The sequence below is a fragment of the Caballeronia sp. J97 genome (genome assembly GCF_905220305.1).
GTDB lineage: Bacteria > Pseudomonadota > Gammaproteobacteria > Burkholderiales > Burkholderiaceae > Caballeronia.
In genome coordinates this window covers 1-55763 of the sequence record NZ_CAJMZL010000016.1, presented here as the reverse complement: position 1 = coordinate 55763, position 55763 = coordinate 1, and the positions used below count along the sequence as shown (strand labels likewise).

The following is a 55763-nucleotide window of genomic DNA, read 5'->3' as shown; positions in this document are numbered from 1 at the left end:
GGGGCGTTTTCGCGCTCGCCGATCTGCCCACGGGCTCACTGCTGCTCGAATACAAAGGCCTGCGCCTGTCGTGGAAGGAAGCGCAACGCATGCACGCGAAATCGGCCGCGGAGGATGGTCATACATTTCTCTTCGGTCTCGATGACGGCAGCGTCATCGACGGTGCGCGCGGCGGCAACTCGGCGCGCTGGCTGAATCACAGTTGCGCGCCGAACTGCGAAGCGGAGCAGGACGGCGAGCGCGTGTTCATCCGCGCGATCCGGCCGATCGAGAAGGGGCAGGAGCTGTTCATCGACTATTGCCTGACCGTCGACGGCCGACGCACCGCCGCGATGAAGCGGCTGTATGCTTGCCGATGTCTCGCGTCGGGTTGCCGGGGAACCATGCTGTCGTCGCGCAAGTAGCGGGCACGCCCGCTGCATCCTCGAAGGCTCGCCGTTCGTATCGTCATTCATCGATGACATGAGCCGCGAGGCGTGCTATTACATTGCACGAAATACTCATTCTGCCCATGACGGACACCACTTCAGGCGGCACCGCGGACGTCGACCCGGATTCCCCCGGCGACGCCGATCGCCTGCGCCGCGAGCGCGTCAACCAGATGCTCGCGAACGTCGCGAGCGGTGACGAACAAGCGTTCGCCGAGTTGTATCGCGCGACCTCGCCGCGCGTGTTCGGCGTGATCGTGCGCATGATCCACGACCGCGGCGAAGCGGAAGACATCCTGCAAGAAGTGTTCGCCACCGCCTGGCGCCGCGCGGATACCTTCGATCCGGCGCGCGGCAGCGCGATCACGTGGCTCGTCGCGCTCGCGCGCAATCGCACGATCGACCGCATGCGGCAACGTCGCGAGGAACTGCTCGGCGAAAACGATGCGAGCGAGATCGCCGACGAATCGCCGACACCCGCCGTCGCGGCCGAATCGAGCGAGCAACGGCGGCGGCTCGAAGATTGTCTCGACCGGCTCGATCCGCAACAGAAGGGCGCGATTCGCGAAGCGTTCTTCACCGGCGCGACGTATGGCGAGCTGGCGCAACGGCTCGCCGTGCCGCTCGGCACGATGAAAAGCTGGATTCGCCGCAGCCTGATGCAACTCAAGCTCTGCCTCGAACAATGAACACGCCCGCACGCGATGACGACGATCTGCGCTGCGCCGAATACGCGCTCGGCGTGCTCGATGCAGACGAACGCGCGGCGCTCGAAGCGGATGTGTCGCGCGATCCTGCGTTGCAGCGCGCGCTCGATGCGTGGCAGCAACGGCTCGCATCGCTCGCGGACGAGGTCCACGCGATCGCGCCGCCCGAACGCGTGTGGACGCGCATTCGTCGCGACCTGGGTTTCATGACGCCGCAGCCGGGCGCACCGGCGCGCAAGCGCTGGCGGGACAGCCTGAGCGTGTGGCGCGGACTCACGATCGGCGCGAGCGTCGCCGCGCTCGTCCTGCTCGGCGTCACCTTCACGCTGTTGCGGCAGGCGCCCCAAGCGCCGACGACAGCGGCTGTCCCCGCCGAGTACATGGTCGCGGCGCTCGCGCGCAAGGACGGCGTCGTCCACTGGACCGCAACCGTCGACTTGCGGCGCGCGCGCCTGGTCGTCGTGCCTGCGTCGCGCGCGGCGATCCCCGAGAATCGCGCGACGGAGCTCTGGCTCATCCCGCCGAACGCGAAGCCGATTGCGCTGGGCGTCTTCCCCGCCGATCGTCCCGCGACGGTGACGCTGCCGCCCGCGATCGTCGCGCAGATGAGCGCACAGGCGGTGCTCGCGGTATCGGACGAGCCGCCCGGTGGCTCGCCGACCGGCGCGCCGACCGGAACGGTGCTCGCGACCGGCCAGATGCATTCGACCTGACGATTGCAGTCTTTGCGCGCGACGCGCAGTCGATCCACCCACACGCGATAGCGCGACCGCATCGCGTCGCGCCTTTCTCACCGCCAACGTCCATTTTTCGTTCGCTGCATCCGCACGCACGCGGCATCCGTATTGCTCGGTGAACGCGTGTTTGCGGAGCCGCCATGCCCGTCGTCGTCACCCTCGTTATCGTCGTCATCGGATTCGTGCTGGTGTTTTTCGTCGCGTGGCTCTGGCAGTTGCGCACGGAAAACGCCGGCATGGTCGATCCGGTCTGGGCCGCGTCGCTCGGCGCGGCCGCGCTTTTCATCGGCGCGTGCGCAACCGGGGCAACGGTCAATCGCGCGTGCGTCGCGGCGGGCGGCGCGCTCTGGGGCGCGAGGCTCGCGTGGCATCTGTGGCGGCGCAATCACGGCAAGCCGGAAGACCGGCGCTATCGCGCGTTTCGCGAACGCTGGGGCGAACACGCCGCGCGCAACATGCTCGGCTTCTTCCAGTTGCAGGCCTTCATTTCGATGCTGCTCGCCATCGCGTTCTTCGTCCCCGCCTATGTGCGCGATGCAGCGAGTCCGCTGTGCATCGCGGGATTCGTCGTCATCTGGCTCATCGCCGTGGCGGGCGAAGCAGCGGCCGATCGTCAGTTGAAACGCTTCGTCGCCGATCCTGCGCATCGCGGGAAAACGTGCCGCGACGGTTGGTGGCGCTATTCGCGTCATCCGAACTATTTCTTCGAATGCGTGCACTGGGTGGCCTACGCCGTCCTGTCGATCGACACGCCGTGGGCCTGGGCCACGCTCGCGCCGCCCGTGCTGATGGCGTGGCTGCTGCTGAAGGTATCGGGCATTCCGATTCTGGAAGCGCATCTGGCCGCTACACGCGACGGCTACCGCGACTACATGCGCACGACGAGCGCGCTGATTCCCTGGCCGGGGCAAACGCACGTGAACAAATCAAGGACAAGCCGATGAATCCCGCCGCGCGCCACACGTCCGCCATTCCCGCGACACCCGCCGACATGCCCGCGCTCGACGAAAGCCGGATCATTCGCTGGTGCGAGCGCGGTTTCTTGCCCGATGCGCTCGTGCGCGCCGGCATGCGCATGCTGATTCGCCAGCGTCTGATCGACGAGCACGCGAACGACGGCGCGCTGCGCACCCAAGCCTTCGGACATTTCCTGAACGAACTGCGCGCGAGCCCGATCGCCATCGATACGCAAGCAGCCAACGCGCAGCACTACGAGTTGCCGGATGCCTTTTTCGAAGCGCATCTCGGCCCGCGTCTGAAATATTCGTGCGGATTCTATCCGCGTGGCAATGAGACGCTCGCGCAAGCCGAGCTCGCAATGCTCGAACTGTATGCGGATCGCGCGCAACTCGCGGACGGCCAGCGCATCCTCGATCTCGGCTGCGGCTGGGGCTCGCTCGCGCTGTGGCTGGCCGAGCGCCTGCCGCGCGCGCAAGTGGTGGCGCTGTCGAATTCGCGCGGGCAGCGCGGGTTCATCGAAGCGCGCGCGAAGCAGCGCAAGCTCGACAATCTGCGCGTCGTGACGGGCGATATCGTCGATTTCGATTTCGCGCATGACGAAGCGCCGTTCGATCGCATTCTGTCGATCGAAATGTTCGAGCACATGAAGCACTACGGCCTTCTGCTCGCGAAGATCGCGCGCTGGCTCGCCGATGACGGACGACTTTTTGTCCACCACTTCGCGCACGAGACGCTCGCCTATCACTTCACGTCGCGCGACGGCGGCGACTGGATGTCGCGTTACTTCTTCACCGGCGGCACGATGCCGTCCGCCTCGCTGCTGCTGCACTTTCAGGACGATCTGCGCGTGACGCGCCAATGGTGGGTGAACGGCACGCACTATGCGCGCACCGCGAACGGATGGCTCGCCTCGCTCGACGCCGCGCGCGATCGCGTGATGCCGATGCTCCGCGACGTCTACGGCGCCAGCGCCGCGCTCTGGTTTCAGCGCTGGCGCATGTTCTATATGGCCGTGGCCGAACTGTTCGGCTATGCGCGCGGCAGCGAATGGGGCGTCGCGCATCTTCTGTTCGAGAAGCGACCGACGAAGGTGACGTCATGAGAAATTCGAAGCGGGCGTTCGTCGTTGCGCTGGTGGCGGCGGGCGTCGTGGTGGCACTGGCGAGTTGTTCGAGCCCGCCGAATCCGAATCCGCGCGCGGATCGGCCGCTCGAAACCGTGCCTGTCGATGTGCCGCGCTACATGGGGCGCTGGTACGTCATCGCGAACATTCCGTACTTCGCCGAGCGCGATTTCGTCGGCACGCATGTCGAATGGTCGCTGCGCGCGGACGGCAGGATCGACGACGTCTTTCACGGCCGCAAGAACGGCTTCGGCAATCAGGAAACCACGCATCGCTTCGTCGATACCGTGAAGCCCGGCAGCAATGGCGGCGAATGGAGCGTGCAGCTTTTCTGGCCGATCCGCGTGACGCAACTCACGCTCTACGTCGATCCCGACTATCGCTACACGATCCTCGGCTATCCGGACAAGAAGCTCGGCTGGATCTTCTCGCGCGAGCCGTCGATGAACGACGACGTCTATCGCTCGATGCTCGCCCGCCTCGACGCGATGGGCTACGACACCGCGCGCTTTCGCCGCGTGCCGCAATCGCCCGAGCAGATCGGCCAGCCCGGCTTTCAAAGTCCCGGACAGCGCGAGTGACCAGGCGCGACGCGCGTGCATCCGTCCGCGCGGCTCTCTCGTATCTGTTCGAAAACAGCCGCGTCCACGTGGCGCGAGGAGACCTTCTGGCGCGAGGAGACCGCACTGCATGAACCCATCGACACATGGAGAAAGACTGCGCATCGCGGTGATCGGCGCGGGGATCGCCGGTCTCGCGAGCGCGTATTTGCTCTCGCGGGCGCATCGCGTGACGCTGTTCGAAGCGGCCGGTTATCTGGGCGGGCATACGCATACCGTCGATGTCGCGCTCGATGGCGCTCGACATCCGGTCGACACGGGTTTCCTCGTATTCAATGACCGCACGTATCCGAATCTCAACGCGCTGTTCGCCGAACTCGGTGTCACCGCGCATCGCAGCGACATGTCGTTTTCCGTTTCACTCGACGGCGGCCGTTTCGAATGGGCGGGCACGAATCTCAACACCGTGTTCGCGCAGCGGCACAATCTGTTTTCGCCGTCGTTTCTCGGCATGCTGCGCGATATCCTGCGCTTCAATGCATCGGCGCATACGCATCTGCAGCATGCGAGCGCGAATCGATGCTCGGTCGGTGAACTACTCGTCGAGGGCGGGTACGGCGCACCGTTCCAGCGCCACTATCTTCTGCCGATGGCCGCGGCGATCTGGTCGAGCGCGGCGAACGATATCCTGCGCTTTCCCGCTGCCACCTTTCTGCGGTTCTGTCTCAATCACGCGCTGTTGCAGGTGAGCGATCGACCGCCGTGGAAGACGGTCGCCGGCGGCGCGCGCGACTATGTGCAGCGCATCGCGGCCACGCTCGACGATGTGCGCACGCAAACGCCGGTGCGACGCGTTCGCCGCGACGATGAAGGCGTCATCGTGATGACCGACGATGCCGGTCCCGAGCGCTTCGACGCCGTTGTGCTCGCCACGCACGCGCCGACGAGTCTTCGCCTGCTCGACGACGCGTCCGCCGAAGAGCGCGCATTGCTCGGCGCGGTGCGCTATCAGCGCAACCTCGCGGTGCTGCACACGGACTGCGCGCTGTTGCCGCGCCGCCGCCGCGTGTGGTCGGCGTGGAACTACATCGGCGCGCGCGCGGGGCTTGCGCGGGACGCGGCCGCGCCGGTCTGCGTGAGCTATCTGCTCAATCAGCTTCAACCCTTGCCCTTCGAAACACCCGTGGTCGTGACGCTCAATCCCGTCGATGAGCCCGCGCCCGGACTGCAGCTCGGCCGCTACGAATACGAGCATCCGCTCTTGGACCTCGCCGCCATCGACGCTCAGGCGCGTCTGCCGCGCATTCAGGGTGCGCGCCGCACGTGGCACGCGGGCGCATGGACCGGCTACGGCTTTCACGAAGACGGCTTGAAGTCGGCGTTGCGCGTCGCGCGCGATTTCGGCGTGCAGCCGGCGTGGGCGAAACCATGAGAACGGCGCTATGGCTGACGGGCCGCGTGATGCATGAGCGGCTGCGCCCGGCGCGGCACCGCTTCGAATATCCCGTGCGCTACATCTGTTGCGATGTCGCGCGGCTCGACGCGCTGCGCCGCGCGTGGTTCGGCATCGACCGCCTCCGGCCGCTCGCGCTGTTCAGGCGCGATCACGGTCCGCGCGACGACTGCGATCTCGATCTCTGGATGCGCGCGTGCCTCGCCCAGGCGCGCATTCCCGCCGATGGCGAAATCCATCTGCTGACGATTCCGCGCGTATTCGGCTACGCGTTCAATCCGGTGAGCTTCTGGTTCTGCCACGACCGCGCCGGCGCGTTGCGCGCGCTCTACGCCGATGTGCGCAACACCTTCGGCGAGCATTGCGGCTACTTGCTGAGCGCGAACGATCATGCGCCGATCACCAACGACACCGTGCTCGTCTGCCGCAAGACGCTGCACGTCTCGCCCTTTTGCGACGTCGTCGGCGATTACGCGTTTCGGGTGCGGCGTCATGACGATCGTCTGAGCATCTCGATCGATTATCGCGACCGCGACGGTCTGTTGATCCGGACCGCGATCGGTCTCGCGGCGCGGCCGCTCACCGGCGCGCTCGCATGGCGCACGCTGCTCGGCGCGCCGCTCTTCGCCGCGAGCGTCATCGTGCGCATTCACTGGCAGGCGCTCCGGCTGTGGATGAAGCGCGTGCCCTTTCACGGCAGGCATCCGCCGAATGCGGAAGAAACGAACCAAAAGGCTCGATCATGAATTTGCTGCGGTCCTTTTCCGCGACACCGTCGATGCCGCTGTCCGCGCGGATTTTTTTAGGCCTCCTGCGTCGAATCAGCGCGGGGCATCTGATGCTCGTGACGCCAGACGGCGGACGCTGCGTGTTCGGCGATCCGCTCATGCAGCCGGCCGCGCGCCTTTTCATCCACGACTGGCGCGCCTGCCGCGCGATCCTGCGCGAGGGCGACATCGGCTTCGCGCAGGCGTATTGCGCGCAATGGCTCGACACGCCCGATCCGTACGCGTTGCTGCAGCTCGCGCTCCGCAACGAGGCGGCGCTCGAGCGCACTGTCGCAGGCGGCGTCCTCGCGCAATGGTGGCATAACGCGCGGCATCGTCTGCGGCTGAACACGCGTGCGGGCAGCCGCCGCAATATTCACGCGCATTACGACATCGGCAATGCGTTTTACGCGCTCTGGCTCGATCCGACCTGGACCTATTCGAGCGCCTGGTTCGACGGCGACGCCGAGCTTTCGCTCGAAGCCGCGCAGCATCGCAAGTATCAGCGCATCGTCGATACGCTCGGGCTGACGGCCGGCATGCGCGTGCTGGAGATCGGCTGCGGCTGGGGCGGCTTCGCGCGACACGCGGCGCGCCTCGGCATTCGCGTGCACGGCGTGACGATCTCGCCCGCGCAGCACGCGTTCGCCACGGAGCGCATCGCTCGCGAGGGTTCGAGCGGGCTCGTCGATATCGAGTTGCGAGACTATCGCGATGTGCGCGGCCAGTACGACGCGGTGGTGTCGATCGAAATGTTCGAAGCAGTGGGCGAGCGGTTCTGGCCGACCTATTTCCGCACGTTGCGCCTTTGTCTCGCGCCGGGCGCGAAAGCGCTCGTGCAGTCGATCACCATCGACGACGCGCGCTTTGCGGACTATCGGGCATCGAGCGATTTCATTCGCGAAACGATCTTTCCGGGCGGCATGTTGCCGAGTCCCGAGCGCTTCGTGCGCGCGGCGCGGCGCGCACGGCTCGACGCACACGCGACGCTCTCTTTCGGCGCCGACTATGCCCGCACGCTGCGATATTGGCGCAAAGCCTTCGAGGCGCGCACCGAAGCGGTCCGCGCCCAGGGATTCGACGAGCACTTCGTGCGCACCTGGCGGTTGTATCTGGCCTATTGCGAAGCCGGCTTCGACGAGGCGCGCACGGATGTCATGCACTTCGTGGTGTCGCGCGCGGCGTGAACGCAGCCGGCGAAAAAAAATGCCCCGAACGAGTCGGGGCAAAGTTACGAGACCACCGTGTAGCGTTAAAGCTACCCGGCGAGCATAGTCAGGCGGGCGCGCGCTTCACACCAGTAAAGTCTGAAACCTCTGGCGCATCGCCCGATCGCGCGCGATGCCACCCTTCAGATTCCCCGGGCGCGGCCGATAACAACGTACACGTCAAACCGCGGCCGCCGCCCCCGACACGATGAATCGCGACTCATCCCCTAGCCCGCTCCAGGCCGCTTTCCTGCGACACGAAGACACGCTCGCGCCGCCAGAGCGCGCGCTCGGCGAGGACGATCACGCCGTCTATCGCACGCTGCTCGAATCGACCAAGGCGATTCCCTGGAAGATCGACTGGGCGACGATGGAGTTCGCCTACATCGGGCCGCAAATCGAGGCCCTGCTCGGCTGGGCGCCTTCCTCGTGGAAGACGGTGCATGACTGGGCCGAGCGCATGCATCCCGACGATCGCCAGGCGGTGGTCGACTTCTGCGTCTCGCAGTCGAAGGCGGGCACGGATCACGAAGCCGATTACCGCGCACTCACACGCGATGGCGGCTACGTCTGGCTGCGCGATGTCGTGCACGTCGAGCGCAACGAAAAGGGCGAGGTCGAAGCGCTGATCGGATTCATGTTCGATATCAGCGAACGCAAGCGCACCGAGGAAAAGCTCGCGCAGTTGCAGCAGGAACTGGAGCGCCTGTCGTTCAGCGACAGCCTGACGGGCGTCGGCAACCGCCGCCGCTTCGACGAGGTGATGGCGCGCGAATGGGATGCCGCGAAGGAATCGGGCAAGCCGCTGTCGCTAGTGATGATCGATATCGACTTCTTCAAGTCGTACAACGATTATTACGGCCACGTTCAAGGCGACGAATGTCTGAGGCGCGTCGCGCGCGTGCTCGGCGAGGCGGCGGGCCCGCAACATTTTCTCGGCCGGTTCGGCGGCGAAGAGTTCGCGCTGATTCTCGCCGATACCGATGCGGAAGCCGCGATGCGCATCGCGGAGCGCTGCCGTGCGCTGATCGGCGGAGAAGCGATCCCGCACGTGCGCTCGCCGCACGATCAGCAAGTGACGGCGAGCTTCGGGGTGGGCACCGTCGCGCCCGGCGAGCGCATGGACGTGACGGCGTTCATCAATCTCACCGACGCGCAGTTGTATCAGGCGAAGGACAACGGCCGCAATCGCATCGCGGCCGTGGATCGCGCGGGCATGCGGGGCGAAGGCTTCAAGGCGCAGTCGCGCTGAGTTTCAGACGCGGCCCGTCACCGGAATCGCCGCGCCCGTGATGCACTGCGCATCGGGCGAGAGCAGGAACGCGATCACCGCGCCGAGTTCGTCCGGCTTCACCCAGCGGGAAAAATCGGCGTCGGGCATGTCGCGGCGATTCGGCGCGGTGTCGATGATCGACGGCAACACCGCGTTCACCGTCACGCCCGTGTCCTTCAGTTCTTCGGCGAGCGCCTCGGTCAGGCGCAACAGCGCGGCCTTCGATGCCGCGTAGGCGCCCATCCCCATTCCCGCTTTCATCGCCGCCAGCGCGCCGATATTGACGATGCGCCCGCCTTCCTGTGCGCGCAGCGGCGCGAGCGCCGCCTTCGATGCGTTGAGCGCGGTCTTCACGTTGACGTCGAACATCGATTGCCAGGTGTCGACGCTGCCGTCCGCGATCGTTTGCCAATTGAACGCGCCGGCCACGTTCACGAGCGCGTGCAGGCCGCCTGCCTGCTGAACGACGGTATCGATGGCCCTTTGCGCCGACGCCGCATCCGTCAGATCGATGCCGGTCACGATGCAGGCATCGTCGAGCGGCGCGGGCAAGGCATCCGAGGTCGCGGCGTGGCCGATCAGCGCGACGCGCGCGCCGCGCCCGGCGAGCACGCGCGCCGTCGCGAGTCCCAGACTGCCGAAGCCGCCCGTGACGGCGACGATTCTTCCTTCCAGGCTGTTCATTGCGTTGCCGCTCCGTTTGATGAAGGCAGATGAAGCATAGGACGGAACGCGCCGGGTGGCCGGGAAAGATACGTTACGGCACGCCTCAGCTGGGCCTGGCCGCCGCGCGCTGTACCGCGAAAACGGCGACTGCCGTGGTCACGCCGGTGAATAGCACGCCCTGCAAGCCCAGCAGCACGGACAAAACCCGTCCGATGGACGTCGTCGGGACCACGTCGCCATAGCCGATGGTGAGCGCCGTCACGCCGCAGAGATAGAGCGTCTCGCCGAAGGAAGCGCGCGCGTGCGAGGCGCTGTCGACGGGCACGCCGAACCAGAACATCGCCGTCGACAGCCCGACGAACACGATCAGCAGCATGCCGAGGAGCGAGCGCAAATGCCAGAGCGCCCGGACGAATTCGAGCGTCGCGCGACGTGAATTGATCTTCTCGGCCTGGAAGAGTTTCGTGATGTGGTTCATTGGGGCTGGGCCTGCGCTGCGTCTGAACAAAGCGGCCATCCTACCTTTCGGGGACGCTTGCCCGGAAGCTTTCGGGTTCGTTATTCAGCCAACGCCGATTTCGCCTTTCCCGATGCTTTCGCGCCGCTTTGCACGGACGCGCGCCCCGCGAGCAGCCATACCGCCGCCGCGATCGCCAGTGCGCACAGGCCCGCCGCGCCGAGCGCCGCCGCGAAACCGCTCGCGAAGCTCTCGCGCGCGATTCGCGTGATCGCCGGGCCCTGCGCTCCAGCAAGGCCTTCGCCCGCATGGGCGAGATCGCCCGCGAGCAGGCGCGAGAGAAACGCGGCATCGCGCACGCTCGCCGGATCGGCGAGACTCGACGCACCGGCATCAAGCGCGACGCGCGTGCGGGTCGCGAGCACCGCGCCCAGCACGCCCACCGACGTGACGATCGCGGTGAAGCGCGTCGTCGTGCTGATGCCCGAGGCCATGCCGGTGCGATTCGCCGGCACGCACGCCATGATCGCCTTTTGCGTGTCGCCGTTGAGCACGCCCGCGCCGAGGCCCGTCACGATCATGCCCGCCGCGATCGGCCCGTAATTCGACATGCCCGCGAAGAACGCCGTCAGCAGATTGCCCGCGCCGACGATCGCGAGCCCGAGCGCGAGTAGCGCCATGCCCGGAACGCGCTTGCCGAGCGATGCGCCGATGTGCGGACCGACGACCATCGCGACCGCGAACGGCAACATCCCGAGGCCGGCGCGCACCGCCGGCAGTCCGAACGCGTTTTGCAGATAGAGCGGCAGGAAGGTCATCATCACCTGCGCGCAGGCGGCGTAGCCGAACATCGCGAGCACGGCGGCCACGAAGCGCGGCTGACGGAACAGCGCGAGGTCGATCATCGCGTGCTCACGCGCACGTTGCGCCCGCACGAAGACGATCAGGAACGCCGCGCACGCGCCGAGGCGCGCCGCCGTGCGCCAGTCCGTCCAGCCTTCGGCTTGCGCGTCGATCAGCGCCCAGATGCCGAGCGCGAGCGCGGCGGCGAAGAGCGCGCTTCCCGCGAGATCGAGCGCTCCGGCTTCGCGGTTGCGCGACTCGCGTATGCCGCGCCAGGCGCATGCGGCGAGCGCCGCGCAGATCGGCAGATTCATCAGGAAGATCCAGCGCCAGCCGGCCCATTGCGTGATGACGCCGCCGACGAGCGGCGCAATGGTCGTCGACAGGCCCATGCACGTGCCCCACACCGCCCACGCGCGGGCGCGCGCCGCCCCTTCGTGGAACGTGTTCGCGATGATCGCGAGCGCCGACGTGAGCAACATCGCCGCGCCGACGCCCTTCCCCGCGCGCGCGAGGTTCAGCGCCAGCGCCGACGGCGCGAGCCCGCAACCGAGCGATGCAAGCAAGAAAACCGCGAGCCCCGCGATCAGCATCTTCTTGCGGCCGATGCGATCGGCGAGCGCGCCCGCCGGCAGCAAGCACGCCGCGAACGCGACCATATAAGCGCTCACGACCCATTCGACATCGGCGAAACCGGCGTGGAAATCGCGCGCGATGGACGGCAGCGCCACCGCGACGACATTCGTGTCGAGCGTGATCAGCGCGCACGTCGCGGATGCGGTGAGCAGGACGAAGCGGTTTTCGGAGGTTATCGACATGACAATGCGAACCGAGAGCGAAACGGTCTCCCGATACTAGTGATGTCTGTCTTCCGTGTCATTGGCATAGAATCGCTGAATAATTATCGAATTCATGAATAGAGAATGTCCGTCGAATTGCGTCATGTGCGCTGTTTTTTGAGCGTCGCCCGGCACCTGCATTTCGCTCGCGCGGCAGAGGAACTCGGCATCGCGCCGCCCGCGCTCACCCGGCAGATTCAGGAGGCCGAGCGGCTGCTCGGCGCGCGGCTGTTTCATCGGACGAAGCGTTCGGTCGCGCTGACCGCGGCCGGCGAGGCTTATCTGACCGAGGCCGTCAACGCGCTCGATCATCTCGCGCGCGGCGCGGAACGCGCGGCGCTGGCGCAGCGCGGCGAACTGGGAAAGATCGTGATCGGTTATGTCGGATCGGCGGTGTATTCCGGCGTGCTGCAGGCGACCGTCCGCGGCTTCCGGGCGCGCTATCCGCTCGTCGAAATCGGCATCGAGGAAATCGTGATGCGCGAGGCGGGCGCGCTGTTGATCGAAGGTCGCATCGATATCGCTTATGTGCGCCCGCCGGTTCCGTATCCGGAGGGCGTCGAGTCACGCACCGTGCATCGCGATGCGTTCATCGTCGCGTTGCCCGAGGATTCGCCGCTGGCGGCGTCGACGGTCATCGCGCCCGCGCAGTTGCGCGATCAGTCGTTCGTCGTGCCCGAGCAGGAATCCGGCACGCTCGAAGTGGCGCGGCGCGGGCGCTTCACGGCGCGTGTCGTCGCACAACCGGGCACGCTTGCGGATGTGCTCGCGCATGTGTCGCTCGGCGGCGATGTCGCCGTGGTGCCGCGTTCGCTCGCGCAATGCGTGACGGTGCCCGGCGTCGAGTATCGGGAGATCGCGGGCAAAGCGGTGCCTTCGGAAGTGGCGATGGTTTTTCGCCGGCTCGAACGGGCGGCGGCCGTTCAGGCTTATCTGGGCTTTGCGGCGTCATGATCGAAGCGCGCATCGTGCGACAGGCTCGAACCCCGCGCGATGAGCCGTCGCCAGCGCCGCCGCCTTCTCGCGAAGCGCCGCGCGATCCATTGCCATCGCATCGAGCATGGCGGCGTGCAAGTCCGCGATGGGCACGACGCCCGGCGCGCCCTCGATCTCCCATGCCGACGCGTACGCGCGCTGCCTGGCGGAATCTGCTTGCTGAAGGTTCACGCGCGGCAAGCCGTACGCCATCGCAACGATCCGGCCGTGCAGGCTGCTGCCCGCGAAGCCCTCGCTTCCCGCAATCAGCGCGCAGATGTCCCAGACATTCAGTGAATCGCGGATTGTCACGGCCGGGTGGCGCATGCGCGCCGCCATGCGTTCGTAGACCGAGATGTCGTCATGCCACGGCGCCGCGCCCGCGCGAAAGAGCGCGATGCCCAGACCGGTCGATGCTCCGATCAGATCCAGTTGATGCGCGACTTGCGCGAGCGTGTCGTCATCGCCGAAATCCGCGCTGAACTGGACCGCCAGATAGCCGCGCGGAAACGCGACGCGCGCGTCGGCATGCGTGCGGATGCGTGCGTCGAAAAGCTCGGCAACCATCGATGCCGGATCGGGAACCAGTTGCGCGTCGATGCCCGAGCTTCTGAGCGCGGCCTGGGTTTGGGTGTCCCTCACGCTGACGTGATCGCCCGATCGAAGTTTGGCCAGCACTTCGGCGCGCAACGCGGGCTCGCGGGCGTCGAGCGTGACGCCGCCGATCGCGTTGAAGCAGATCGACGCGCCGTGCGCAAACGTCTCGCGGCCGACGACGTACGGTGCGAGCGCATCCGTGCCGAGCTCGGCGCGCACCCATGCTGTGCGGTCTGCCGCGCGCGAACCGTATCGGGCGATGCAGGCTTGCGCTTCCTCGGGCTTCGTCAGCATCACGGCGGCTTCCCATGCGTCGCACGTCAGCAACTCGCCGCCCGCGTGAATCAGCGTGACGGGTTCGCCGCGACAAGGCTTTGCCAGTGACGACAGCGCCGCGACGTCGTGTCCGCCATGGGCGCGCAAGTCTCGACGCGCACATCCGGCGAATAGCGGCTCGACCTCGGGACAGCGCTGCGCAAGCAGGCCCGCGACGACATGCGCGAACAGCATGTCGCCGAAGTTATGGCGATCGAAGGCGCCGAAGAGAATGATCCTGCGCTTCATCGAGGCAGGCGCGTTAGCCATATGGCCACCTTTTCGGAGTGCATGTCATCCGGCAGCATGAGCGTGTCGATCATAAGGAACACTGAAATTCTTATTTTGGAGCAAGACACATGTTGAAGATGCACGCCGGCCACGGAGTTCTGCTAGAGTACACACATGCGTACATACGGAATTCCATCATGCCCATCACCCGAATTTTCCGCAATGGCAACTCGCAAGCCATCCGCATTCCCGCCGAGCTCGCGTATCCCGACACGCAAGCCGAAGTCGAAATCGAGCGCATGGGCGACGAGCTGCGCATCCGTCCCGTGCGGCGCTCGCTCGCGGGCGCGCTCGATTGCTTCAAGCGCTTCGATGCGGATTTCATGGCGCCGGGACGCAACGAGCCGGAGCAAGACGATCGGGAGTTCTTCTGATGCCGCGCTATCTGCTCGACACGAACATCTGCATCTATTTGATGAAGCATCAGCCCGAACCGGTCGCACGGCGTTTCGCGCAATGCTACGTCGGCGACGTGGTCATGTCTTCGATCACATACGCCGAACTGCAGTTCGGCGTCGCGATGAGCGCGAACCCCGCTCGTGAGCGGACTCATCTGGCATCGCTCGTCGAGCTGATAGAGGTCGCGCCGTTCGGCGAAGACGCTGCCGCTGCCTATGGTCCGATCAGGCACGCGTCACGGCAGCGCAACAGGGGCGCGCTCGACAAGCTGATTGCGGCTCACGCGGTCGCGCTGGGCGTGCCGCTCGTGACGAACAACGTCAAGGATTTCGAAAACTATCCCGGCCTGACCGTCGAAAACTGGCTGGACGACGAAGCGTGATCCCGAGATCCGGCGCGCGCGCCGTCGCGGGAGCACGCCCTCACGATCCGCTAACTCTTGCGGATCAAACTTCCCTCGAACGCTTCAGGACAGGAGGGAAGGATGAAGATCGAACCGACGCCCATCGCCGCTGCATCGCTGCTCGGCGCGAACGAACAGCGCGACGCATCGCCAGAAGAGGCTGCCGTCGATAACACCGCTTCCCCCGAACCGATGCGCTACGAAGACCTCCTGCCCTATCTGCTTCTGCCGATGGCCGGCGCGTATTGAATCGAAACCGCTTCAAGGTTAGTGATTTGACGAAGGCGATCGAAGGCAAGACGCTTCTGCTCGATGCCTTCGAGCCTGTGGACGGCTTTCGCGTCGCGGTGATTCAGGATGGCGAAGTGCCCGTCGGACCGATCGAAACGCCGCTCACGGACGAGCAGATATCGGAACGCGATCACGATGGCGCGCCGTATCGTCAAAAATCCACGCGGGGCAGCGGCGAAGCGTTTCGCCGCTGCCCGTTCCTTCCGCGCGGACATGGCCGGCCCGAGCCGGCTCGTCGTAGCGCTTCAGGCCGTCACGCGTGTGATGCCACCGCTCGACAGAAGGCGCACGCGCTGGCCGGCGTAGAACATCTGGCCATCGGCCGCCTGGGTGATCGCGCGCAGATCGCCGTTGTCGAGACGCACGGTGATTTCGAGGCCTCTTTGCCGTTCGAGATGATCCTGAACCTGATCGCCCGCGACCGCGCCCGCGATGCCGCCGATCACGCCGGCGAGCAACGAGCCGTGTCCCTCCCCGACCGCGCTGCCCGCGACCGCGCCGAGCAGCCCCCCGCCGATCGCGCCGAACGGAGCAGGCCGGCCGTCGTTGTTCTCGATCGTCACGCCGCGTACGCTTTCGACGGTCGCCATGCGCACCGTTTCTTCGTGCTGGGTCTGCATGCTGTCGTAGACGTCGGCGGAACTGCCCATCGATGCGCAACCGCTCATGCCCACCGTGCAGGCGACGGCCAGAACGCATATGGCGATAGTCGATTTGTTCATGTTTTGCTCCTCGGATCGGACGATGTCTTATCGGGTTCGGCTCGCGTTTCGTGTATCGCGTTTGCCATGAAAAGCATCGTAAAGACGCCGAATGAGCGCTGAATGAGGGCGCGCGGCGCGCTTGACCTGCATGATTGAAGCGCTTATACAGAACTCTCGCCGCTCTCGACCGGAGCCTTGAATGACAAGAAACGCGATTCCCTTCGTGATGTGCGCCGTCGCTCTCGCCGCGTGTTCCAGCGACGGCGCCAACACCGCCCCGCCGCCCGGCGCCGTCACGACGACGCTGCCATCGGGCGGCATCTACAAAGGCTCGCTCAAAGGCAGCGCTGCCGAGGCCACGCTTCTCATGCTCTTCGACGGCACCGCGTATCTCTTTTACGGAGGCGCGGGCGGCACGGGGCTCGCGGGCGTCGCGGTCGCGAAGAACGGCGCACAGTCGGGCGGTGGGCGCTTCACCAGCGATTCCGCGTTCGACTATCGGATCGGCAAGGCGAGCGCATCGCCCGCCGTCTTCAGCGCGAATTTCGCGCACGCGCCCGCCGTCGACGGAACCGTCGCCAACAAGGATGGCAGCGCCGGGCTCGCGTTCTCCGGCAACGCGATGCCGATGCTCGACATCGCGCCGAGCCGCGCCAACGCGGGCGGCCTTTACAGCGGACGCGGGATGGCGCTCGGCGGCGCGACGCAAACGCGCATCACGGTCGCCGGCGACGGCTATCTCGCCGGCACGACGACATCCGGTTGCATCTTCAAGGGCACGGCGGCGCCGCACGAAGGCGCGAACGCCTACGATGTCTCGGTGACGTTCGGCCCCGCGCCCTGCCCGCTCCCCGACACGACCGTGACCGGTAACGCGGTGCTCGACGGCGCGCGCCTTCTCGTTGCGCTGCCGAGCCCGGACCGCGCCAACGTGTTTCTCTTCGACGGCCGGAAATAGGTGCCGCGCCGTGGGGCGCGCGGGTAGGGAAAATTCGTCATCCGCTGCTTACATCGGCAGTTTCTATCCTAAGATTCTTTTCGTTGCGGGCAACGTCGTGGCGTTTGCGTCCGGTTGATTTTCAGGCCACGCGCTTCGGCGAACGTAGTCGTGTGGTTCAGTGCAATTTCCGAGAGCAGTCCTGCCATACATGGAACCGGACGACGGCGCCAACACGCCCGCTCCGGTCGACAACAACCGGAGACAACCAGATGAATGCAACGCTCAAGCTCGTGCCGTTGGCCGTCGGTGCGATGTTCGCCTGCCAGCCGTTTGCGAACGCGGCGCAGGATAACGTCAACACGCTTTCGAATTTCCGCCAGACCGGCAACACCACACCGCCGGAGACCATTCCGCAAGCTGGCCAGACGGCCGATGCGCTGCGCAAGAACCTCGAGCAGATCAAGCTGCCGCCGGGCTTCAAGATCGATCTGTACGCCGTGGTGCCCGAAGCCCGCGCGATGGCGATCGAGCCTTCGACCGGCGTCGTGTTCGTCGGCTCGCGCAAGAATCGCGTGTGGCAGGTGACCGACCGGACCAAGCAGCGCGTCGCGAGCGATGTGGTGCAGTTCGCGTCGTCGGTGACGTTCAAGGTGCCCAACGGCGTGTGCTTTTCGCCCGACGGCGTGCTCTACGTCGTGGAGCAGAACCGCGTGCTGGGCTTTCCGGCGGCGCAGTTCTTCGGCGAAGGCGGACCGGATGTCGCGGCGGCGGTCGTCGTGCCGCAGGGCAAGCTGATTCCGGCGCAGTTCGAAAGCTTCAATCACGGCGCGCGCTATTGCCGCATCGGGCCGGACAAGAAGCTGTATATCGCGCTCGGTCAGCCCTGGAACGTGCCGCCGAAGGACAAGCTCGCCGAACTCGACAAGAACGGCCTCGCGGGCATCATCCGGCTGGATCAGGACGGCAAGAACCGCGAAGTCTATGCGCACGGCGTGCGCAATTCGGTCGGCCTCGACTTCAATCCGAAGGACAAGACGCTCTGGTTCACCGATAACCAGGTCGACGGCATGGGCGACGACACCCCGCCCGGCGAACTGAATCACGCGACCAAGGCCGGCGAAAACTTCGGCTTCCCGTGGTACGGCGGCGGCAAGGTGCGCACGGTCGAGTACAAGGATCAGAATCCGCCGGCGGGCGTCGTGTTCCCGCAAGTCGAGTTCGCCGCGCACGCCGCCGATCTAGGCATGTCGTTCTATAACGGCAAGATGTTCCCGCAGAAGTATCAAGGCGGCGTCTTCGATGCGGAGCACGGCTCGTGGAACCGCACGAAGCCGATCGGCGCACGCCTCATGTTCATCCCGATCAAGGACGACGGCACTGCCGGCGAGGCGGAAGTGTTCGCGGAAGGCTGGCTCACGCCGAGCGGCGAATACATGGGCCGGCCCGTCGACGTTCAGATGCTGCAGGACGGCTCCCTCCTCGTTTCCGACGACTACGCGGGGGCGATCTACCGTATCTCGTATACGGGGGCCAAATGAGGGGCGCGCTGAGGGCGGCGGCGCTGGCGGGCGCGCTGGCGGCGGTGTCGCACGCGTCGTTCGCCGCCGGCGATATCAAGGCCGGGCGCGCGAAGGCGGTGGCGTGCGCCGCGTGTCACGGCATCGACGGCATCTCGAAGCTGCCCGAAGCGCCCAATCTCGCCGGGCAGACCGAGGAATATCTCGTGAAGGCGCTCAACGATTTCCGCTCCGGCGAGCGCAAGAACGAAATGATGTCCATGATGGCGAAAACCTTGTCCGACGCGGATGTCGCCAATCTGTCGGCGTATTACCACAGCCTCGGCAAGCAGTGATCGCGGCCGATGTGTTGCAAATTTGCTGCGGTCGATTCCCGATTGCGATTTTTTTTGATTTAGGTGTTGACGTGCAGGCTTAAGGGTTTATACTAACTCCTGTCTCCTCCATGTCTCAACCGATGTGGATTCAAGCCCGCTCACTGAAGCGGGCTTTTTTTTTGGCTCGTCGCGGCAAGTCGTAGTCGGACGACCGGAAACGGACTTCAGGTTCCTTTGCCGCGATTCGCCATCAATTCCGAGCGCCCGATTACCTCTCTCGCCTGGTCAGCCTTCTCCGCATCCGAGAATCCGGCGGCCTCGATGACCGGCGTAAGCGCCCTGAGCGCCACCTGTGGCTTCGCGCTGCGCAGCGACGCCATCCCTTCGTTCCACGCGTGCAGCATCTGCCTGGCTATCCAGCGCCAACGCGTCTCGTTCTTCGCCGCTTCGGCAATGTCTTTTCCTGTCGACACCGCGGCGTCGCACAGCGCTTCGACCATCTCGCGATATCGCTTCGGCGCAATGCCGAGCCGCGTGTTGAAGAAGCGCTCCAGGGTCTTTCCCGGCGCCCAGGTCTTGCGGCCGTCTACGCTCAGCCCTGGCGGATTGTTCGCAAAACGCGGATAGGCCTCGGTGGTCACGATGTCGTAGGCGGGCGTGTAAAGAACGTCGTCGATGCCCGAATAGAGCAGAGCGATGTTCTTGGCGTGGCAGTCCGCGTTGCGCACGACGTAGTTGGTGATGAGCAGCCAGCCGAGCTGCTCGGCCTCCCGCCTCCAGTTGGCGGCGGCGATATAAGGCTTGGTTGCGTTGAGAACCTGTTCGGTCGACGGGCGATACTTCTCGTGCGGAGGCAGGCCCAGCAGGCTGCAGGCATCTTCGACGCCAAACGCCGGTTTGCCCTCCCCGTCGACGTCGAAGCGGTCGACGACGAGCACGCGGCCATCGTCCGACATCGTGGTTTTCGCCACTCGGGCAACGCCGAGCCTTGCCAGCACCTGCATCGAGTAATGCTCGTTGAAACCGAGATAGGGCGTTTGCTCGTCGGAGCCCTTGATGATGTGCCGGCTGGTGCGCAGCGTCTGCTTTCCCAGCGGCGCCTGAATCGATGGGATTTCCGGCGCGAGAAACTTGGGCACCGCGCCGGAAATCGCCGCGCGGGCGTAGTAGCGCACGAGTTCCGCGAAGTGGTCGGTCGTGATGTCTTCGTGCAGCAAGCTCTTCAGGTCCAGCGGCTCCAGTTCACCGCCCGGCGCACCACCCTCGGGGGCGACGGTTACCCGGCCGATGCCCGAGCCGCCGATGACGGCCAGAAGCGAAAGGTCCGTGCCGTCCAGATAAGGGCCGAACTCCTCGCGAATCACTTGAAGGAGAAAGCCCTCCGGCAAGTTCTGACGAAAGAAGGGATGCAGGTCGCGGGGCCACACCCAGGCCGCTTCGCGAACGGGCATGGTCAGGCTGACGAAATCTTCGGCGGTGGCGTCGGCGGTGTAGCGCAGCGCGTAATCGTCTGCCTGACGATAGAGATGTGCGACGAGCTTGCCCTCGACATACACATGAAGGCGCATGCTATCGGTCTCCCGCGTTGCGCTGCTCGCTCAGCACATCGTCCAGCGTGCGCCCGTGTCCGCGCTTGACAGCGCGCAGATCATAACCGGCTGCCTCGAGGAGCCGGACAAGCGCGGATACGCTCATGTCGCCGCGCGCGAGCGTTTCCATGCGCGCGAGCGTCGTGCGTGCGATACCGGCGCGCTCGGCCAGTTCCTTCTGTGAAAGTCCCGCCACGCGGCGAGCATCTTTCAGCATCGCTCCAATATCGGCCAGTGTCGTCATTTGTAGCCCCGGGGCATCATAAATCGCCGAATCGAACTTGATTGTAGCCCAAATGCTACAAAGCGATTTATTTCTTGGTGTGTCCTTTGGGATACAGAAATCAGCGAAACGGCAGATTCGGTAGCCCTCGGGCCACCAATATCGCTGGATGACGCGGCTAAAACGAAAAATCGCGGCCGCGCCTCTTCTTGTGGAGGCGCGGCCGCGATGACAGCGCTTGCATGCTTCTGCGTATGTGTTGGTCTCCACACGCTCCCCTCGCGCTAGGCTTGGGGTTACCTTCCCGGGCTCTTCGGCCTCGATGCTTTCACTTTGTCCACAGTTTCTGGGCACAAGCCTGTGGATATCGTTTTGAGTATTGCTGCAACGTATTGATTCGACGACGCTTACCTGCGACGCCCGGCGACGCGCCCGTTCGCGCCGCCCGACTCAGTCGGCATTAGGCATGCAGGAGGCAAGCATCGCGTCGATGCGATTCATCTCGACGCTGAAAATCGACTGCGGCGCGGTGGCGTTCAATTCGTCTGCGGCGGAGCGCGGCAGCGCCATCGCAATGGTGGCCGTCGCGACCAGCGCCAGGACCACCGACAGGAACCAGGAGAAAACGACCATCGCCAACCTCGTCAAGAAAGTCTTTCGGAATCGGCGCGCGTGAACGTCTGCGCGTGATGTGAAGAGTAGGGCCGCGCGGCGTTGCGCGCAGCCCTACGGACGGGGGGACTAGAAGGAGGGTAACTACGGGCGCTGCAGCGGCGCGGGGATGGTCGATACGTCTTGCGCGAGCGCCGCCGCTTCCTGCGCGTGCATCGCGCGAAGAAAGCCCGGACGCTCGCGCAGGCGGCGCCAGTACGCGGCGATCGACGGCGCGAAGCCTTCGCTCTGGTCCAAAAGCTCCGCGAGCATCAGCGCATAGCCGACGGAAATGTCCGCCGCCGTGAAGCGCCCCGCGCACAGATACGGCTGACTGTCGAGCAGCGGCGCGAGCGTGCGAACGCGCGCGTGAAACCATCGCGCGTAATCCTCGACGATTTGTGGCTGCAACCGCTCCGGCGGCTCCAGATGCGCATAGCGCAGCACGAGCGTCTGCGGAAACGTCAGCGTCGCTTCGCCGAAGTGGAGAAAGTTAAGGTAGCGGCCGAAATCGGCTTCGTGCGGCGCGACGTCGAGCACACCCGGCGAATAGCGCGCCGCCAGATACTGGCAGATCGCCGACGATTCGGTCATGAATAGCGCGTCGTCTTCGAATGCCGGAATCGTGCCGAGCGGATTCACGTCCTTGAAGCCGCGAGCGAGCACACGCGGCGGAAACGGCAGCATCTTCAGTTCATACGGCACGCCGATTTCTTCCAGCGCCCAGAGCGGGCGAAACGAGCGCGCGCTCACGCAGTGGTGCAGCGTTATCACGTGGATGCCTCCGTCGCTCAGCCCAGCCAGGACGGCTTGCGCTTCTCGAGGAAGCTGCGCACGCCCTCGCGCCCTTCGTCCGATGCGCGGATGCGCGCGATACGCTCGGCGGTCTCGCCGATCAGCGCTTCGTCGATGTCCTTGCCGGCGAAATCCGCGACGAGTTTCTTGCACTCGCGCACGCCGTTCGGACTGTTCGCGACGATGCTCGCGGCGATCGCGTCGACGCGCGCGTCGAGCTGATCGGCGGCGACGGCTTCATGCACGAAGGAAAGACGCAGCGCTTCGGCGGCATCGAAACGTTCTGCCGTCACGAAGTAGCGATGCGCCGCGCGCGCGCCCATCGCGCGGATCACATACGGCGCGATGGTCGCGGGCATCAGGCCGAGCTTCGCCTCGGACAGACAGAACTGCGCCGAGTCCGCCGCGACCGCGATGTCGCACACCGCGACGAGCCCCATGCCGCCCGCGTAGGCGTCGCCTTGCACCCGCGCGATGACCGGCTTCGAGCAGGCGTAGATCGTGTTGAGCATCGTGGCGAGGCCGAGCGCATCGGCGCGGTTCTCCGCTTCCGAATAGCCCGCCATGCGCTTCATCCAGTTGAGGTCCGCGCCCGCGCAGAACGCCGGGCCGTTCGCGGCGAGGACGATGACGCGCACGTTGGCATCGTCGTCGAGCGCGCGGAAAGCGGCCGTCAGCTCGACGATGGTCGCGTCGTCGAATGCATTGCGCACCTCGGGACGATCGAGCGTCACGCGCGCGACGTGTCCTTCGATGCCGAGCTTCAGGCGTTGCAGTTGCGATGCTTCGGTCATGGTGTCGTCTCCCTGTATGCCTGAATTGAGCATGGCTCAATTTATTTCCGGACAGCATCCGGTACTTTGTCAGTTAGTGTCTTCGAAAAAAGCGCCAATGGTCAACCCGAATTTTTTGAGTCCCACTCACAAATGCGCGGCACGACAATCATCCGATGAGACCCATGACCAATATGTCACGGCGCGAGCATGCGCCGACGTAATATAGTCGTATATATTACGGTGCTCGCTGCCCCATATGGCCACACGCTCGCGGCCTCCGATGCGCCGCCCGAAGTCGATCCATAACCAGAATTTCAACTCGATTCAAGGAGCTTTACGTGAAGACTCGTATTTTGCGCGCTTTGCTTTCCGCGTTCGTTCCGTTGGCCGCGGGCATCGCCGCCACGTCGGCGCTTGCCGGTGAGGTGCAGGTCGCGGTCGCGGCCAACTTCACCGCGCCCGTGCAGGCGATCGCCGCCGACTTCGAAAAGGACACCGGCAACAAGGTCGTCGCATCCTTCGGCGCGACGGGTCAGTTCTACGCACAGATCAAGAACGGCGCGCCGTTCGAAGTGTTCCTCGCCGCCGACGACTCCACGCCCGCCAAGCTCGACAGCGAAGGCGCGACGGTGCCCGGCACCCGCTTCACGTACGCGACGGGCGCGCTCGCGCTGTGGTCCGCGAAGGACGGCTACGTCGACGACAAGGGCGAAGTGCTGAAGAAGAACAACTTCACGCACATCGCGATCGCCAATCCGAAGGCCGCGCCGTACGGTCTCGCCGGCTATCAGACGCTCGACAAGCTCGGCCTGACCGCCGAGATCAAGCCGAAGGTCGTCGAAGGCCAGAACATCTCGCAGACGCAGCAGTTCGTCGCGACGGGCAACGCGGAACTCGGCTTCGTCGCGCTGTCGCAGATCTACAAGAACGGTAAGATCACGAGCGGCTCGGCGTGGATCGTGCCGGCGAATCTGCATGAACCGATCAGGCAGGACGCCGTGATCCTCAGCAAGGGCCGTGACAACCCTGTCGCGAAGCAATTCATCGAATACCTGAAGGGTCCGAAGGCCGCCGAAGTGATCAAGTCCTACGGCTATCAACTGTAATTGCGCCGATGCCGCTCGATAGCGCCGATCTTCAGGCCATCACGCTGACGCTCGAACTGGCGTCGCTGACGACGGCGCTTCTGCTCGTCGTCGGCACGCCGATCGCGTGGTGGCTCACGCATACGCGCTCGAAGCTCAAGGGCATCGTCGGCGCGGTGGTCGCGCTGCCGCTGGTGCTGCCGCCGACCGTCATCGGCTTCTATCTGCTCGTGCTGATGGGGCCGAACGGTTATGTCGGCAAATTCACGCAGGCGCTCGGCATCGGATTGTTGCCGTTCACCTTCGCGGGGCTCGTCGTCGGCTCGGTGATCTATTCGCTGCCGTTCGTCGTGCAGCCGCTGCAGAACGCGTTCGAAGCGATCGGCCGCCGTCCGCTCGAAGCGGCCGCGACGCTGCGCGCCGGTCCCTGGGACACGTTCTTCACGGTGGCGCTGCCGCTCGCGCGGCCGGGCATCGTCACCGCGACGATTCTAGGCTTCGCGCATACCGTCGGCGAATTCGGCGTCGTGCTGATGATCGGCGGCAATATTCCGGGGCGCACGCGCGTAGTGTCCGTGCAGATCTTCGATCACGTCGAGGCGCTCGAATACGCACAGGCGCACTGGCTCGCCGGCGGCATGGTGGTATTCTCGTTCATCGTTCTTCTGCTGCTCTATTCCAGCCGACGCTCCGTTGCGGCTCATGTCTGAACTCATTTCAAACCGTCTCACGCTCGGCCGCGCGCAAGCGCATTCCGAGGAAGCCATCGAAGCGCGCTTTCTCGTCGAACATCCGGGCTTCACGTTCGATCTCGATCTCGCGCTGCCCGGCCGCGGCGTCACCGCGATCTTCGGCCATTCCGGTTCCGGCAAGACCACGCTGTTGCGCTGTCTCGCGGGACTCGCGCGTCCGCGCGTCGGGCGGCTCGTCGTGAATGGCGAAGTCTGGCTCGATACCGAACGCAACATCTTCATGCCGACGCACAAGCGCCCGCTCGGCTATGTCTTTCAGGAAGCGAGCCTCTTTCCGCATCTGAGCGTGAAGAAGAACCTGCGCTTCGGGCTCGATCGCGTGACGGCGGGCGCGCGGCGCGCGGATCTCTCGCAGGCGGCGGAACTGCTCGGCATCGGGCATCTGCTGGAGCGCATGCCCGCCGGATTGTCGGGCGGAGAGCGGCAGCGCGTGGGCATCGCGCGGGCGCTGCTGACCAGTCCGCGTCTGCTTTTGCTCGATGAACCGCTCGCTTCGCTCGATCAGAAGCGCAAGCTCGAAATCCTGCCGTATCTCGAACGCCTGCACGACGAGCTCGATATCCCGGTGCTCTACGTGAGCCACGCGCCGGAAGAAGTCGCGCGCCTCGCGGATCATCTGGTGCTGCTCGAAGGCGGCCGCGCGCTCGCGAGCGGCCCGATCGCCGATACGCTCGCGCGGCTCGACCTGCCGCTCGCCATCGCCGACGATGCATCGGTCGTGTTCGAAGGCGTCGTCGCCGGATACGACAACGCCTATGGCCTGCTCACGCTCGCGTTGCCCGGCTCCCGCGCGAAGCTCGCCGTCGTGCATGCGCCGATGGCCGAAGGCAAGACGATGCGCGTCGCCGTGAAGGCGCGCGACGTGAGTCTCATCACCGGCACGCACGAGCATGAACGCAGCAGCGTGCTCAACGTGCTGCCCGCGACGGTCATCGGCATCGCGAAAGACGCCAATCCGTCGCAGGCCGTGGTGCGCCTCGATGTCGACGGCTCGCCGCTGCTCGCGCGCGTCACGCGCTACTCGATGGACCGGCTGAGCATCGTCGAAGGCATGCGCTTGTGGGCGCAGGTGAAGGCGGTGTCGCTACTCGCCTGAGCGCGCCTTCAGCGCGGCGTATTGCAGGAGCATGATCGTCTTGCCGTCCATGATTTCGCCGCGCTCGATCATCTGCATGGCCGTTTGCAGCGGCACTTCGATCGTCTCGATTTCCTCACCCTCTTCGGCCACGCCGCCGCCATCCGACACGCGCATCGAGCTGTCGTAATCGCCGATATAGAAATAGAGCTTCTCGGTCACCGATCCCGGGCTCATGAACGCCTCGAAGATCTTCTCGACGTGATGCACGCGATAACCCGTTTCCTCCTCCACCTCGGCGCGGATGCGCTCTTCCGGTGAGGCGTCGTCGAGCAATCCGCCGGGCGCTTCGATCAGCATGCCGTCGTGTCCGTTGACGAACGCGGGCATGCGGAACTGGCGCGTCAGCAACACATTGCCGGTGTTGCGCTCGCGCAGCAGGATGGTCGCGCCGTTGCCGCGGTCATAGGTTTCGCGACTTTGACGCTGCCAGTCGCCGTCGCGCCGCTGGAAATCGAAGGTCACCTTTCTGAGGACGTACCAGTCGTCCGACAGCACTTCGGTTTTGAGGATGCGCACGCGCTCTTTCGTTTCCATCGATTCACCCATTCGACAATTCACTGAGCGCATGTTAGCGTGCAGTTTCGTGCAACATCAAGAAATTTCATGCAAACAATGTTGACCAGCCAGCGCAAGAAAGCGATTCTCGATGCCCTCAGACGCGACGGGCAAGTGCTCGCCGCGGAGCTGAGCGCGCGTTTCGGCATCTCCGAAGACACAGTGCGGCGAGACTTGCGCGAACTCGCCGCCGAAGGGCTGCTGCAGCGCGTGCATGGCGGCGCGCTGCCCGCCTCGCCGGCCATTGCGCCGTTCGCGCGGCGCGAGGAAATGGAGTCGGATGCAAAGCGCCGCATCGCGAAGAAGGCCGCCGAGATGATTGCGCCGGGGCAAATCGTGATCGTCGACGGGGGCACGACGTCGGCACTGCTCGTGCGTCAACTGCCGGACAACCTTTCCGCGACGATCGTCACTCATAGCCCGAGCGTCGCGGTTGCGCTTGCACAGCACGCTTCGGTCGAAGTCGTGCTGATCGGCGGCAAGCTCTACAAGCATTCGATCGTCACGGTGGGCGCGGCCGCCGTCGAAGCGATGTCGCATATTCACGCCGACATCTATTTCATGGGCGTGACCGGCGTGCATCCGACGGCCGGGCTCACCACCGGCGATTTCGAGGAAGCGCATGTCAAGCGGGCGCTCGCGGCGCGCGCGGCGGAAACGGTCGTGCTCGCATCGGCGGCGAAGCTCAACGCGGCATCGGCGTACCGGATCGGCGGGATCGAACTGGCGCACACGATCATCGTCGAGGATGCAGCCGACGCGACGCTCACCGAGCCTTTCGAACGCGCCGGCATCACCCTGATACGCGCGTGAATTCGCGACAGTTTATGACCGGGTAACACGCCGAAAAATACGGGCCGGCTCGTGTAATTGAATTTCTCCAGCAAGTGGAATAGCGTTGAAAGATGCGCCATGTCCAGTCAACAGCGGAGGTCGGATTTCCGCCCCAGGCATCGACACCGCAAACAATTTTTTCTGGAGAAGGACGTGAATCGCCTCAAGGTTTTCATTGCGCTGTCGCTGATCGCAAGCGCCGGCGTGACCGCCAACGCGTACGCCTGGGCGCGCGTCGGCGTATGGGTCGGCGGGCCCGTGTATTACCCGTATCCGGTCGCGCCGGCGCCGTACTACTACTACTACCCGCCGCCGCCCGTGGTCGTCCAGCCCGCGGCACCGACGCAGTATGTCGAGCAGGGCCAGCCTGCCGCCGATCCGGGCGCGCCCGCCCAGCAGCCCGGCATGTGGTACTACTGCGACACCGCCAAGGCCTACTACCCGTACGTGAAGCAATGTTCCGACGCATGGCGCCCGGTTCCGGCGACGCCGCCGTCGAACTGATGCTTCCCGCCGCTCTGAATATCGACAACCAGGCCCATTCGCAGAATTCCATGAACCACACAAGGCTTGCCCTGTTACTGGCCGCAGTCGGCACCATCGGCCTTTCGGCCTGCACCGTGATGCCGACCGGCCCCAGCGTGATGGCGCTCCCCGGCAGCACCAAGACGTTCGACCAGTTCCGCTCCGACGATGCCTCCTGCCGCCAGTTCGCCCTCAATCAGGTCGGCGGCGTGGACGCCAATCAGGCGGCCACCAACAGCGCGATCGGCAGCGCGGTCGTCGGCACCGCGCTCGGCGCGGCGGCGGGCGCGGCGTTCGGCGGCGGCTCGGGCGCGGCCATCGGCGCGGGCGCGGGCCTCCTGACCGGCAGCGCGTTCGGCGTCGGGGCATCCCAGGCATCGGGCTACAACGTGCAGCAGCGTTACGACTACGCGTATCTGCAGTGCATGTACGCCGCCGGCGACAAGGTGCCGGTGCGCAGCACCATGCGAAGCGTTCAGCCTTCCGGCGGCGCTTACACCACCACGCCGCCGCCGCCTCCGCCACCGCCGGGCTGGCAGCCGCCGCCCGGAGCGTACTGACCGGCTCGTCAACGCCGCACGCGCCGGTCATCGCCGCCGGCGCTCAGCGGCGCGTCGGGCACGAACGCCGGTGCAACCACCAGGCCCGTCACCCAGCCGATATAAAACCGCAAGTCGCTCCAGAACTCCGATCGTTCATAGACGCGAAACGCCTGGACGTGCGCGAGCCATAGCACGAGTTGCAATGCGCCCGTCAGCACGAGCCAGGCGAGCGCAATCACGCCGGTTGCGCGGGCGCAGCGCCTGAACGTCGACGCGTCCCACTGTTCCCGCACGATGATGCATCCCGCGATCAGCACGGCTATCGTGGGAACCGCGCTCGTCACGAGCACGTGCGCGCTCCAGCCGAATATCACGCCGGCGCACAGGCCGACGACGATCGACAGCGCCGCGACCGGCCACGCGATCCACGACGGCGCGCGCGCGGCCATCCACGCGATCGTGATGAAGAACGGCGTAATCGCCCATTGCAGCGCCTGCGCCACCGCTTTCGCGAGGTTCTCGCCCGCCTGCTCGTTCGAATGACTCGCTGCGACATACACGGTGATCGCCTCGTGCACGCACACCGCGACGATCGCGAAGCTCAAAGCCTCGCACGCGGCGAAGGCCGGGGATTTCTCCGTGTGCGGGTGTGCGTCGCCGAGACCGCGCAGCCGTTCCAGCACCGGCTCGACGAAGAACGCGAGAATCGCGCCGATGAGAAGCGCGGCGGCGGCGTCGGTCAGGGAAAAATGGCCGAACAGGGAAAAGAGGCCTTGCCACAGAAACTCGGGCGCGGCCGCGCACACGGCCACCCACAGCGCGAAGAAGAACCCGTTCGAAGCACTTCTGAGCGGCATGGCCACCTCGATGCGTTTTTTATTGCTCAGGCAGCGACGCTTCCTTCACGCGTTCGATCAACGCCGCGCGCACGCGCTCGCGCAGATCGGCGGGCATCGAAAAACACTCGTAGGCGAGCGCCTGCGCGACGGTCACGATGCGCATTTCCTCATAGCGCCGTCCGCTTTCGATCATCGCTTCGAAAGCGTTGGCGCGCTCGTTGATCTCGATCGGATCGGCGTCGACGAGCAGGACGGCGTGCGCGAGCACCGCGTAGAGCGGCTGATCCTTGTCGGGGTGCGGCACGCGCCGCCAGTACTGCGCCGTGCCCGCGATCTTGCGCGCGTCGTCGCCGGGACCCCATGCGAGATTGAAGCGGCCATCGCAGAAAGAGCCATCGACCGCTTGCCAGTGCGTCAGCACGCCGAGCGAGTTGAGCGCATCCGCGAGAATCCTGCACAAATGCACATAAATGGTTTCGGAGAGCGCGCCCATCGCCGCGCGCACCGGATAAGCGAGGCTCAGATTGAGGACGCCCGGGCCTTGCGGAACGAGGCCGCCGCCCGACAGCCGCAGCCACACGGGACAACCGCGCTCCGCGAAAGCCTCGCGCGCATCGTTGAGCGCCGCGTAACGCTGATAGCTGCGCGGCACGACCAGCGAAACGGGCGCTTCCCAGACGTGCGCGACGGCGTCGCCGGCGGCCGCGCGCGCGAGCAGCGCTTCTTCGGCTTGCAGGGGATCGTGCGGATCGCCGGAAAGGGAAGCGGGATCGATCAGTTCGAAGGGCATGGAATCGATGTCCGGGCGCGTCGCGAGCGACGCCATCCCAGCATGGTAGCCAATAACCGCGAAATGAAGCGCGAAATGCGAATGCGCCCCGTCGGCAGCCTTCGCCAGCGGGGCGCGCACGGCTCAGGGCGCGATCATCCGCCTTTTCCGACGTGCTCCTTCAGCAACGCGTTGACTTCGTTCGCCTTCTCCATCTGGCTCATGTGCCCCGCGTCGTCGAACACGCGCACGGTCGCGCCTTCCGGCGCATGCTTCGCGTGCGCGGCGGGAATGATCTGGTCTTTTGCGCCCCAGATCACGAGCACGGGCTTGCCCGTCGCGGACAGCTTGCCGCCCGGCTGCGCGCTCTGCTTTCCGCCCGCGAACAGGCCGCCATTGAGCGATGTCAGCGCATCGCTCACGCCGTCGAGCCGCTTGTACTTCAGCAGATCGTCGAGCATCTGGCGGCTGACCAGTTCGGGATTGGCGAACAGGAGCTCGACCACCGGCTTCAGCTCACGGCGCGATTCGGCGGTCACGAACCCTTCGGTATACGCGTTGTTCACTTCATCGCCGAAACCGGCGGGCGAAATCAGCGACACCGACGCGACGCGCGCCGGCTGATCGACGGCCATCTGCGCCGCGATGCCGCCGCCCATCGAATGCCCGACGAGATGCGCACGGTCGATCGACACCGCGTCCATGAACCTGCCGACGAACGCAGCGAGATCCGCCAGCGTCGTGCCCGGCACTTTAGGCGTCGACTGTCCGTGGCCCGGCAAATCGAGCGCGAACACGCGATGCTTCTCCGCGAGCGCGTCGAGATTGAAGAGCCAGTTGTCGAGATCGCCGCCGAAGCCGTGAATGAACAGCACCGCGTCCTTGGATGCATCGTCGCCGCCGCGCGATGCGTAGCGCACGCGGATGCCGTCGACCTCGACGAAGTGATACGCCGCCGCCTGCTCGCCCTCCTCTTCGTCATCGGCGGGCGTCACGTACGACGACACGTACGCGTCGATATCGGCGTCGCTCACCTCGGACGGCGCGAGCACGCCGAGCAGCGCCTTCACCGGCAGCGTATCGCCCGCCGACGCGACGCGGCGTCGTAGCAGCCCCGCATCGGGCGCTTCGACGGCGTTGGCGATCTTGTCGGTCTCGACGTCGAGGATCGGCATGCCGACGGTGATCTGCGTGCCCTCCTCCACGAGCCACTCGTTGACCGTGCCTTCCTTCATCGACAAGCCCCATTTGGGCATCACGATCGGTGTGATTGCGGACATCAGTGCTTTCCTCCCTTCATGGTTTTTCGTGCGGCGTCGGCGATCTGCGCGGCGCTCGGGATGTACAGATCCTCGAGCGTCGGCGAGAACGGCACCGGCGTATGCGGCGCGCAGACCATCTGGATGCCCGCCTTCAGCGCGCCGAACGCCTGCTGCGCGACCTGCGCGGAAATGTCGGTGGCGATGTTGCAGCGCGGATTCGCCTCATCGACGACGACGAGCCTGCCCGTGTTCTCGACCGTCTCCAGCACGGTGTCCAGATCGAGCGGCGACAGCGTGCGCAGATCGACGACTTCCGCCTCGATGCCCTCCTTCGCGAGCGTCGCGGCCGCTTCGAGCGCTCGATGCACCATCAATCCATACGTGACGATCGACACATCCTTGCCGTCGCGCACGACGTTCGCCTCGCCGAACGGAATCGCATACGAGTTCTCGGGCACTTCGCCTTCGAAACCGTAGAGATTCTTGTGCTCGCAGAAGATGACCGGGTCGTTGTCGCGGATCGCCTGGATCAAGAGACCCTTCGTGTCGTACGGTGTCGACGGGCACACGACCTTCAAGCCCGGAATATGCGTGAACAGCGACGTCAGCATCTGGCTGTGCTGGGCCGCCGCGCGAAACCCGGCGCCGACCATCGCGCGGATCACGACGGGCGTTTCCGCCTTGCCGCCGAACATGTAGCGGAACTTCGCCGCCTGATTGAAGATCTGGTCGAAGCACACGCCCATGAAGTCGATGAACATCAGTTCCGCGACCGGGCGCATGCCGCACGCCGCCGCGCCGATCGCCGCGCCGACATACGCGGATTCGGACAGCGGCGTATCGAGCAGGCGGTCGCCGTGCTTCGCGTACAGTCCCTTCGTCACGCCGAGCACGCCGCCCCACGCGTCCTTCTCGCCGTCCGCGCCTGCGCCGCCGACGATGTCCTCACCCAGCACGATCACGCTCGGATCGCGCGTCATTTCCTGATCGATGGCTTCGTTGATCGCCATCTTCATGCTCAGTTTGCGGGCCATGGTGGTTGTCTCCTCGATTCAGTATTTGACGTAGACATCGGTGAGCAGATCGGCGGCGGTCGGCAAGGGCGCGTCCTTCGCCTCCTGCACCGCGCGGTCGATCAGCGCGGCGACTTCCTTGTCGATCGCGTCGAGCTCGCCGCGGGAGATCACGTCGGCTTGCGTGACGGCGGCCGCGAACTTCTTCAGGCAGTCCTTGTTCGAGCGGATATCGTCGAGTTCGCCGGGCGCGCGGTAGGTCTGTGCATCGCCTTCGAAGTGGCCGTAGAAGCGGATCATCTTGCATTCGAGCAGCGCCGGGCCGCCGCCTTCGCGCGCGCGTTTGATGACTTCGCCCGCCGCTTCGTACACCGCGAAGAAATCGGTGCCGTCGACGGTCACGCCCGGAATGCCGAAGCCCGCCGCGCGATCGACATAGCTATCCACTGCCGTGCCGTAATCGCGCGCGGTCGATTCGGCGTAGCCGTTGTTCTCGATCACGAAGATCACCGGCAGATTCCACACGGCCGCGAGATTCAGGCTTTCGAGAAACGTGCCCTGGTTCGACGCGCCATCGCCCGCGAAGGTGATGCCGACTTCGCCCTTGCCGCGAAACTTCGCCGCGAGCGCCGCGCCGCAGATCAGCGGTGCGCCCGCGCCGAGAATGCCGTTCGCGCCCATCATCCCTTTCGACAGATCGGCGATATGCATCGAGCCGCCCTTGCCGTTGCACGAGCCGCCTTTCTTGCCGTAGATCTCCTTCATCATCTCGACCGGGTCGACGCCCTTGGCGATGCAATGCCCGTGTCCGCGGTGCGTGCTCGCGATGCGGTCGCCATCGCTCAAATGACTCATGATGCCGACGCCCGCCGCTTCCTCGCCCGCGTACAGATGCACGAAACCGGGAATGTCGCCGCGTCCGAAATCGACGTGCAAACGTTCCTCGAAATCGCGGATCGTGCGCATCTTGCGATATACGTTCAACAGTTCATCCTTGGAGAGCGGCAAGCCGCCCGCATGCTGCGTAGCTGTCATCTCTGTCTCCTTCCATGGGTGGGTCTAGCGGGTAGTGCTCGTGGACTGACGCATCAGTCCGGACGCCGCCGCGTAGCGCATGCATGCGGCGACATCGATGCTGCGAAAGGCGTTTTCCCTGAGCGTGACGGTCACTTCATCGTCGGGTCCGAACGCGAGCTCGCGTTCGCCGTCGAGCGCGACGATGCCGGTGCGCTGCTTCACGCGATGCGGCACGCCGTCGGCAAGCCGCGTCCAGTTTGCGATCGGCACGGCTTCGATGAGGCCGGGCGCGATCGGCGCGTGCAGATCGAATTCGCACGCGCCTTTCTTGCCGAGCTCGATCGCGAGTCCGCCCTTGACGTGCCGCCCGAGCGGCTCCAGCAAGCCCGCGATCGCCGACATGCCGATCGCCTGCGGATCGGCGTAAGCGACGTAGACGGCGGCGAGCGTGTCGATCTTCCACAGCGCCCGCGCGCCGATGAAATGCTCGTGCGAGATCACGGCGTCGACGAGCGCGATGTCGCGGCGCACGTTGTCTTTCGCGTCGCGAATCTCGATGTCGAGCCGCTTGTTCGACGCGAGCGCTTCGTTCGACGGCACGCGGCCCGTGGCGTAGAGCCCCGTCGCCAGTCCCGAGATGGTCGGCTCGCGCATTTCCGGATACGCGTTGTTCGTGCCGGTCGACAGCCCCGCGATCGGCACTTGCCCGCATTCGCGCACGACCGCGCGATGCGTGCCGTCGCCGCCGAGCACGATGAGCGCATCGACGCCGGCGTCGAGCATCATGCGCGCCGCGCGAAAGGTGTCGTCGACGCGCGCGGTCACGGGCATATCGAGAAATTCGACTTGGGCGAGCGCGGCGTCCGGTCCTTGCTTGCGCGATAGATGACGCTGGAGCATGACCTTCAGGCCTTCGCGATCCGGCATCATCAGCACGCGCGGCACGCCGCAAGACGCGAGCGACGACAGCAATCGCAACACGATATTCACGCGATCCGCGAGCTGCAGGCTGTTCGCATTCGCGATGACGCGCCGGATGTCGCGCGCCGAAACAGGATTGGCGATGATGCCGACGAGCGGCGTTGCGCTTTCACGCATGCCTGTGTCTCCGTTCTGTGTTTTGTGCGGCGGATAAAGGCAAGCGCCATGCCAATCGCGAAGGCGGTTTCGAGCGCGAAAAAGCGAGGGATTACCCGCGGAAAGCGGGCGATTCAGAGGGTGTACGCGGCGCCGCCGTGACAGGTGTCACAGCGGCAGGTGTATCGGCGGGGGTACAGGCGTATCGCGTGTTCAGTGACCGTTCGCATCGCGCTGATTCGGCGAGCGGATGCCATAGCGCGCCATGCGCCGATACAAGGTCATGCGGCTCACGCCGATCTGCCGTGCGACCGCGCTCAGGTTCCAGCTCGCCGCGCGCAGATACTGCATCAGCAGCATGCCTTCCGGCGGCAAGCGATGCGGATCGAACGCTTCGACGATCGCACGCGGCGGCTCGACTTGCGCCGGCGTGCCGCCGAATCCTTCAGGCAGATCATCGACGTCGATCAGGCCGTTCGAACACACCGCGCGCGCGTAGCGCAGCACATTGCAGAGCTCGCGCAGATTCCCCGGCCACTCATGCCGATGCAGGCGCTCGCGTGCCGCCGGCGACAACGCGACCGCGCCCTCGAGAAACTTGTCGACGAGCCAGTCGAGGTCGCTTCGTTCGCGCAACGGCGGCAGCGTGAAGCGCGCGCCGTTCAGGCGGTAGTAGAGATCTTCGCGGAAGCGGCCGTCGTGCATCAGCGCATCGAGCGAATGATGCGTCGCGGAAATCACGCGCACATCGACCGATACGGGCCGCGACGCGCCGATCGCGAGCACCTCGCCTTCGGCCAGCACGCGTAACAGACGCGATTGCAGTTCGCGCGGCATGTCGCCGATTTCATCGAGGAAGAGCGTGCCGCCGTCCGCTTCCTGAATCAGTCCGCGCTTGGGTCTGGGGCCCGCGCCGGAAAAGCTGTTCGGCAGATGCCCGAACAGTTCGCTTTCGATCAGCGTCTCGGGAATCGCCGCGCAATTCACCGCGACGAACGGCCCCGCCCGCCGCGCGCTCGCGCGATGCAGCGCCTTCGCGAAGAATTCCTTGCCGCTGCCGGTTTCGCCGTTGACGAGCAGGTTGATCGGTGAATCGACGAGCTTCGCCGCGCGCTCCAGTTGTCGCGTGAGCGCCGCATCGCCGCCGCACAGCGCGGCGAGCGGCGCGGGCACGTCTACGCTGCGTGGCGAAGTCGCGCTCGCCGTCGACGTGAAGCACGGCGCGGGCGGCATCACGCTCAGATAAAGCAGCGCGCCCGATTTCGCGAGCGGCACCGCGCGCAATTCGCTCGGCCGCGAATACACGAAGCGGCCCAGTTCTTCGATGCGCGCGTCGAAGAGCCTATCGAACGGCACGCCGATCAATGACGCCGCCGCTTCGCCCGGTGCGATCGGCCGGCCGATTTCGGCGGCGAGCATCGCGTGCGCGCGCCGGTTGTGTCCGACGATGCGCCCGCTCGCGTCGAGCGCGATCAGGTACTCCGGATCGACATCGACGAATTCCGGCGATGTGTTCAGCTTCAGGATCCAGTCCTGCCGATGGGTGCGCAGGAAGTTCGCGTTCTCGATGTGCCCCGCGTAGATGCGCACGAGCTGGAGCGCGAGGTTCTGGCTGTCGCGCGCTTGCGGCGATGTGAGCGCGGAGATATCGAGGATCGCCGAGAGCGCGCCGCGCGAATCGTAAAGCGGCGCGGCGGTGCATGTGAGCGGAATGTGCGTCGCATCGAAATGATCGACTTGATGGACGGTGAGCGCCTGGCCCGTCGTGAGCGCGGTGCCGACCGCGCACGTGCCCGCGCCCGCTTCGCTCCATTGCGCGCCGAGATAGAGTCCGGCGCGGCGCAACGCGGAATCGGTGTTCGCATCGCCGATGTAATCGACCGTCACGCCGAGCGCATCGGTGAGCAGCACGACATAGCCCATGCCCGCGACCTGCTCGTACAGCGTCTCGAGACCGTGACGCGCGATACGCGCGAAATCGTCGATGCGCTGCTGATGCTCGCGCAGACGCGTCTGCGGCAGGATGCGCGCTTCCTGCATGCGCGACGGATCGAGTCCGTACTGATGCACGCAACGCCGCCACGAAGACTGAATGATGCTGTCGTGCGTGCGCGCGGAACCGAGCGCGTCGGCCCGCGTGGTCGCCGCGACGACTGCTTCGATGTGCTCGCGTTGCCGCATGTCCATCGTGCTCTCCTTGGTGTCTCCTTCGGTCGGGCACTTATCGGCGCCTGGCAGCGCACTTTTGTTTTTATCGCACGAGCGTGTCTCAGGCCATATGATGCTCGAATCGGCAGAACGCGTCATGCGGCGAAAGCGCTGCGCCGCAACATAAGCGCTTACTGATGGTTCGGCGCATCAAAACGAAAAGACGGGAGACAACGGATGGCGAAGATCGCTTACGAAGACTTCGAGCGGCAGATCGTGCAGCATCACATCATCAAGGGCAATGTGTACGAGAACGGCGCGGCGCTCGTCGAGCGCGCGAACAAATGGATCGCGGAGAACGGCATCGACGTGCTGAACGTCGAGAGCCTCTCGACGTTCGGCGCCGGCGACGATACCAGCGTGAGCCACTGGTATTCGGGCATTCGCGTCTGGTATCGGATCGCCTGAGCGGCGCGATCAACCGCGGCCGACGAACGGCATCTTGGTCGCCATCACCGTGTGGAACAGCACGTTGGCTTCGAGCGGCAGATTCGCCATGTACAGCACCGACTGGCCGACGAACTTCACGTCCATCATCGGTTCGATGGCGATCTCGCCGTTCGCCTGCGGCACGCCCTTCGACATGCGCTCGGACAGTTCCGTGAACGCATTGCCGACATCGATCTGACCGACCGCGATGTCGTACTTGCGGCCATCGAGCGATGCGGTTTTCGTGAGGCCCTGAACCGCGTGCTTCGTTGCCGTGTATGCCGCCGAATTCGGGCGCGGCGCGCTCGCGGAAATCGAGCCGTTGTTGATGATGCGGCCGCCCATCGGCGTTTGCGCCTTCATCGTGCGAAACGCCTGCTGCAGACAATAGAACATGCCATTCAGATTGATGTCGACGACATTGCGCCATTGCTCGGGCGTCCAGTCCTCGAACGGCCCGTGCGGATTCGACACGCCGGCGTTGTTGAAGAGCAGATCGACACGGCCGAAACGCTCGACCGCCGCCTTGAAGAGTTTCTCGACCGATAGCGGATCGGAAACGTCGGTCGGCACGGCGAGCGCGCGATCCTTTGCGTTCGATTCATCGATCACCGCATCGAGCGGCGCGGGACGCCTTCCCGCCAGCACGACCGACCAGCCGTCGCCGAGCAGGGCCAGCGCCGCCGCGCGGCCGATGCCGCTGCCCGCTCCGGTAACGATGGCGATTCGTTGAGACTGGTTGGCTGCGTCGTTCATTTTTCGTTCTCCTTTGTCGGCCAGAGTTGGCGCTTCAGCGCCTTACGCTGGCCCCATGCAAAGCGGTTAGGCGCGCGACAGATGCGCGCGCTGAAATCGGGAGAACATTATCGACGATGAATCAGCGATTACGCGATGCCTCAGTCGTGACCGGGCCGGCGGTCGTCGTGTTGTGCGCGCCGCTGCCGTCGCAGAAGACGGCGGTCATCAACATCGGCACGACCTGTTTCACGACGGCCGTGCTGCCCGATTCACGCACCTTCGCCTCCACCGTTTCCGCCGCCGCGAGCACGACGACGCCATAGGCGGAATCGCTGATCGGCTGGCCGCTGCCCCGCTTGAACATGTCGTCGCCCTGCTCGAAACCCAGCACCGCGTAGACGCGAAATCCGTATGCGGTGAGCTGGCTGCCCTTGGTCGGCCTGAAAGCATTGACCGAATTCGCCTCGACGCGCATCGGGCGCGCATCGATGGAATTGTCGGCGACGAGCGGCGCGACGAACCTGTGCGCACTGGATTTGCAGTCGAGCTGGCTTTCGAGAGGCGTGGCGTCGCACAGGCTGGGCAGCAGTCCCCCGACCACGGCAGCGAATGCGGTGAGCGTTGCGAGAGGAGCGGTTTTCATGGCAGCGGTAACCAACGGTTCGTAAGACCGACAGAGATGCTCGGGCATCCACGTCGATGCAATAAGCGAGCCAGCGAGCCGGCCCGCACGTCGCGCACGCGCTGCATCAATCCCGCAAAAGCTCGGTTTCTTCGTTGTTGGTTGACTTCTTGACCTGGGCGCTACGCGCAATCCTCGTGCTCGTACAGCGATTCCTACAATCGCTTTTGTAGTCGAGGTAAAGACAGGTTCTGCGCTTCGACAAGCGGCGTCTGTACGAGATCCCTCAATCTTTTCTGTTGCGTGCGTCCGCCCGATGACACGCCGCACTGCCGCGGTGCGAAACACGAAATCGGCGAAATGGTTATATTCGCGGTTCGACTTCGAGGACCCTACATGACCGCGCTTCAGGATTTTCCCATCACCCGCAAATGGCCCGCTCAACATCCCGAGCGCATCCAGCTTTACTCGCTGCCGACGCCCAACGGCGTGAAAGTCTCGATCATGCTCGAGGAAACCGGCCTGCCCTACGAGCCGCATCTCGTGCGCTTCGACAAGAACGATCAGATGTCGGAGGCGTTTCTGTCGCTCAATCCGAACAACAAGATTCCCGCGATCATCGATCCGGACGGGCCGAACGGCGAGCCGATGCCGCTGTTCGAATCGGGCGCGATTCTCGTCTATCTCGCGGCGAAGAGCGGCCAGTTGATGCCCGAGGACGTGGCCAGGCGCTACGAGACCTTGCAATGGCTGATGTTCCAGATGGGCGGCGTCGGGCCGATGTTCGGGCAAGTCGGCTTCTTCCATAAGTTCGCCGGCAAGGAATACGAAGACAAGCGGCCGCGCGCGCGTTATGTCGCGGAATCGAAGCGGCTGCTCGCGGTGCTCGACCAGCGGCTTGCGGGCCGCGACTGGATCATGGGCGACGAATACAGCATCGCGGATATTTCGACCTTTCCCTGGGTGCGCAATCTGATCGGCTTTTATGAGGCGCGCGAGCTGGTCGATTTTCACGAGTTCGAGAATGTGGAGCGCGTGCTCGATACGTTCCTCGCGCGCCCGGCCGTGAAGCGCGGGTTGGACATTCCGAAGCGCGACTGATCGCATGTCCGCGCGATACGCGCGGGCATCGGTCCGGTCCGATTGTTGGAAATGCGCACGCAAACGGTTGCAGCGCGCGACCAGGGCGTTTGTCACACAACCGTCTTGAACCACCGGTAGATTGCGTTCTCCACAAAAGTCTGACGATTGACCGCTTCGCGCGCACCACGCCGCGCCACGGGGCGCCGGACTACCCCACGCACTTCTCTTCTACCGAACATGTCAAAGCTCACCGTCAAGGCGCGCCTCGGGATTGTCACGGGCGCGGTCGCCGCCGTGCTCATCGCCGTCGGCAGCGTCGGACTATTCGGCGTCCAGCAAGGCAATGCCGCGTTGCGCCACGTATTCGAGGGCCGCGCGCAGGCGCTTCAAACCATTTCGATCGTCGACGAACTCATCACGCAAAGCCAATTCGCGATCAGCGACGCCGTGCTCGATCCGTCGGCGCAAAAAACGCAGGCCGTGGTCGCGTCGACGCAGCAGCGCATCGCGAATATCGATGCCCTGCTCGGCCGCTATCTGCGCTATCCGCTCGATTCGACCGAAGCGCCGCTCGCGAAACGCCTCGTCGCCGATTGGGCGACGCTGCGCGACAAAGGCTTTCGCCCAACGACCGATCTGCTTGCCGCCAATAACCTGTCTGAAGCGCAGTGGATCGTGACGCAGCAGATCGAGCCGCAGGCCGCGCGCGTCAAGAAGGAAAGCACCGATCTGCGCGCGTTCCAACTCACCGCCGCGCAAAAGGAATACGACGACGCGCAGCGCCTGAGCCGCATCGTGCAATGGACGGTGGGCGCGTGCATCGCGGCGGGCGTGGCGCTCGTCGGTTGGCTGTGCTTTTCGATGGCGCGCGCGCTCTTGCGGCAACTCGGCGGCGAGCCCGCGCTCGCGGCGAGCGTCGCGCGACGGGTGTCGCAAGGCGATCTGCTGACCGACGTGCCGGTCGCGCCCGGCGACACGCAAAGCGTGATGCACGCGATGAGCCTGATGCGCAGCCAGCTCGCGTCGATGGTCGGCGACATCAAGCGTTCGACGCAGACCATCGGCATCGCGGCCGCGGACATCACCGAAGGCAATCACGCACTGTCCGCGCGCACCGAGGAACACGCGGCGAGCCTGCAGCAGACATCGGCGAGCATGGAACAGATCGCATCGACGGTTCGCGCGAACGCCGACCACGCGAACCGCGCGCGCGAGCTTGCCCGGGAAGCGTCGGCGCGCGCGAAGGACGGCGAACGCGCCGTCGCCGAGGCGGTCGCGCGCATGACCGATTTGTCGTCGCGTTCGGCGCAGATCGGACAGATCACGAGCGTCATCGAATCGATCGCGTTTCAGACCAATCTGCTCGCGCTGAATGCGGCGGTCGAAGCGGCGCGCGCGGGATCGTCGGGGCGCGGCTTCGCAGTGGTCGCGGAGGAAGTACGCGCGCTCGCGCGGCGCTCGTCGGGTGCGGCGAAGGAGATCTCGCAACTGACGCGCGAAGTGAACGCGCACGTCGAATCGAGCGGCTCGACGGTGCAACGCGCAGGCGCGACACTCACCGATTTGCTCAACTCCGTCGATGGCGTGTCCGTGCTCGTCGATGCGATCGCCACGGCTTCGCGCGAGCAAAGCAGCGGCATCGACGAAGTGAACGACGCCGTATCGCAAATGGATCGTCTCATGCAGCAGAACGCGGCGCTCGTGAACGAAGCGTCCACCGCCGCGCTGTCGCTCGACGCGCAGGCGCGCGAGCTCGGGCAGACCGTTCAGGCGTTTCGGGTTTAGCCGCTTTTTTGGCACGGCCGACACGATTTTCCGAACCGGTTCAGAATGGCAGACGAAGCAACGCGCGAATTTCGTACGCCGGGCGAAACGCGTTACGCATCAAGACGTTGGCCCGGCGATGCTCAGGATATCCACATGCTTGTCCAACGAAACTGTGGACAAGCATTCGTCTGTCTCCAGCCGACACGAATTCGCCGAACGCATACGTTCTTCGAAGCGACTTCTGACGGCGGTGACGCTCATGGATGCCCTCCCCTGCTTTGCCTCTTCTCGCGCGTTTGTTTCTTTCCGCAGCGCTCAGGCGCGATTCTCCGCAGTCGCCGCGATCGGCATGATCTGCATCGCGGCGCATGCACAAACTCGATGCCCCGGCTATGTCGAAACCGACGCTGGCAGCGCCTTCGATATCGCCTCGATCATCCGGGACACCGGCTCGCCGCAATCGGCGCTCGTCAAACTGCGTAACGCGGTGGCAAAAGTGAACGCCGGCGGCGGATGCTCGATCTTTCGCGACCGCCTCGCCTGTGAGGAAACGCTCACGCTCGCGAACAAGGCGATCGTCGCGTTGCAGGCGTGCTCGTCGTCAAGCATGCCTAAAGGTACGACGCACGGTTGACGCCATCGAGCAAATAAAAAAGCGCGCGCCGCCATATCTGGCGACGCGCGCTTTCGCGTTTGCCCGAACATGAGTTCAGGCAGTCAACTGGATCAGCGATCCAGGAACGGACGCAGCTTGTCGGCGCGGCTCGGATGCATGAGCTTGCGCATCGCCTTGCTTTCGATCTGGCGAATACGCTCGCGCGTCACATCGAACTGCTTGCCCAACTCTTCGAGCGTGTAATCCGAAGCCGTGTCGATGCCGAAGCGCATGCGCAGCACCTTCGCCTCACGCGGTGACAACGCGTTGAGTGCATCGTCGATCGCGGCGCGCATGTTCGCGTGCACAGCGGCATCCGCCGGAGAAGCGGCGCCCTGGTCTTCGATCATGTCGCCGAGCGTCGCGTCGGCATCCTCGCCGACCGGCGTTTCGAGCGACACCGGTTGCTTTGCGATCTTGAGAATGCCGCGGATCTTCTCTTCCGGCATTTCCATGCGCTCAGCCAGCACCGACGGATGCGCTTCCTGACCAGTCTGCTGCAGAATCTCGCGCGAGATGCGGTTCAGCTTGTTGATCGTTTCGATCATGTGCACCGGCACGCGGATCGTGCGCGCCTGATCGGCGAGCGAACGCGTCACGGCCTGACGAACCCACCACGTCGCATAGGTCGAGAACTTCCAGCCACGACGATATTCGAACTTGTCCACCGCCTTCATCAGACCAATGTTGCCTTCCTGAATCAGATCCAGGAACTGCATGCCGCGATTCACGTACTTCTTCGCGATCGAAATGACGAGACGCAGGTTCGCCTCGATCATCTCGCGCTTGGCCTGACGCATCTTCAACTCGGCAGCCGTCATCTGACGGTTGATCTGCTTGAGTTGCTTGAGCGGCATCTCGACCACGCCTTCTATATCGATGAGCTTTTGCTGCTCGGCCTGAATCGCCGGCAGGCTGCGCTCGAGCGACGCGCCGTATTGCTTCGAGCTTCCTGCCGCACGCGACGTCCACTCGAGATCGGTTTCGTGACCCACGAACGATTCGACGAACTTTTCGCGCGGCATGCCGCAACGGTCCACAGCGATCTGCAACACGCGACGCTCGATGTCACGAACCTGCGCCACTTGCTGCTGAACGTTCGCGCACAGGCGGTCGATAGTCTTCGCGGTGAAGCGAATCGAACCAAGCTCACGCTGAATTTCACCACGCGCCTTTTCGACGGCCTTCGTCGCAACCGCGCCCGATCCCTTAGGATTGCTTGCTTGTTCAGCGAGTTCACGCACGCGCGCGAAGATCTCGAGGCAATCGGCCTTCAATTGCTTCAGACGCGCTTCGTTCGATGCGCCGGCGTCGCCGCCGCCATCGAGATCGTCGTCGTCGTCTTCGTCGCCATCGGATTCGTCGCTATCCGTTTCGATGTCGGCGGAATCGTTCGTTTCGGACGCCGGCATGTCTTCTTCCGCCGTGTCCTCTTCCTTCAGGCCGTCGACCAGTTCGTCGATCTTCAGCTCGCCCGATTCGACTTGGGCCGCATCCGCGAGAATCGTCGCGACGGTCGACGGGCATGCCGCGATCGCCTGGATCATCTCGTGCAGGCCGTCTTCGATGCGCTTCGCAATCGCGATTTCACCGGCGCGCGTCAGCAATTCGGTCGCGCCCATTTCACGCATGTACATGCGAACCGGATCGGTCGTGCGGCCGAATTCGGAATCGACGGTCGAGAGCGCGTTTTCCGCTTCTTCGTCCGATTGCTCGTCGGTGACCACGCTCGGCGCGCTATCGCTCAGCAGCAGCGTTTCGGCGTCAGGCGCCTGCTCGTAGACCGCGACACCCATATCGTGAAAGGTGCTGACGATCGTTTCCATCGCCGCCGTTTCAGCGAAGTTGTCCGGCAGGTGATCGTTGATCTCGGCGTGCGTGAGGTAGCCACGCTCCTTGCCCAACTGGATGAGCGCGCGCATTTGACGCTGACGCTCTTCATTCTGCTCCGCGGTCATCGCGACGTCGGGCTGTATCGTGCCGGCCTGGCCCTTCCCTTTGTTCGCCCGCCTGCCCGGTGCCTTGCGCGCCGGCGCGACGATATCCAGCTCCGAATCTTCCCGATCAAAACTTGCCATACTTTCTCCTCGACAGGTTTGCTCGGCGACGACAGATCCCCGGGAGCGAGCGTAACGGCTCGCGATGATTTCGATGACAGCTTCGACCACGGACGGCTTGCTGAAAATCGCATCGAGCAAAGCACGCAAACCACACCCATACGCGGTGTTTGCGTTTTCCAATCGCCCATTCAGGCGCAACCTTAGAGTATATCAGCATTTGCTGCGACGCAGCAGCCTATTTCAAAATACTTTTCTAATACCCTCTAAGCGATATTTCGTCTGATCTATACCAGCTGTTTTACAACGAGGTTGGCTGATCAGCGCACCCCGACAAATTCCGCGGATTCGTCGATGACGCCGCCGCACGCGATATGGCCTGGAGGAGCGAATTCAACGGGGAGCTGGTCGGCCGGTGTTCATACGGCGGTTTCGTTACCTCCTTTGATCTCGAAGATGGGGCACTACTGGCACTCTTCAAGCGAAGCAGTACTTTGAGATCGTTGAGGCGAGTTTGGGAGTCGCGCCTGAGTTCAGACGCATGCTTCATCGGTGGTTGTGCAACATCGAAGCAGGCATCAGAGCGGCCGTCCGGGGTGGCAGGCACGATGTGTCCCGCTTCGAGCGCGGCAACGAATTCCTGGGCCCAAGCGCCGGCATGTACACGCGGCCGCGCTTCTTCCTGAAGATGCACGACGATCGATCGAGCATCATCGGAAACGCGATAGCGACGCAAGCCGTCGCGGCTCACGAAGCATCGCCCTGCAAGCGGAGCGATGGTGGCGTCAGTGTGCTCGGAGCGCGTGCGCTGAAGTTGCTCGGCAGCCTCGGCGTCACGCCGGCTTCGTACGCGATACGCGAAATCAACCGGGGATCGCAGGAGCGCGCGGAGGTAGTTAATCGGGTGTGTGGCACGACGCAAAGCATCCCAACTGGCCTCTACGACATCGGAGAGAAGTTTTCCGTGGACCTTGGCTTCACGCATCAGTTTGAAGATCAGGAATTCACGAAATCCCAGAGACAGCAGGCGCTTGAGATCGGCGGGAAGCTGTCCTGGTTGTCTCTTTTGAGTATCAGGGATTAGATCCTTATATATAGGGCCGTCTGCCACGGTGACAGACGGATGGGCGGAAGAAATCGCCACGGAGGCATTGGCCGAGTCCTCCCGATGAGCAGATCCTTTGCCGTTGGCGGACGTCGAGACTTCCACGAGACCGAGCAAGGCGGCCGCTTTGGGCGTCAGATGAATGTAGGCGCGACCGAATAAGCCTGCGGCTCCATAACGGGTCTGCGGCGGTCGAGTGATGAATCCCGCGGCTTCGAGATCGTCCATGCTGCGATAGAAAGTGCGCATGGATTGCTGGGCACGCCCGGTGAGCAATTCGCGCCGGGCAAAAATCGGAGCGTAGGGCCGCGACGCGTCGACGGTGCGAGACAGAGCCGCGAGCAGGGCGCGAGCACGTGCAGGCAGCGCGGTAGTGTGGGTCGCACGATGTGCGGCTCGAAAGATGACCCACGGCAGATTTGATCGATCGCAGGCATATTCGTCGAGAGCCTGCTGATCCATGAGCGCCGGTGGCGATTCAGAATTTTGAGGGCGAGATTTAACCTCGCCAGCAACGGAATGTTGCGCGATACGCATGTCAAGTACGTCCATTTCGAAAAATGGAAGACAAACGCTTGACTGCCGATCGCGTTCCGCTAAACTTCGAGTTGCGTACTCGTGACCCGATTGGCGTCGGGAAGCGGACCGGGCGATAAGCAGTTAAGCCCGATATTCAAAAGCCTTCGGTTGGCGCCGAAGGCTTTTGTCTTTTTACAGCTTGTTCGTCACATAGCATCCTCTTTGGTGCTGACACGACAACTTGTTGATTTGTAAAGAAGTTCTAGTAGGCTCAAGGATCGTTGACTCTGTCTGATTTGCTAAGTCATTGATTTCAAACGAAACCCTAGTAGAGCCTCAGTCCTGCTCTGATTCGCTCAACGTTTTGTTGATGAAGTCGACAATCCGTTGCCCCCACTGTTCGGCGTCAGTCGCATCCCTTTCAAAGAAGCGAACCCCTACGACGCCGTTTCTCGTGGAAACCTCACAGACCTTTCTGCGTCCTGCTCGAACTACGGTTGCGCTCGGTGCCGCTGCTCGCGGCTTTTCCGCCACGAATGCCACCGCCTTGTCCTGAGTGAAGTTTTCATCGTCGATCAAACGGCGAACTGCCTCGACAACCTTGTCCGATTTCCCCGCGTCCGTGAGTGCCGCGAGCTTTTGCGCTGCATTGCTTCCAAGTCGTTCCGGCTTCTCGGCCAGCGCGAGCTTCGCAGCTTCCGGTAGTGCATCGAAAGAAAAGATCCGTGTGACGTGGCTCTTACTCAATCCGGCACTTTCGGAAATTTCTGTGCGCGACAAACCGCTCAATTCCTGCAGCCGCTTGAAGTTCCAGTACTTCTCGAAATCGGTCAGTGAGGGTGATAGCAGGTTCGAAAAGAACGCTGCAAATTCGATTTCGCCTTCTTCGATCGAGGCGACGTTCGCACGAATCGCCGATCGCCCTAGCTCCCGATATGCAGCAACGCGGTTGTGCCCGGCGACAATCTCATAGCGACCTTCCGGCAGCGCGCGCACCAATATCGGCGTGGCAAGCGCGTGCTGCGCGAGGTTGCTCTTCAGTTCCTGAAACTGTTCCGCGGTAAGCTTGCGACGCCGTCCTTTTACTTCCACGAGCGCCTCGAGCGGCACTTCCAGTGCCGCCCGCTCCTCGAGTTGGGACTCGAGTTCCTTTATTCGAGCTTGCGCGGTATTGATGCGATTCTGTGCATCCATCAACCGCCCCGGCGATGTGCGCGGTTCCGTATTGACCGGACGCGGCTGTGCCGCCTCGGCCGGCTTGCTGCCGATGTTCGCTGTCTTGGCGAGGAGTCGGTCCCCGATGCCCATTTATTCCTCCTTCTGATTCCACGCTCGAACGAACTGCGCGTCGAGATGCTCGGCGAGCCGGTCGAGCGGCTCTTTGAATCGGTTGTATGCGGCCGTGCTGCCGTCCGGCTTCGACAGGTCATAAACCGTCGACAGTTGGGCCGACGCGCCCTTCGGAACGGTGGACTCCGGAATCTCGAAAGGCAGCACGCGGTCGCCGTAAGCTTTCTGCAACCAGCCGCGCACGACGCGCGAAACGTCATCAGACTTGGCTTTCGTCATGATCACGTTCACGAAATCGAAGCGCTTCTGCTCCAATACCCCCGGCAGCTTCTTGGCGATGTCGGCAAATAGGTGCCAGAACTGCGTTGAGCTCGCGAAGTCCAGTGCTTCCGGAGGGCAGGGCAGCAAGATCGCATCCGACGCGAGCAGCGCGTTGATCGTCAGATAGCTGAGCGCCGGAGGCGTATCGATCACGATGGCGTCGTACTCGCTCGTGAGCGGCATGAGGCCCTTGCGAACGATCTCCCAGAATTCGAACGTGCTGTCGTTCAGTACCTTGGCGGGAATCTCGAATTCCGCATCGAAGAGCGATGACGAAGCGGGAATGAGGTCGAGGTTATGCCAGTACGTTTCCTGCACGGCGTAGTGCAGGGTTTGCTGGTCCCCGTAGACAAGCGGAAGAAGGGTCTGATCGTCCGAAATTTCGGCGTCGGGCGCCCATCCGCATAACTGCGTTGTCGTGCCTTGCGGATCGCAATCGATGACGAGCACACGCCGGCCGAGCAGCGTCAGCGCCTGAGCGGCCGAAACGGCAGTCGTCGTCTTGGCGACGCCGCCCTTGAAATTCGCGACGGTCACGATTCGCCCTCGCTTGCCTTCCGGCCGGCGCGTGCGCTCCCTTGTCGCGCGGATCCACGTGAGTGCCTCTTCGAGCGTAAATTCTTTGCTACGGCCCGCTCCCTTTGACGTTCCTGCGGGCAGATCGCCCTTGGTGGTCAGGTATTGGAACCGCTGCTTGTCGACGCCGCAGAGCGACGCGACCTGCGCGCTCGTGAATGTCGGCGCGCTTTTGCGCGGATAAGGCTCCAACATCGCGTCGCGGATCTGATTGAGGATGTCAGTGGCTTGGGCGGCCACTCCCAAAAGCGTTTCGATCGAAACGGATTGATCGACTTCGGGAAGCCGAGCGCTTAGCATGGAATTCGCAGTCACTGGCGGGCCTGAGTAAGCAAATAATTCTTCGGTTTGTGGAAAACAAGTTGCAAACCGAAGAATAAACGGCGAACCGGTAAACCTCAAGTAAACTCTGAAGTTCTTGATCGCCCGCGCCGGACATTTTTACAACGCTGTCGGCTCGTGTAAACGCGAAATTCGGATAATCCTTAGATTTTTCGCGTTAACGAGACGCTGCGAATCAGCGTTTCGAGGCCGAGGAGGCGAGCGGTATCGCCGGTTTTGAGATAGAGCGCCGTTGTCGATAGATCGGCGTGACCGAGTCCGGCGCTGACTTCGTGCAGTTCCGCTCCGTGAGCGAGCGCGTGGGTCGAATGAGTGTGACGCAGCCAATGGGTACTGGCGCGCTTCAGTTGCCGGCCAGTGCCGGGCGCGCGCGATTCCATGAGCGCCGCTGCGTTAGCGAAGATGTTCTTGAAGATTTTCCCGATTCCGTCGGGCGTCAGGGGCTGCCCGCCGCGCGCCTGAGCGAGAATCGGCGTGCCTTGCGCACAGTCCATCGGGTTCGGCAGGCCGCGCAGCGTGAGATTGTCCATCAGCGTCTCGACGACTGCGGATGGCAACAGCACCGAGCGCGTCGCGCCGCGGCTCCGATCGACCGTCAGACGCCAGATTGAGCCTTCCACGCCGGGCAAACGCCCCGTGCTGAGCGCGTCCGTTGTCGCCGCAGCGAGTTCAGCGCGGCGCAAGCCCGTGGCGTAGGCGAGAAGCAGCGCCAATCTGTCGCGGTGTTCCGTGAATGAATATGCGGTCCGCTCGACCGATTCAAGGACGCATTTCCACTGCGACAGTTCGAGTGTGCGCGTCGCAGATTCGAACACGGGCGGCGCCGCGACGCGCGCGAAGCCGGCAAACGGATTAGCGGCCAAATATCGCTCGCCGACGAGCCACTCGCACATGGCGCTCAAAATCGAACGCGCCGTCTCGCGGCTACGATCGGAAAGCGGCCCTGCAAAAGGCCGCCACCCCGCGAAACACCGCTCCGCGCGCTGCGTCGCGACCCAGCGCGCGGCTGGTTGCGGATTCGCAAGAAACACGATGTATTCCGCGCAGTCGTTGCTGTCGAGCGACGAAATCGGCTTGCTCTTTTCCACCAAAGCCCAGAGCAACAGGCGTTCGGCTTCGCGCCGGTACGCGCGGCGGGTGTGTGCGCTGCCCGAACGCGCGGCGAGCCACGCGAAAATCGCGCGGACATCTGTGGCGAAGTGCGCAATGTCGTTCGCCCGATTTGACCCTTTCGATCCATCGAGCGCCGATGGCACCCGCAGTGTTTCGAGCGGCGCGATCACGACCGCGTCGTCGTCCCCGATCGGAGGAACCCGCGTTGGCGCGACTTCGCCCGCACGCCATTGCCGCCGGGGCACCAGGGCGACCGGCGAGAGCGCGTGCCCGAGCGGCTGCGAGTGGAGCTGCAGCCAGTCGACCACGCGCTGCGCGCCCTTCGGACCGAGCCGCGGCACGCTCGTATGCCACCGATGCCGCCGCTGTTCGATCAGTTCGATGACATCCGCAAGCGTCGTGAGCCCGGCGGCGGCCAGGCGCGCGCTGATGGCCGGCTCGAACCAGCCGTCGACCGGATGATCCGGACTCGGATCCTGCGCGAGCGACGCTTCCATGCGCGCGAGCGCATCCGCCTGGCGCCGCCGCAGCCTCGCATTGCGCGCGGCACGCCGGTCGATGGCGGGCGTAACGACCGGCGGATGCGCCTCTTCGTACAGCGCCAGCAATTCGGATTCGCTGTAGACGCTGTCCGGGTCGGTGTTCTCGCGGAAGTCGTCGAGCGACGGGCCGGCAGCGGCCGGCGGTGGCTCGAATAGAGGAATGCTGCCCGGCCGAAGCCGCAGCAAATGGGCCGCCTCGGTGTCGCGCGCGCGGCGGGCGAGCACCGAGAGCGTGTCGCGCAGCGCATCGATCAGCCGGCGCGTGATGCGCACGTCGGTGGTCGCATCGCCATACGACGCATGCAACTGTGCTTCCGACACGCCGTCGAGATACCCGCGATACAGCGCGAAATGTTGACGCGTGAGACGGTTCGGCGCGCTCGACCGAACGCTTTCCGGCGTCGATTTCACCATGACTTCTGCCGAATATCGTCGTGAGCGGGGCGTGTCCCTAGCCATTTATCCTTTCTTATCAGTGATTTGCGGCAAGATTATCAACCAGCTTCGAATTTGACAAGGAAATTCGCTACATCTGATAAGTCTAATTATCAGCAGCGATTCTCTTCGTCTGACCGGTCACGGAAAGCGTGCCAGAGGCGTGTGCTTGAATGTTCATCCGGGGCGGCGCATATTTTCAGCACGCCCACAGCCGGTATCCGCAGGAGAAACGAGCCGATGCTTGATCCTGTACGCCCCGCTTCGAGACCGCCCGAGCAGGACGACGCGTTCCGCCCGAGCCTGCCGGAGGTGTACGCGTCGGTTCATGTGCCGGAAGGCGGTCGATGGATTCGGCGCTTTCTCGCATTCGCGGGTCCGGGCTACATGATTTCTGTCGGATACATGGACCCGGGGAATTGGGCGACCGACATCGCCGGCGGATCGCGCTTCGGTTACACGCTGCTCGCGGTCATCCTGCTGTCGAACCTCATGGCGATCCTGCTGCAAGCGCTCGCGGTCCGACTGGGCGTTGCCACCGGGCGCGATCTGGCGCAAGCCTGCCGCGATCACTATTCGAAACCGGTGAATTTCTCGCTGTGGCTCGCGTGCGAGGCGGCGATCGTCGCGTGCGATCTGGCCGAAGTGATCGGCACCGCGATCGCGCTGCAACTGCTTTTTGGCATTCCGCTGATCGCGGGCGCGCTCCTGACCGCCCTCGACGCCTTCCTTCTGCTGCTGCTGATCAACAAAGGCTTTCGCTTGCTGGAAGCCTTCGTCATCGCACTTCTGATCGTGATCGCGAGTTGCTTCGCGTTGCAGATCGTGGCCGCCGCGCCGCCGTTCGCCGATGTCCTGCGCGGCTTCTTACCGTCGCCGCGAATCGTCGCCGATCGCGAGATGCTGTATGTGGCGATCGGCATTCTCGGCGCGACCGTCATGCCGCACAACCTTTATCTGCACTCGTCGGTCGTGCAGACGCGCGCCTACGGCAAATCGATCGCCGCCCGCCGCGACGCGATCCGCTGGGCGACGATCGACAGCACCATCGCGCTCACGCTCGCGCTCTTCGTCAACGCGGCGATCCTGATCGTCGCGGCCGCGGTGTTCCATGCGAACGGTCACGACGAGGTCGCGGAAATCGGCGACGCGTTCCGGCTGCTTTCGCCGCTGCTGGGCTTGAGCATCGCATCGACGCTTTTCGCGGTTGCGTTGCTCGCGTCGGGCCTGAACTCGACCGTCACCGCGACACTCGCCGGCCAGATCGTGATGGAAGGTTTTCTGCGCCTGCGGATTCCGAATTGGGCGCGGCGTCTCATCACGCGCGGAATCGCCATTGTTCCCGTGATCGTCGTGACGGCGCTCTACGGCGAGAAGGGCACGGGCCAGTTGCTCGTGCTGAGTCAGGTGATTCTGTCGATGCAACTGCCGTTCGCCGTGATTCCGCTGGTGCGTTTCGTGTCGGACCGCCGCAAGATGGGCGTCTTCGCGGTCTCGCGCTGGACGAGCGCGCTGGCGTGGCTGGTCGCGGCCGTGATTGTCGTCCTCAACGCGAAACTGCTCGCCGACACGCTGCTGTCGTAGGCGCGCGGCAAAACTCCCTCTATATATAAGGAGACGCAGACAATGGCCGGCAGGTTCATCGACATCACGGTTCGCGACGGCACGATCATTCCCGCTTACGTGACGCAGCCCGCGAAGGGCTCGGGCCCGGGCATCGTGTTGCTGCACGACGCACATGGCCTCGACGATTTCGTCAGCATCGGCGGCGTGCAGGTCGGCCACGATATTTACGCCGACGCGACCCCGACCGGTCATCGCAATCATTACGGCTTTTTCCTCGGCTTCGCACTCGGCTTCCCGAACAGCGATGTCGGTCATCTGTCGATCAATGCCGACAGCGCGGGCCTGCACTAGACGCATATCGGTCCGGGCGGCTGGTACACGGACGCGGTGCTGCTCGGCAGTTCGCTCACCGCCGATCCGCAATCGAATCGCGGTGTCGGCGCGACGACGCATGGCAGCGCGTTCGCCGCATCGATCGAAGCGGGCCTGCTGATTCCGCTGTCCGCCGCGCTCGCGATCGAACCGCAAGCGCAACTCATCTGGCAGCACGCCAGTCTCGACGACATCGACGACGGCATCTCGTCCGTGTCCTTCGATGAGGCGAGCGGTTTCGTCGGACGGCTAGGCGTGCGCTTCTACGGTCACTTCGACGCCGCCGGCACGACCTTCGAGCCGCATCTGCGCGCGAACCAGTGGCGCTATTTCGGCGCGACCGACACCGCCACCTTCGCCGGCACGACCGTCATTCCGACGAGCGTCTCCGCGACAACCGCGCAATTCGGCGCGGGCATCGTCGCGATGGTGAGCGCGCGCGGCAGCCTCTTCGCGAACATCGCCTGGTCGACCAACATCGGCGGCTCGAATCGCAGCACGATCGGCGGAGGATTGGGCATGCGCTGGAAGTGGTGAGGCGTTGCATACTATGGTCACGCTAAAAGAACGATCAGGAGACGAGCATGACCGATGTGGCCGGTGAAAACCGCGCGCCCCAATGTCCCTTCCATGACGAATCACGCGCGCCGAACGGCTGCCCGGTCAGCGCGCGCGCAGCCGCGTTCGATCCCTTCGGCGACGGCTATCAGCAAGATCCGCCCGAATACGTGCGTTGGGCGCGTGAACAGGAGCCGGTGTTCTTCAGCCCGAAACTCGGCTACTGGGTCGTCACCCGCTACGACGACATCAAGGCGATCTTCCGCGACAACATCACGTTCAGTCCGTCGATCGCGCTGGAGAAGATCACGCCGACCGGCCCCGAAGCGAACGAGGTGCTCGCGTCCTACGGTTTCGCGCTGAACCGCACGCTCGTGAACGAGGACGAGCCCGCGCACATGCCGCGCCGTCGCGCGCTGATGGACCCGTTCACGCCCGAGGCGCTCGCGCATCATGAGCCGATGGTGCGCGCGCTCGCCCGCGAGTACGTCGATCGCTTCATCGACGATGGCCGCGCCGATCTCGTCGACCAGATGTTGTGGGAAGTGCCGCTCACCGTCGCCCTGCATTTTCTCGGCGTGCCCGAAGAGGACATGGACACGCTGCGCCGCTATTCGATCGCGCACACGGTCAACACATGGGGGCGGCCGAAGCCGGAAGAGCAGGTCGAAGTCGCGCATGCGGTCGGCAAGTTCTGGCAGTACGCGGGCAAGGTGCTCGACAAGATGCGCGAGGATCCGTCCGGTCCCGGCTGGATGCAATACGGCATCCGCAAGCAGAAGGAGCTGCCCGAGGTCGTCACGGACTCGTATCTGCATTCGATGATGATGGCGGGCATCGTCGCCGCGCACGAGACGACGGCCAATGCCACCGCGAACGCGATGAAACTGCTGCTGCAACATCCCGCGGCATGGCGCGATATCTGCGAAGACCCGAGCCTGATTCCGAATGCGGTCGAGGAATGTCTGCGGCACAACGGCTCGGTCGCGGCGTGGCGGCGGCTCGCCACGAAGGATGTGACCATCGGCGGCATCGCGATTGCGGCCGGCTCGAAGCTCCTGATCGTCACGTCGTCGGCGAATCACGATCAACATCAGTTCGCCGACGCCGATCTCTTCGATATCCGCCGTGAAAACGCCAGCGATCAACTGACTTTCGGCTACGGCGCGCATCAATGCATGGGCAAGAATCTCGCGCGCATGGAGATGCAGGTCTTTCTCGACGAGCTCACGCGCCGGCTGCCGCACATGCGCCTCGCCGAGCAGCGCTTCACGTACGTGCCGAACACGTCGTTTCGCGGGCCGGAGCATCTCTTTATCGAATGGGATCCGGCGATGAATCCCGAGCGCATCGATCCGGCCGTGCGCGAGCCGCGCGCGGTGGTGCGCATCGGCGAGCCGTCGTCGCATGCACTGAGCCGCGCGGTGATCGTCGATTCGGTTCAGGCGTGCGCGGATCGCATCGTGCGCGTGCGGCTGCTCTCGGCCGACGGGCGTGATTTGCCGCGCTGGACGGCGGGCTCGCATATCGATGTCGTCTGCGGCGAGACCGGCATCTCGCGGCAGTATTCGCTGTGCGGCGATCCCGACGACACCCGCGCATTCGAAATCGCGGTGTTGCGCGAGACGGAAAGCCGCGGCGGCTCGGCGTGGGTGCACGACAACGTGAAGCCCGGCGCGCACTGGCGCATCCGCGGTCCGCGCAATCATTTCCGTCTCGATGAGACCGCCAGCAAGCTCGTATTGATCGCGGGCGGCATCGGCATCACGCCGATCACCGCGATGGCGCGACGCGCGCGTTCACTCGGCATCGACTACGAAGTGCACTACAGCGGCCGCTCGCGCGCATCGATGGCCCTGCTCGACGAAATGCGCGCGCTGCACGGCGCACGCCTGCGCGAGTATGTGTCAGAGGAGGGCGCGCGCAACGATTTCGCGGCGCTGGCCGTGAACGAGGGCACGCTGGTCTACGCGTGCGGCCCGGCGCGCATGCTCGATGCGCTCGGCGAAGCGAGTGCGTCGTGGCCCGAAGACGCGCTCAAGATCGAGCATTTCGAATCGAAGCTCGGCACGCTCGATCCGGAAAAGGAGCGCGCGTTCGATGTCGAACTGAGGGATTCGGGCCTCGTGCTGACCGTCCCGGCCGACCAGACATTGCTCACGACACTCAGACGCGCGAACGTCGATGTGCAGAGCGACTGCGAAGAAGGCCTGTGCGGATCGTGCGAAGTGCGCGTGCTCGACGGCGATATCGATCACCGTGACGTGGTGCTGACCAAGGGCGAACGCCAGTCGAACGACCGCATGATGACGTGCTGCTCGCGCGCGAAAGGTAAAAGGCTCGTTTTAGCGCTTTGAACGTTTGCCGGGCTTCGAGCGGCTTTCGCTGCTGCTCGAAGCAATTAATTTATTGACGGATGTCATTATGTCGCAGCACTCGCTGGCGATTATTTGCTTATATTTTCATCACGGCGTCATATAAACAGGATCGAGCTGATAAAGACGAATTGGTTATACCCAGTAGTTAATTCGAATATAAGCATTGGAGTCGACGTGTGCGGTCCACGTCTACGACAGAAGGCGCGTGGCTGGAATTGGTATTACGTAGTTACCCGAATGCTTGGAATTGATCATACAACCTGCGCAATTTCCGCCATCATATAGGATGATTATTGAACGGACGTTCGAGCATCATTGCGTTTTCGAGCATGCTCAATATGCGACTTTTTACTTAAACTAGGGTTTATACCTACTAATATGAAATTTTTTACGCATGTTTTGCGTTTAGAATTGTTACTAATTTGGTGCGACGCACAAGCACGCACGACCGAATAACTTCCAATAGATCTTGTTGCGATACGGCGCGAGAGATTCGCGCGGTGGAATCGCGTGCGCGCGATTCACGGCGGCAAGGCAAAAGAGAAGCCGGTGCTGAACCTGAGAGATTTTATTAAAGGCCCATATAAATGGACCATGCAATTGGCCGCACGTTTGCCGCGTCCCGCTCGGGATCTTTTCTGCGGAACGAACCTCGCCTTGCGGGCGAGGTCATCCCGTAGTCGGCGCGACGCCCTTTGAAGTCGCTCGCTCATGCACCGGACGGTCGGACATCGCTCCGCAATCGACGCTGCGCATCAATCTGCCCGGGTTCGAATCGAACTCACCGAATCCATTCGTAATGGATGCATTTCCGTGCTGCGCATCCCAACGCGAACGGAAATCCGCTCACGCTTTCGCTGTTTGACGAGGATAGA

At 64.2% G+C, this 55763-nt stretch carries 56 protein-coding genes (1 of these 56 running past the window's edge); 31 read left to right on the top strand and 25 right to left on the bottom strand.

All coding sequences use genetic code 11. The annotated features are described in order from the left end of the window. The 10 genes from U4Y90_RS20595 to U4Y90_RS20550 all read left to right on the top strand — a co-directional run. Positions 1–404: the 3' portion of an SET domain-containing protein gene (locus U4Y90_RS20595; RefSeq protein WP_321797246.1), read on the top strand. It extends 40 nt beyond the left edge of the window; the window shows 404 of its 444 coding nt (coding positions 41–444); its start codon lies beyond the left edge, outside the window; it ends in the stop codon at positions 402–404. A 107-nt stretch (positions 405–511) separates the two neighbouring features. Beyond that, positions 512–1117 (top strand): sigma-70 family RNA polymerase sigma factor, encoded by a 606-nt coding sequence (locus tag U4Y90_RS20590; RefSeq protein ID WP_321797244.1) that lies wholly within the window; start codon positions 512–514, stop codon positions 1115–1117. After that, on the top strand, positions 1114–1848 hold the full coding sequence (locus tag U4Y90_RS20585) for an anti-sigma factor domain-containing protein (RefSeq protein WP_321797243.1): 735 nt from the start codon (positions 1114–1116) through the stop codon (positions 1846–1848). Before U4Y90_RS20590 ends, U4Y90_RS20585 begins: the two co-directional genes overlap by 4 nt. Before the next feature lie 164 nt (positions 1849–2012). After that, positions 2013–2816, top strand: coding sequence for a DUF1295 domain-containing protein (locus U4Y90_RS20580; RefSeq protein WP_321797241.1), 804 nt, complete (start codon positions 2013–2015; stop codon positions 2814–2816). Beyond that, a complete protein-coding gene (locus U4Y90_RS20575; protein WP_321797240.1) occupies positions 2813–3934 on the top strand; it encodes a cyclopropane-fatty-acyl-phospholipid synthase family protein in 1122 nt (373 codons plus the stop codon). The genes U4Y90_RS20580 and U4Y90_RS20575 overlap by 4 nt, the downstream gene beginning before the upstream one ends. Next, positions 3931–4536, top strand: a complete 606-nt coding sequence (locus U4Y90_RS20570; RefSeq protein WP_321797238.1) for a lipocalin family protein — start codon at positions 3931–3933, stop codon at positions 4534–4536. The genes U4Y90_RS20575 and U4Y90_RS20570 overlap by 4 nt, the downstream gene beginning before the upstream one ends. Before the next feature lie 109 nt (positions 4537–4645). Next, entirely contained in the window at positions 4646–5947 is a 1302-nt protein-coding gene (locus U4Y90_RS20565) for an NAD(P)/FAD-dependent oxidoreductase (RefSeq protein ID WP_321797236.1), read from the top strand. Next, positions 5944–6714 carry a DUF1365 domain-containing protein gene (locus U4Y90_RS20560; RefSeq protein ID WP_321797234.1) on the top strand — a complete coding sequence of 257 codons (771 nt, stop codon included), beginning with the start codon at positions 5944–5946 and terminating at the stop codon, positions 6712–6714. Before U4Y90_RS20565 ends, U4Y90_RS20560 begins: the two co-directional genes overlap by 4 nt. Continuing rightward, positions 6711–7922 (top strand): cyclopropane-fatty-acyl-phospholipid synthase family protein, encoded by a 1212-nt coding sequence (locus U4Y90_RS20555; protein WP_321797233.1) that lies wholly within the window; start codon positions 6711–6713, stop codon positions 7920–7922. The genes U4Y90_RS20560 and U4Y90_RS20555 overlap by 4 nt, the downstream gene beginning before the upstream one ends. A gap of 229 nt (positions 7923–8151) precedes the next feature. Continuing rightward, entirely contained in the window at positions 8152–9195 is a 1044-nt protein-coding gene (locus tag U4Y90_RS20550) for a diguanylate cyclase (RefSeq protein ID WP_321797232.1), read from the top strand. Between the two features lie 3 nt (positions 9196–9198). Here the strand turns inward: U4Y90_RS20550 and U4Y90_RS20545 are convergent, their stop codons facing one another. From U4Y90_RS20545 to U4Y90_RS20535, 3 genes are all read right to left on the bottom strand, one after another. Beyond that, positions 9199–9900 carry an SDR family NAD(P)-dependent oxidoreductase gene (locus U4Y90_RS20545; RefSeq protein ID WP_321797230.1) on the bottom strand — a complete coding sequence of 234 codons (702 nt, stop codon included), beginning with the start codon at positions 9898–9900 and terminating at the stop codon, positions 9199–9201. Positions 9901–9985: 85 nt separating this feature from the next. Further along, on the bottom strand, positions 9986–10360 hold the full coding sequence (locus U4Y90_RS20540; RefSeq protein WP_321797228.1) for a potassium channel family protein: 375 nt from the start codon (positions 10358–10360) through the stop codon (positions 9986–9988). 80 nt (positions 10361–10440) lie between these two features. After that, entirely contained in the window at positions 10441–12000 is a 1560-nt protein-coding gene (locus U4Y90_RS20535) for an MFS transporter (RefSeq protein ID WP_321797226.1), read from the bottom strand. A gap of 105 nt (positions 12001–12105) precedes the next feature. On the opposite strand from U4Y90_RS20535, the gene U4Y90_RS20530 reads away from it, so the two are divergent. Next, on the top strand, positions 12106–12975 hold the full coding sequence (locus U4Y90_RS20530; protein ID WP_321797223.1) for a LysR substrate-binding domain-containing protein: 870 nt from the start codon (positions 12106–12108) through the stop codon (positions 12973–12975). Here U4Y90_RS20530 and U4Y90_RS20525 read toward each other — a convergent pair. Beyond that, positions 12970–14157, bottom strand: a complete 1188-nt coding sequence (locus U4Y90_RS20525; RefSeq protein WP_321797222.1) for a polysaccharide pyruvyl transferase family protein — start codon at positions 14155–14157, stop codon at positions 12970–12972. The two genes, U4Y90_RS20530 and U4Y90_RS20525, sit on opposite strands and share 6 nt — an antisense overlap. A 179-nt stretch (positions 14158–14336) precedes the next feature. Between U4Y90_RS20525 and vapB the strand changes: the two genes are divergently transcribed. From vapB to U4Y90_RS20510, 3 genes are all read left to right on the top strand, one after another. Beyond that, positions 14337–14573 carry a type II toxin-antitoxin system VapB family antitoxin gene (gene vapB / locus U4Y90_RS20520; RefSeq protein ID WP_321797220.1) on the top strand — a complete coding sequence of 79 codons (237 nt, stop codon included), beginning with the start codon at positions 14337–14339 and terminating at the stop codon, positions 14571–14573. Next, positions 14573–14980, top strand: a complete 408-nt coding sequence (locus U4Y90_RS20515; protein WP_321797219.1) for a type II toxin-antitoxin system VapC family toxin — start codon at positions 14573–14575, stop codon at positions 14978–14980. Before vapB ends, U4Y90_RS20515 begins: the two co-directional genes overlap by 1 nt. A gap of 102 nt (positions 14981–15082) precedes the next feature. Next, a complete protein-coding gene (locus U4Y90_RS20510) occupies positions 15083–15250 on the top strand; it encodes a hypothetical protein (RefSeq protein WP_321797218.1) in 168 nt (55 codons plus the stop codon). Between the two features lie 287 nt (positions 15251–15537). On the opposite strand, the gene U4Y90_RS20505 is transcribed toward U4Y90_RS20510, so the two are convergent. Continuing rightward, complete coding sequence (locus U4Y90_RS20505) at positions 15538–16014, bottom strand: glycine zipper 2TM domain-containing protein (RefSeq protein WP_321797216.1); 477 nt, start codon at positions 16012–16014, stop codon at positions 15538–15540. Between the two features lie 181 nt (positions 16015–16195). Between U4Y90_RS20505 and U4Y90_RS20500 the strand changes: the two genes are divergently transcribed. The 3 genes from U4Y90_RS20500 to U4Y90_RS20490 all read left to right on the top strand — a co-directional run bounded on the left by U4Y90_RS20500 (position 16196) and on the right by U4Y90_RS20490 (position 18788). Further along, on the top strand, positions 16196–16954 hold the full coding sequence (locus tag U4Y90_RS20500) for a hypothetical protein (RefSeq protein WP_321797215.1): 759 nt from the start codon (positions 16196–16198) through the stop codon (positions 16952–16954). Positions 16955–17205: 251 nt separating this feature from the next. Continuing rightward, on the top strand, positions 17206–18474 hold the full coding sequence (locus tag U4Y90_RS20495) for a PQQ-dependent sugar dehydrogenase (protein ID WP_321797214.1): 1269 nt from the start codon (positions 17206–17208) through the stop codon (positions 18472–18474). Further along, a complete protein-coding gene (locus U4Y90_RS20490) occupies positions 18471–18788 on the top strand; it encodes a cytochrome c (RefSeq protein WP_321797212.1) in 318 nt (105 codons plus the stop codon). The genes U4Y90_RS20495 and U4Y90_RS20490 overlap by 4 nt, the downstream gene beginning before the upstream one ends. A 206-nt stretch (positions 18789–18994) precedes the next feature. On the opposite strand, the gene U4Y90_RS20485 is transcribed toward U4Y90_RS20490, so the two are convergent. From U4Y90_RS20485 to U4Y90_RS20465, 5 genes are all read right to left on the bottom strand, one after another. Next, the gene (locus U4Y90_RS20485; protein ID WP_321797210.1) at positions 18995–20338 is read right to left on the bottom strand and encodes a type II toxin-antitoxin system HipA family toxin; all 1344 of its coding nucleotides are present in this window, start codon (positions 20336–20338) and stop codon (positions 18995–18997) included. Between the two features lies 1 nt (position 20339). Then, on the bottom strand, positions 20340–20603 hold the full coding sequence (locus tag U4Y90_RS20480) for a helix-turn-helix transcriptional regulator (protein WP_321797387.1): 264 nt from the start codon (positions 20601–20603) through the stop codon (positions 20340–20342). A gap of 429 nt (positions 20604–21032) precedes the next feature. Further along, positions 21033–21215 carry a hypothetical protein gene (locus U4Y90_RS20475; protein WP_321797209.1) on the bottom strand — a complete coding sequence of 61 codons (183 nt, stop codon included), beginning with the start codon at positions 21213–21215 and terminating at the stop codon, positions 21033–21035. Positions 21216–21338: 123 nt separating this feature from the next. Further along, complete coding sequence (locus tag U4Y90_RS20470) at positions 21339–22007, bottom strand: glutathione S-transferase family protein (RefSeq protein WP_321797207.1); 669 nt, start codon at positions 22005–22007, stop codon at positions 21339–21341. Between the two features lie 17 nt (positions 22008–22024). Next, positions 22025–22822 carry an enoyl-CoA hydratase/isomerase family protein gene (locus U4Y90_RS20465; protein WP_321797205.1) on the bottom strand — a complete coding sequence of 266 codons (798 nt, stop codon included), beginning with the start codon at positions 22820–22822 and terminating at the stop codon, positions 22025–22027. Between the two features lie 320 nt (positions 22823–23142). Here U4Y90_RS20465 and modA point away from each other — a divergent pair, with 320 nt between their 5' ends. The 3 genes from modA to modC are packed head-to-tail and all read left to right on the top strand — an operon-like array spanning position 23143 to position 25737. Beyond that, positions 23143–23910 (top strand): molybdate ABC transporter substrate-binding protein, encoded by a 768-nt coding sequence (gene modA / locus U4Y90_RS20460; RefSeq protein ID WP_321797203.1) that lies wholly within the window; start codon positions 23143–23145, stop codon positions 23908–23910. Between the two features lie 8 nt (positions 23911–23918). Continuing rightward, positions 23919–24599, top strand: a complete 681-nt coding sequence (gene modB, locus U4Y90_RS20455; protein WP_321797201.1) for a molybdate ABC transporter permease subunit — start codon at positions 23919–23921, stop codon at positions 24597–24599. Next, complete coding sequence (gene modC / locus U4Y90_RS20450) at positions 24592–25737, top strand: molybdenum ABC transporter ATP-binding protein (RefSeq protein ID WP_321797199.1); 1146 nt, start codon at positions 24592–24594, stop codon at positions 25735–25737. Before modB ends, modC begins: the two co-directional genes overlap by 8 nt. On the opposite strand, the gene U4Y90_RS20445 is transcribed toward modC, so the two are convergent. Beyond that, a complete protein-coding gene (locus tag U4Y90_RS20445) occupies positions 25726–26313 on the bottom strand; it encodes an NUDIX domain-containing protein (protein ID WP_321797198.1) in 588 nt (195 codons plus the stop codon). The genes modC and U4Y90_RS20445 overlap by 12 nt on opposite strands. Positions 26314–26391: 78 nt before the next feature. On the opposite strand from U4Y90_RS20445, the gene U4Y90_RS20440 reads away from it, so the two are divergent. The 3 genes from U4Y90_RS20440 to U4Y90_RS20430 all read left to right on the top strand — a co-directional run bounded on the left by U4Y90_RS20440 (position 26392) and on the right by U4Y90_RS20430 (position 28253). Then, positions 26392–27147: a DeoR/GlpR family DNA-binding transcription regulator gene (locus U4Y90_RS20440; protein ID WP_321797385.1), complete on the top strand. Its 756-nt coding sequence runs from the start codon at positions 26392–26394 to the stop codon at positions 27145–27147. A gap of 174 nt (positions 27148–27321) precedes the next feature. Continuing rightward, positions 27322–27672: a hypothetical protein gene (locus U4Y90_RS20435; RefSeq protein WP_321797196.1), complete on the top strand. Its 351-nt coding sequence runs from the start codon at positions 27322–27324 to the stop codon at positions 27670–27672. A 50-nt stretch (positions 27673–27722) separates the two neighbouring features. Continuing rightward, positions 27723–28253: a hypothetical protein gene (locus tag U4Y90_RS20430; RefSeq protein ID WP_321797383.1), complete on the top strand. Its 531-nt coding sequence runs from the start codon at positions 27723–27725 to the stop codon at positions 28251–28253. An 8-nt stretch (positions 28254–28261) separates the two neighbouring features. Here U4Y90_RS20430 and U4Y90_RS20425 read toward each other — a convergent pair whose 3' ends face one another. The 7 genes from U4Y90_RS20425 to U4Y90_RS20395 form a co-directional block, all read right to left on the bottom strand. Then, positions 28262–29092, bottom strand: a complete 831-nt coding sequence (locus U4Y90_RS20425) for a hypothetical protein (protein WP_321797194.1) — start codon at positions 29090–29092, stop codon at positions 28262–28264. 19 nt (positions 29093–29111) lie between these two features. Next, a complete protein-coding gene (locus tag U4Y90_RS20420) occupies positions 29112–29864 on the bottom strand; it encodes a lipoyl protein ligase domain-containing protein (protein ID WP_321797192.1) in 753 nt (250 codons plus the stop codon). Positions 29865–29998: 134 nt separating this feature from the next. After that, positions 29999–31123, bottom strand: coding sequence for an acetoin dehydrogenase dihydrolipoyllysine-residue acetyltransferase subunit (locus tag U4Y90_RS20415; protein WP_321797190.1), 1125 nt, complete (start codon positions 31121–31123; stop codon positions 29999–30001). Further along, positions 31123–32139: an alpha-ketoacid dehydrogenase subunit beta gene (locus tag U4Y90_RS20410; RefSeq protein WP_008347157.1), complete on the bottom strand. Its 1017-nt coding sequence runs from the start codon at positions 32137–32139 to the stop codon at positions 31123–31125. The genes U4Y90_RS20415 and U4Y90_RS20410 overlap by 1 nt, the downstream gene beginning before the upstream one ends. 18 nt (positions 32140–32157) lie before the next feature. Next, positions 32158–33153, bottom strand: a complete 996-nt coding sequence (locus U4Y90_RS20405) for a thiamine pyrophosphate-dependent dehydrogenase E1 component subunit alpha (protein ID WP_321797188.1) — start codon at positions 33151–33153, stop codon at positions 32158–32160. Between the two features lie 24 nt (positions 33154–33177). Then, positions 33178–34233 carry an ATP-NAD kinase family protein gene (locus tag U4Y90_RS20400; RefSeq protein WP_321797186.1) on the bottom strand — a complete coding sequence of 352 codons (1056 nt, stop codon included), beginning with the start codon at positions 34231–34233 and terminating at the stop codon, positions 33178–33180. 192 nt (positions 34234–34425) lie between these two features. Next, a complete protein-coding gene (locus U4Y90_RS20395; RefSeq protein ID WP_321797185.1) occupies positions 34426–36399 on the bottom strand; it encodes a sigma-54-dependent Fis family transcriptional regulator in 1974 nt (657 codons plus the stop codon). A 198-nt stretch (positions 36400–36597) separates the two neighbouring features. Between U4Y90_RS20395 and U4Y90_RS20390 the strand changes: the two genes are divergently transcribed. After that, on the top strand, positions 36598–36828 hold the full coding sequence (locus U4Y90_RS20390) for a hypothetical protein (protein ID WP_321797184.1): 231 nt from the start codon (positions 36598–36600) through the stop codon (positions 36826–36828). Positions 36829–36837: 9 nt separating this feature from the next. Here the strand turns inward: U4Y90_RS20390 and U4Y90_RS20385 are convergent, their stop codons facing one another. Continuing rightward, a complete protein-coding gene (locus tag U4Y90_RS20385) occupies positions 36838–37605 on the bottom strand; it encodes an SDR family oxidoreductase (RefSeq protein ID WP_321797182.1) in 768 nt (255 codons plus the stop codon). Between the two features lie 121 nt (positions 37606–37726). Continuing rightward, positions 37727–38230, bottom strand: coding sequence for a hypothetical protein (locus tag U4Y90_RS20380; protein WP_321797180.1), 504 nt, complete (start codon positions 38228–38230; stop codon positions 37727–37729). Between the two features lie 375 nt (positions 38231–38605). Between U4Y90_RS20380 and U4Y90_RS20375 the strand changes: the two genes are divergently transcribed. From U4Y90_RS20375 to U4Y90_RS20365, 3 genes are all read left to right on the top strand, one after another. Further along, the gene (locus U4Y90_RS20375) at positions 38606–39310 is read left to right on the top strand and encodes a glutathione S-transferase N-terminal domain-containing protein (protein ID WP_321797179.1); all 705 of its coding nucleotides are present in this window, start codon (positions 38606–38608) and stop codon (positions 39308–39310) included. Positions 39311–39529: 219 nt separating this feature from the next. Further along, positions 39530–41077 carry a methyl-accepting chemotaxis protein gene (locus U4Y90_RS20370; RefSeq protein ID WP_321797178.1) on the top strand — a complete coding sequence of 516 codons (1548 nt, stop codon included), beginning with the start codon at positions 39530–39532 and terminating at the stop codon, positions 41075–41077. 139 nt (positions 41078–41216) lie between these two features. Beyond that, on the top strand, positions 41217–41693 hold the full coding sequence (locus U4Y90_RS20365; protein WP_321797176.1) for a hypothetical protein: 477 nt from the start codon (positions 41217–41219) through the stop codon (positions 41691–41693). A gap of 92 nt (positions 41694–41785) precedes the next feature. Here the strand turns inward: U4Y90_RS20365 and rpoD are convergent, their stop codons facing one another. The 5 genes from rpoD to U4Y90_RS20340 all read right to left on the bottom strand — a co-directional run bounded on the left by rpoD (position 41786) and on the right by U4Y90_RS20340 (position 49993). Continuing rightward, on the bottom strand, positions 41786–43792 hold the full coding sequence (rpoD, locus tag U4Y90_RS20360) for an RNA polymerase sigma factor RpoD (protein WP_321797175.1): 2007 nt from the start codon (positions 43790–43792) through the stop codon (positions 41786–41788). Between the two features lie 280 nt (positions 43793–44072). Beyond that, positions 44073–45413: a replication protein O gene (locus U4Y90_RS20355; protein ID WP_321797174.1), complete on the bottom strand. Its 1341-nt coding sequence runs from the start codon at positions 45411–45413 to the stop codon at positions 44073–44075. Between the two features lie 318 nt (positions 45414–45731). Continuing rightward, the gene (locus U4Y90_RS20350) at positions 45732–46703 is read right to left on the bottom strand and encodes a ParB/RepB/Spo0J family partition protein (RefSeq protein WP_321797172.1); all 972 of its coding nucleotides are present in this window, start codon (positions 46701–46703) and stop codon (positions 45732–45734) included. Next, positions 46704–47882, bottom strand: coding sequence for a ParA family protein (locus tag U4Y90_RS20345; protein WP_321797381.1), 1179 nt, complete (start codon positions 47880–47882; stop codon positions 46704–46706). 185 nt (positions 47883–48067) lie between these two features. After that, positions 48068–49993, bottom strand: coding sequence for a site-specific integrase (locus U4Y90_RS20340; RefSeq protein ID WP_321797170.1), 1926 nt, complete (start codon positions 49991–49993; stop codon positions 48068–48070). A gap of 261 nt (positions 49994–50254) precedes the next feature. On the opposite strand from U4Y90_RS20340, the gene U4Y90_RS20335 reads away from it, so the two are divergent. From U4Y90_RS20335 to U4Y90_RS20320, 4 genes are read left to right on the top strand one after another with little or no spacing between them, the layout of a single operon-like run. After that, positions 50255–51598 carry an Nramp family divalent metal transporter gene (locus U4Y90_RS20335; RefSeq protein WP_321797169.1) on the top strand — a complete coding sequence of 448 codons (1344 nt, stop codon included), beginning with the start codon at positions 50255–50257 and terminating at the stop codon, positions 51596–51598. Positions 51599–51640: 42 nt separating this feature from the next. Then, entirely contained in the window at positions 51641–51931 is a 291-nt protein-coding gene (locus U4Y90_RS20330; protein WP_321797168.1) for a hypothetical protein, read from the top strand. A gap of 6 nt (positions 51932–51937) precedes the next feature. Further along, positions 51938–52489, top strand: a complete 552-nt coding sequence (locus U4Y90_RS20325; RefSeq protein ID WP_321797379.1) for an autotransporter outer membrane beta-barrel domain-containing protein — start codon at positions 51938–51940, stop codon at positions 52487–52489. Positions 52490–52536: 47 nt separating this feature from the next. Further along, positions 52537–54867: a cytochrome P450/oxidoreductase gene (locus tag U4Y90_RS20320; protein WP_321797167.1), complete on the top strand. Its 2331-nt coding sequence runs from the start codon at positions 52537–52539 to the stop codon at positions 54865–54867. Positions 54868–55763 lie beyond the last annotated feature (896 nt).

Coding starts and splice junctions, on each gene's coding strand:
- U4Y90_RS20590 (WP_321797244.1), top strand. CDS start 512: ATGACGGACACCACTTCAGGCGGCACCGCGGACGTCGACCCGGATTCC.
- U4Y90_RS20585 (WP_321797243.1), top strand. CDS start 1,114: ATGAACACGCCCGCACGCGATGACGACGATCTGCGCTGCGCCGAATAC.
- U4Y90_RS20580 (WP_321797241.1), top strand. CDS start 2,013: ATGCCCGTCGTCGTCACCCTCGTTATCGTCGTCATCGGATTCGTGCTG.
- U4Y90_RS20575 (WP_321797240.1), top strand. CDS start 2,813: ATGAATCCCGCCGCGCGCCACACGTCCGCCATTCCCGCGACACCCGCC.
- U4Y90_RS20570 (WP_321797238.1), top strand. CDS start 3,931: ATGAGAAATTCGAAGCGGGCGTTCGTCGTTGCGCTGGTGGCGGCGGGC.
- U4Y90_RS20565 (WP_321797236.1), top strand. CDS start 4,646: ATGAACCCATCGACACATGGAGAAAGACTGCGCATCGCGGTGATCGGC.
- U4Y90_RS20560 (WP_321797234.1), top strand. CDS start 5,944: ATGAGAACGGCGCTATGGCTGACGGGCCGCGTGATGCATGAGCGGCTG.
- U4Y90_RS20555 (WP_321797233.1), top strand. CDS start 6,711: ATGAATTTGCTGCGGTCCTTTTCCGCGACACCGTCGATGCCGCTGTCC.
- U4Y90_RS20550 (WP_321797232.1), top strand. CDS start 8,152: ATGAATCGCGACTCATCCCCTAGCCCGCTCCAGGCCGCTTTCCTGCGA.
- U4Y90_RS20545 (WP_321797230.1), bottom strand. CDS start 9,900: ATGAACAGCCTGGAAGGAAGAATCGTCGCCGTCACGGGCGGCTTCGGC.
- U4Y90_RS20540 (WP_321797228.1), bottom strand. CDS start 10,360: ATGAACCACATCACGAAACTCTTCCAGGCCGAGAAGATCAATTCACGT.
- U4Y90_RS20535 (WP_321797226.1), bottom strand. CDS start 12,000: ATGTCGATAACCTCCGAAAACCGCTTCGTCCTGCTCACCGCATCCGCG.
- U4Y90_RS20530 (WP_321797223.1), top strand. CDS start 12,106: ATGTCCGTCGAATTGCGTCATGTGCGCTGTTTTTTGAGCGTCGCCCGG.
- U4Y90_RS20525 (WP_321797222.1), bottom strand. CDS start 14,157: ATGAAGCGCAGGATCATTCTCTTCGGCGCCTTCGATCGCCATAACTTC.
- vapB (WP_321797220.1), top strand. CDS start 14,337: ATGCCCATCACCCGAATTTTCCGCAATGGCAACTCGCAAGCCATCCGC.
- U4Y90_RS20515 (WP_321797219.1), top strand. CDS start 14,573: ATGCCGCGCTATCTGCTCGACACGAACATCTGCATCTATTTGATGAAG.
- U4Y90_RS20510 (WP_321797218.1), top strand. CDS start 15,083: ATGAAGATCGAACCGACGCCCATCGCCGCTGCATCGCTGCTCGGCGCG.
- U4Y90_RS20505 (WP_321797216.1), bottom strand. CDS start 16,014: ATGAACAAATCGACTATCGCCATATGCGTTCTGGCCGTCGCCTGCACG.
- U4Y90_RS20500 (WP_321797215.1), top strand. CDS start 16,196: ATGACAAGAAACGCGATTCCCTTCGTGATGTGCGCCGTCGCTCTCGCC.
- U4Y90_RS20495 (WP_321797214.1), top strand. CDS start 17,206: ATGAATGCAACGCTCAAGCTCGTGCCGTTGGCCGTCGGTGCGATGTTC.
- U4Y90_RS20490 (WP_321797212.1), top strand. CDS start 18,471: ATGAGGGGCGCGCTGAGGGCGGCGGCGCTGGCGGGCGCGCTGGCGGCG.
- U4Y90_RS20485 (WP_321797210.1), bottom strand. CDS start 20,338: ATGCGCCTTCATGTGTATGTCGAGGGCAAGCTCGTCGCACATCTCTAT.
- U4Y90_RS20480 (WP_321797387.1), bottom strand. CDS start 20,603: ATGACGACACTGGCCGATATTGGAGCGATGCTGAAAGATGCTCGCCGC.
- U4Y90_RS20475 (WP_321797209.1), bottom strand. CDS start 21,215: ATGGTCGTTTTCTCCTGGTTCCTGTCGGTGGTCCTGGCGCTGGTCGCG.
- U4Y90_RS20465 (WP_321797205.1), bottom strand. CDS start 22,822: ATGACCGAAGCATCGCAACTGCAACGCCTGAAGCTCGGCATCGAAGGA.
- modB (WP_321797201.1), top strand. CDS start 23,919: ATGCCGCTCGATAGCGCCGATCTTCAGGCCATCACGCTGACGCTCGAA.
- modC (WP_321797199.1), top strand. CDS start 24,592: ATGTCTGAACTCATTTCAAACCGTCTCACGCTCGGCCGCGCGCAAGCG.
- U4Y90_RS20445 (WP_321797198.1), bottom strand. CDS start 26,313: ATGGAAACGAAAGAGCGCGTGCGCATCCTCAAAACCGAAGTGCTGTCG.
- U4Y90_RS20440 (WP_321797385.1), top strand. CDS start 26,392: ATGTTGACCAGCCAGCGCAAGAAAGCGATTCTCGATGCCCTCAGACGC.
- U4Y90_RS20430 (WP_321797383.1), top strand. CDS start 27,723: ATGAACCACACAAGGCTTGCCCTGTTACTGGCCGCAGTCGGCACCATC.
- U4Y90_RS20425 (WP_321797194.1), bottom strand. CDS start 29,092: ATGCCGCTCAGAAGTGCTTCGAACGGGTTCTTCTTCGCGCTGTGGGTG.
- U4Y90_RS20420 (WP_321797192.1), bottom strand. CDS start 29,864: ATGCCCTTCGAACTGATCGATCCCGCTTCCCTTTCCGGCGATCCGCAC.
- U4Y90_RS20415 (WP_321797190.1), bottom strand. CDS start 31,123: ATGTCCGCAATCACACCGATCGTGATGCCCAAATGGGGCTTGTCGATG.
- U4Y90_RS20410 (WP_008347157.1), bottom strand. CDS start 32,139: ATGGCCCGCAAACTGAGCATGAAGATGGCGATCAACGAAGCCATCGAT.
- U4Y90_RS20405 (WP_321797188.1), bottom strand. CDS start 33,153: ATGACAGCTACGCAGCATGCGGGCGGCTTGCCGCTCTCCAAGGATGAA.
- U4Y90_RS20400 (WP_321797186.1), bottom strand. CDS start 34,233: ATGCGTGAAAGCGCAACGCCGCTCGTCGGCATCATCGCCAATCCTGTT.
- U4Y90_RS20395 (WP_321797185.1), bottom strand. CDS start 36,399: ATGGACATGCGGCAACGCGAGCACATCGAAGCAGTCGTCGCGGCGACC.
- U4Y90_RS20390 (WP_321797184.1), top strand. CDS start 36,598: ATGGCGAAGATCGCTTACGAAGACTTCGAGCGGCAGATCGTGCAGCAT.
- U4Y90_RS20385 (WP_321797182.1), bottom strand. CDS start 37,605: ATGAACGACGCAGCCAACCAGTCTCAACGAATCGCCATCGTTACCGGA.
- U4Y90_RS20380 (WP_321797180.1), bottom strand. CDS start 38,230: ATGAAAACCGCTCCTCTCGCAACGCTCACCGCATTCGCTGCCGTGGTC.
- U4Y90_RS20375 (WP_321797179.1), top strand. CDS start 38,606: ATGACCGCGCTTCAGGATTTTCCCATCACCCGCAAATGGCCCGCTCAA.
- U4Y90_RS20370 (WP_321797178.1), top strand. CDS start 39,530: ATGTCAAAGCTCACCGTCAAGGCGCGCCTCGGGATTGTCACGGGCGCG.
- rpoD (WP_321797175.1), bottom strand. CDS start 43,792: ATGGCAAGTTTTGATCGGGAAGATTCGGAGCTGGATATCGTCGCGCCG.
- U4Y90_RS20355 (WP_321797174.1), bottom strand. CDS start 45,413: ATGCGTATCGCGCAACATTCCGTTGCTGGCGAGGTTAAATCTCGCCCT.
- U4Y90_RS20350 (WP_321797172.1), bottom strand. CDS start 46,703: ATGGGCATCGGGGACCGACTCCTCGCCAAGACAGCGAACATCGGCAGC.
- U4Y90_RS20345 (WP_321797381.1), bottom strand. CDS start 47,882: ATGCTAAGCGCTCGGCTTCCCGAAGTCGATCAATCCGTTTCGATCGAA.
- U4Y90_RS20340 (WP_321797170.1), bottom strand. CDS start 49,993: ATGGTGAAATCGACGCCGGAAAGCGTTCGGTCGAGCGCGCCGAACCGT.
- U4Y90_RS20335 (WP_321797169.1), top strand. CDS start 50,255: ATGCTTGATCCTGTACGCCCCGCTTCGAGACCGCCCGAGCAGGACGAC.
- U4Y90_RS20330 (WP_321797168.1), top strand. CDS start 51,641: ATGGCCGGCAGGTTCATCGACATCACGGTTCGCGACGGCACGATCATT.
- U4Y90_RS20320 (WP_321797167.1), top strand. CDS start 52,537: ATGACCGATGTGGCCGGTGAAAACCGCGCGCCCCAATGTCCCTTCCAT.